This is a genomic window from Micromonospora sp. NPDC020750 (genome assembly GCF_044334565.1).
Taxonomy (GTDB): domain Bacteria; phylum Actinomycetota; class Actinomycetes; order Mycobacteriales; family Micromonosporaceae; genus Micromonospora.
This window is the reverse complement of the sequence record NZ_JBIRTH010000001.1, coordinates 1-54,205: the sequence shown is the minus strand read 5'-3', so window position 1 is coordinate 54,205 and position 54,205 is coordinate 1. Positions and strand designations below refer to the sequence as shown.

Below are 54,205 nucleotides of genomic sequence, written 5' to 3'. Positions count from 1 at the left end.
GCACCAGCAGCATCGTCTGCCGCAGCACGGCGCTGATCAGGTCGGCCGCGCCGGCCAGAGCGAGCAGCCCGACCACCAGCCAGAGCTGGCGGGCCAGCCCGGCGGCGGCGATGGCCACCCCCCAGCCGACCACGGCGAGGACCAGCGCCAGCCCCTGCCGGCGGAGCCGGCCGATCCAGCCGGAGGTGAGCCCGCCGAGCATCGACCCGATGGCGATCGCGCTGTAGAGCCAGCCGACCGCAACACCGCCGCCGAACCGTTCCTGGGCCACCTGGGGGAAGAGCGCCCGGGGCATCGCCAGCACCATCGCGATCAGGTCGATGACGAAGGAGAGCAGCAGCACGGGGGTCGCGGCCAGGTAGCGGAAGCCGTCCACGATGCTCCTCAGCCCCGCCCGGCGGGGCGCGGCGGTGCCGTCCGGGTCGGGCTCGGGGCGCAGCGCCGGCAGCCGGAAGGTGGCCCACAGCGAGACGGTGAAGAGCAGGGCGTCCACCGCGTACGCCACCGGCAGGCCGAGGCCCGTGCCCCAGCCGGCGAAGATCAGGCCGGCGGCCAACGGCCCGAACACCGAGGTGACGGTGTGGGTGGTGTAGTTGAGCGTGCTCGCCGCGGCCACCAGCTCCGTCGACACCAGGCGGGGCAGAATCGCGCTGCGGGTCGGCGAGGTGACCGCGAACGCGGTGGACTGCACCGCCACCAGGGTCAGCAGCAGCGCCGGGCTGCCCACCCGCAGCAGGGCCTGGACCAGCAGCGCGAGCGTCGACGCCCAGAGCAGCGCCCCGCCGGCGAGCAGCACCCGGCGGCGGTCCAGGACGTCGGCGACCGCCCCGCCCCACAGCCCGAAGACCAGCAGCGGCAGGAACCCGGCGACGCCGAGCAGGCCGACCCAGAACGAGCCGCCGGTCAACGCGTACATCTCCACCGGCACCGCGACCGCGGTGAACTGGAAGCCGAACATGGCCACGGCGCTGCCGAGCCACACCCGCCGGTACGCGGGCACGCCGAGCGGGCGCAGGTCGATCGCCCAGCGGCGCTCCCCGCGCGGCCGGGCCTCCTTGACGGCGGTCACGGGGCCAGCCGCTCCACCACCCAGCCTCCGTCGTCGGCCGTCCCCGGGGCGGGCCCGGTGCGGCGGAACCGCAGCCGGTCGTGCAGCCGGCTGGCCCGGCCCTGCCAGAACTCCACCGTCTCCGGGCGCACCCGCAGCCCGCCCCAGTTCGGCGGGGCGGGGATCGGCTCCACCTCGGCGAAGCGCTCGGCCGCCGCCCGGTAGCCGGCGTCCAGCGCGGCCCGGTCCGGGATCACCCGGGACTGTGCGCTGGCCCAGGCGCCGAGTTGGGAGCCGCGCGGCCGGCCGGCGTAGTACGCCTCGGTGTCGGCCCGGTCCACCGGCTCGATCCGCCCGGCCACCACCACCTGCCGCTGCATCGCGAACCACGGGAAGACCAGGCTGGCGTACGGGTTGGCCAGCGCCTCGACGCCCTTGCGGGAGCCGTGGTTGGTGAACAGGACGAAGCCCGCCGCGTCGTACCGCTTGAGCAGGACGGTGCGTCCGCTGGGGCGGCCCTGGGCGTCGGCGGTGCCGAACACCATGGCGTTCGGCTCGGGCAGCCGGGCGGCCACCACGTCGGCGAACCAGCGGGCGAACTGGGTGTGCCAGTCGGCCGCCAGGTCCGCCTCGGAAAGGCCCAGGTCGGCGGCGTACTCGTTACGCATCCCCGCCGGTCCGGGTGTGTCACCCGTCACAGTAAGTCTCCCTCTCGTCGGACCGCCCGCATCCGCACCGCTGGCCAGCCCGCACCCCCCAGTCTCACCGAGGCCCGTCGGACATCCGCCGGCGGGGATGAGGCGTGCAGCACAGTCGCACTGGGTCGCGCAGTCGGTTACCCAGCAGGCAAGATGTCACGAACACGTCCCTGAGGATCGCCTGAGGCGCTCGACCGGCCGGGCCGGATGAGCCCGGGGCGGGCGCATCGAGCAGATCCAGGAGAGAGCGACATGGCCGACTTCAAACCCGGGCTGGAGGGCGTCGTAGCCTTCGAGACCCAGATCGCCGAGCCGGACAGGGCGGGGGGCGCGCTGCGCTACCGCGGCGTCGACATCGAGGACCTGATCGGTCAGCTCTCCTTCGGCAGCGTCTGGGCGCTGCTGGTCGACGGGCGCTTCGGGCCGGGGCTGCCGCCGGCCGAGCCGTTCCCGGTGCCGGTGCACTCCGGCGACATCCGGGTCGACGTGCAGTCCGCCGTCGCCATGCTCGCCCCGTACTGGGGGCTCGACCAGCTGCTGGACATCTCCGACGAGCAGGCCCGCGAGGACCTGGCCCGGGTCTCGGTGACCGCGCTCTCCTTCGTCGCCCAGTCCGCCCGCGGCCTGGGCCTGCCGGCCGTGCCGCAGAAGGAGATCGACAAGGCCGAGACGATCGTCGAGCGCTTCATGAAGCGCTGGCGCGGCGAGCCCGACCCGCGGCACGTCAAGGCCGTGGACGCGTACTTCATCTCGGCCGCCGAGCACGGCCTGAACGCCTCCACGTTCACCGCCCGGATCGTCGCCTCCACCGGCGCGGACGCCGCGGCCTGCATCTCCTCCGGCATCGGCGCCCTCTCCGGCCCGCTGCACGGCGGCGCCCCCTCCCGGGTGCTCACCATGCTGGAGGCCGTCGAGCGCAGCGGGGACGCCGAGGGGTACGTCAAGGGCGTCCTGGACCGGGGCGAGCGGCTGATGGGCTTCGGCCACCGGGTCTACCGGGCCGAGGACCCGCGCGCCCGGGTGCTCCGCCGCACCGCCAAGCAGTTGGGCGCGCCGCGCTTCGAGATCGCCGAGGCGCTGGAGAAGGCCGCCCTGGCCGAGCTTCAGGCCCGCCGGCCGGACCGGGTGCTCGCCACCAACGTCGAGTTCTGGTCGGCCGTGGTGCTGGACTTCGCCGAGGTGCCGGCGCACATGTTCACCTCGATGTTCACCTGCGCCCGGATGGGCGGCTGGAGCGCGCACATCCTGGAGCAGAAGAAGCTCCAGCGGCTGGTCCGCCCGTCGGCCACCTATGTCGGCCCGGGCCCCCGCAAGCCGCAGGAGGTCGAGGGCTGGGACGCCATTCCGCACGGCGTCTGAGCCGGGCGTCCTCCCGACGAAGTCACCACCTGGGTACGCGACGCCCGTCCATCCCGTCAGCGCCAACGCGAAGGGGTCCCGCCGATCGGCGGGGCCCCTTCGCGTTACCGGGAGGGCTGCCCAGCCGCGCGGCCGGCGGGTGTGTCACACGCCTCACCGCCGGGTGTCCGGGTCGGCCCGGGTGCGAGGATGGGTGCTCGGCAGAGCCGCCGGACCAGGTTCGGATCCCGGCCGACCGTGCGCCCACGCACGCGACCGCCGTCGGTCCGCACCCGCCCACCCAGACCGGGCCCCGCCCACGCGGAAGGATCTCGACAACCGTGGCTGACGCACCGACCATCCGGATTCCCGACGACATCAAGCCCACCGACGGGCGGTTCGGCTGCGGGCCGTCCAAGGTCCGTCCGGCGGCCGTCTCCGCCCTCGCCGACGCGGCGACCGGCTTCCTGGGCACCTCGCACCGGCAGAAGGCCGTCCGCGACCAGGTGGCCCGGCTGCGGCGCGGCATCGCCGAGTTCTACTCCCTCCCCGAGGGCTACGAGGTGATCCTCGGCAACGGCGGCACCACCGCGTTCTGGGAGGTCGCCACGTTCGGCCTGATCCGGGACCGGGCCCAGTTCGCCAGCTTCGGCGAGTTCGGCGCGAAGTTCGCCAAGTCGGTCCAGGCCGCGCCGTTCCTCGGCGAGCCGACCGTGCGCAAGTCGGCGCCGGGCAGCGCGCCGACGCTGGTCGCCGAGGCCGGGGTCGACGCGTACGGCCTGCCGCAGAACGAGACGTCGACCGGCGTGGCCGTGCCGATCAGCCGGGTGGCCGGGGCCGACGAGGGCTCACTGCTGCTGGTCGACGCCACCTCCGCCGCGGGCGGCCTGGCGGTCGACGTGCGCGAGACCGACGTCTACTACTTCGCCCCGCAGAAGTGCTTCGCCTCCGACGGCGGCCTCTGGCTGGCCCTGATGTCGCCGGCCGCGCTGGAGCGGGCCACCGAGATCAAGGCCTCGGGCCGGTACATCCCGGCGTTCCTCGACCTGGTCACCGCGATCGACAACTCGCGGCTGGAGCAGACGTACAACACCCCGGCCCTGGCCACCATCTTCCTGGCGGCCGAGCAGACCGACTGGATGAACTCCCAGGGCGGGCTGGACTGGGCCGCCAAGCGCACCGCCGAGAGCGCCGGCATCGTGTACGGCTGGGCCGAGCGCTCGGCCGTGGCGACCCCGTTCGTCACCGACCCGGCGCTGCGCTCCAACGTGGTCGCCACCGTCGACTTCGCCGACGGGGTGGACGCGACGGCGATCGCCAAGGCGCTGCGGGCCAACGGCATCGTCGACACCGAGCCGTACCGGAAGCTGGGCCGCAACCAGCTCCGCATCGCGCTCTACCCGGCGGTCGAGCCGGCCGACGTGGAGGCGCTGACCGCCTCGATCGACTACGTCGTCGAGCGGCTCTAGGCATCGTCACATCGGGTGGTCGCCGGATCACCGACGGCCACCCGATGTGATCATCCTCGCAACCCGCCCGCGACATGCGGGTGTTGGTTCCCCCACCTGGTGACGGATGGGCGTACCGTGGTGCGAGACGCCCGGGTGGCCGACTCGTGGCGTGCGGCCAGCGAAGCGGGACGGAGGCAACGCTCATGCGCCCAGTACGCTTCGTCGCCCTCTCCGAGGACGGCCAGGCGCTGGTGCTCGCCGACGAGGTCGGGCGCCTGCTCGCCCTGCCCATCGACGAGCGGATCGCCGGCGCCATGCAGGCCGAGCCGGGTGCGCCCCCGCTCGCCGTGGTGTCGAACACCGCCGACCTGGTGCCGTCGCTGTCCCCGCGCGACATCCAAGCCAAGATCCGCTCCGGCGAGTCAGCCGAGGACGTTGCCCGCATCGCGGGCGTCCCGGTCGACCGGGTGCTGCGCTACGCCGGCCCCGTGCTCCAGGAGCGGGCGATGCTCGCCCAGCACGCCCGACGCACCCGGCTCAAGGGCGCCGAGAAGCCGACCCCGCTGGCCGACGTGGTCAACGGCCGGCTGGCCCAGCACGGGATCGACACCGAGAAGATCTCCTGGGACGCGTACCGTCGCGACGACGGCACCTGGCGGATCATCGCCACCTGGCCGTCGGGCAAGGCCACCGCGCAGGCGGTGTGGGACCTGGACAAGACCCGGCAGAACGTCACCCCGCACGACGACATGGCGCAGTACCTGTGCGCCGAGCGCCCCACCCCGATCCTCGGGCAGGAGCCCGTGCCGGAGCGGGGCGGCCACGCGCTGCCCGGCCCGTCGCGCGCCGAGCCGGGCCGGGGCGGGCACGGGTTGCCCGCCGCTACCGGCGATCACGGCCGCCCGGGGCGGGACCCCATCCGCGCGGGGCGGGACGCACTGCTCGCCTCGCTGGACCGTCCACTCGGCTCGACGTCCGGACGCGGCCTGGAGCCGCGCACGCCGGCGGCGCTGGCCGGGCCCGAGGCGCCCCGGCAGCGGCCGGTCGGCGGGGGGGCTGCGGCCCTGCTCGGCGGCGGCCAGGGCTCCGCGTTCGACGACGACTCGGACGCCCCGAAGGAGATCCCGGCCGTGCCGTCGCTGGCGGTGCTCCGGCCCCGCCGCACGGGGTCCGCTGCGGCGGCGGCCGGCGGGAACGAGTCGACCGACGCCTCCGGCAAGCCCCGCAAGCGGCTGCCGAGCTGGGACGACGTCCTCTTCGGCAGCGGTCCGGCGGCCCGCGAGTCCTCCTGACCCACCCGTTTGCCGGGAGCGTGCCCGCCACGCCCCGGCAAACGGCGAGGCACTCGAAGTGCGCCCGTGGCAGGGTGGGTCGCATGGAGTACACGAATCTGGGACGCACCGGGCTCTCGGTGAGCCGGCTCTGCCTCGGCACCATGAACTTCGGGCCACAGACCAACGAGCCGGACAGCTTCGCCGTCATGGACCGGGCGCTGGAACACGGCATCAACTTCTTCGACACCGCCAACGTGTACGGCTGGCAGACCGGCGAGGGAATCACCGAGCAGATCATCGGCCGTTGGTTCGCCCAGGATGGCGGCCGGCGGGACAAGGTCGTCCTGGCCACCAAGGTCTACGGCAAGATGGGCGAGTGGCCCAACGAGCAGGGCCTGAGCGCCCGGCACATCGTCCGGGCCTGCGAGGACTCGCTGCGCCGGCTCCAGACCGACGTCATCGACCTGTACCAGATGCACCACGTCTCCCGGGTCACCCCATGGGAGGAGATCTGGCAGGCCATGGAGACCCTGGTTGCCCAGGGCAAGGTGATCTACGTCGGTTCGTCCAACTTCGCCGGTTGGCACATCGGCCAGGCTCAGGCGGCGGCCGAGCGGCGCAACTTCCTCGGCCTCGTCTCCGAGCAGTCCATCTACAATTTGCTGACCCGGCACGTCGAGTTGGAGGTGGTCCCGGCCGCCCAGCACTACGGCCTCGGCATCATCCCCTGGTCGCCGCTGCACGGCGGGCTGCTGTCCGGGGTGCTGCGCAAGATGGCCGAGGGCGGGGCCGCCCGGGGCACCAGCGGCCGGGCCGCCGAGGGCCTGGCGGAACACCGGCCGGCGATCGAGGCGTACGAGAAGTTCTGCGCGGAGCTCGGCCACGACCCGGCGGACGTGGCGCTCGGCTGGCTGCTCTCCCGGCCGGGGGTGACCGCCCCGATCATCGGGCCGCGCACCCTCGACCAGCTCGACCGGTCGCTGGGCGCGCTGGACGTGCGGCTCGACGAGGCGGCGCTGGCCCGGCTCGACGAGTTGTTCCCGCCGGTCGGCAAGGGCGGCCCGGGCCCGGAGGCGTGGGCCTGGTGACGGGTCCGTGACCAGCTGTTGAGCGGCGGTGTGCCGGCCCCGACGTGGGGGCCGGCACACCGCCGGCCTGCGGAACGGGCCTCAGAGGGGCCAGGCCGCCAGCCGGTCGTACGTCGGCCGGGGGCCCTGGTGGCTGCGGGCCAGCACCAGCTCGGCGGCCGGCCACCGCGGTCCCAGGTAGTCGTGCAGGGCCTCCCGGTCGGCGGCCACGTCGGCGCGGTCGATCCGGTCGCCGGGCCGGGCGATGGTCAGGTGCGGGCGGAACGGCTTCTCGTCGTGCGGCAGCCCGCCCCGGCTGAGCCCGATCCGGACCAGCCGGGCCAGGACGTGAAGCGCCTCGACGTCGCCGCGCACGTCCACCCAGAGCACCGTGAGTCTGCCCTCGCCGAAGCTGCCACCGCCGCCGAGCCGCAGCACCGGTGAGCCGACCCGGCCGGCCCGGAACGTCTCGGCGGCGATCCCGAGGGCGCTCTCCGCATCGACCAGCCGGCCCGCGTCCACCTCGCCGAGGAAGGCGAGGGTGAGGTGCGCGTTCGCGGGGTCGGCGAGCCGGACGTCGGTGCCGACCGCAGCCGCCCGGCCGACCCGCAGCCGGGTCACCTCGGCGGCCAGGTCGGCGACGGCCGCAGCCGGCGGGTAGACCGCGACGAACAGCCGCATCCGGTACGCCGTTCAGTGGCGCCGCTGGCGGTGCGGGGCGCGGGCGGCGGGCAGGGTCAGCCCGGCGGCGTGCAGCGCCCCCTCGACCCGGACCCGCTCGATCTCCCGGTCGACGCCGGTCAGCTCGCCCAGGTGCTCGGTGAGCCCCAGGCACCGGCAGGCCGCCCGGAGGTGCTCGTCGTACGCGTCGAGGACGGCGGCGTGCCAGATCACCGCCCGGCCGACCTGGTTGACCCGGTGACCGCCGAAGCGGCGCAGATCGGCGGCGATCTCCTGGAGGGACCGGCGGTCGGCCCGGTCGAACTCGGTCAGGTCGATGCCCCGGGTGAGCGAGTCGGCCTCGACGGCCCGGTCCAGCCGGGCGACGGTCCGGCGTTCCCGGCGGCGTTCACGCCACTCGGCGTACCCGCAGGCGACCCGGTCGATGATCTCGTCGGCGCAGAAGAGCAGCGCGAAGGCAACCGGCAGACTCGCGACAGCGGCGAACGCCAGGACGAGAAGAATCGCGCGGCCTACCTCCACGCATCGACGCTAAGCCCCCGCACGCCTGTCCGCTACCGCCTTCTTGACATCCAGGTTCATCAATTCCCCTCCCACTCGCGGGCGGAGGTCCTGCTCGCCGGGGAGGGGTGTCCGACAGGGGACCTTCCGATCACTCCGGGGAGACGACGTAGAAACGGGGCATCGGGAGAATCCGCAGGCGCAGGCGGGCACCCGAGCGGCGCAGCTGCCAGGCGAGCGCGATCAGCGCGGTGGCCAGTGAGATCAACCCACCGATCCAGATGCTCGCCCCGGCGCCGAAGGTCTCGGCGACCCAGCCGATCAGCGGTGCGCCGACCGGATTGGTGCCGAGGAAGACCAGCACCCACAGCGCCATGACCCGACCCCGGAACGCGGCGTCGGTGCCGAGCTGCACCCGCTGGTTGGCGGCCTGGGCGAAGAACACCATGAAGAACCCGGCGGGCAGCAGCAGCGTCACCACCATCCAGTACGCCGGCACGACCCCGACCAGGGTGCCGAAGACGGCACAGCCGATCGCCGCGCCCAGCACCACCCAGACCGACGGGCGGCTGCGCCGCCCGGTGCCGGCCAGCGCCCCGCCCAGCGCGCCGACGGCCAGGGCCGTGCTGAACAGGCCGAACGAGGCGGCGCCGGTGTTGAACACGGTCTTGGCCAGGGCGGCCAGGGTGAGCTGGAAGTTGAACAGGCTCATCCCGATCACCGACATCACCGCCATCGGCAGCAGCAGGTCGGGACGACGGGCGACGTACCGCAGCCCGTCGACCACCCGGGCGGAGTTCCGCTCGCCGACCGGCGGCAGGGCCTCGCGGTACAGCTCGGCGGGACGCATCCGGACCACGTTGGCCAGCGGGGCCAGCGAGCTGACCGCGGTGAACAGGAACACCGGGCCGACGTCGACGACGGCGATGGCCAGGCCGGCCACGGCCGGGCCGACGATCCGGGCCGAGTTGAACACGGCGGCGTTGAGCGACAGCGCGTTGGGCAGCAGGGATGTGCCGACCAGCTCGGAGACGAACGCCTGCCGCACCGGGGTCTCCACCGCGTTCGCGACGCCGAGCAGGGCCGCGAAGACGAAGACGTGCCAGAGTTCTACCAGGCCGGTGAACACCAGCAGGCTCATCCCGAACGCCAGCACCGTCCAGAACACGTTCGCGACGAACAGCAGCAGGCGCTTGTCGTACCGGTCGGCGAGCCGCCCGGAGATCAGGGTGAGCAGCAGCACCGGGGCGAACTGGAGCGCGGTGACGAAGCCGAGCGCGGTGGCGGAGTCGCCCGAGAGCTCGAGGACGAGCCAGTCCTGGGCTATGAACATCATCCAGACGCCGATCATCTTGATCAGCTGCCCGGACGCGAAGAGCCGGTAGTTGCGGACCTGCAATGACTGGAACATCGTGCTCAGCTTCGCCTGCACCCTGTATGCGCCTCCTCGGTCGTACGCGTCATCGACGGCGGACGGCGCGGGCGCGGTGGCGCGGTCAGGCGCGGGCGAGCTGCTGGAGGATCTCGGACGCCCTCTGCAATGTCTCCCGGTCGGACTCGGTGAGCTCGGCCAGCCGGTGGGCCAGCCACTCGTCGCGGACCCGCTCGAACTGGTCGAGCACGGCCTGCCCCCCCTCGCTCGCCGAGAGGATGACCTGCCGGCGGTCGGTCGGATGGGGGGTACGCAGCACGAGGCCGCGCTCCTCCAACTTCGCGACGATCTTGGTCATCGTCGGCGGTTGCACCCGCTCGACGTCGGCCAGTTCCCTGGGCGTCAGCGCGCCCGCCAGCCTGAGGCTGGTGAGCGCGGAGAGCTGGGTGACCGTCAGGTCGCCCACCGGGCGGGCCTGTCGGACCCGCCGGTTGAGCCGGGTAATCGCATCACGCAACTGGGGGGCCAGTTGCGCCGGTGGCACGCGCTTTGCCGTCACCGTCCGCTCCGTCACGATAGTTAGCCTAGCTAATGAAACTGGCTGACGACATGCGATATGACCATCCTCACCAGGGAGTTCATGACCGAAAGGCCGGGGTACCCGAATAGGGCACCCCGGCCCGGCCGGCCACGGTGGGTGGTCAGAGCACGACGGACTCGATCGGCCCGCGCAGGAAGTACAGCACGAAGAGCACGGCCACCCCGTACAACAGGGGGTGAACCTCCCGGAACTTCCCCTTCGCCAGCTTGACCACCACGAAGGAGATGACGCCGGCGCCGATGCCGTTGGAGATCGAGTACGTGAACGGCATCAGGGCGATGGTGAGGAACGCCGGGATGGCGATCTCGTAGTCGGTCCAGTCGATGGTCCGCACCGCGGTCATCATCAGGAAGCCGACCACCACCAGCGCCGTGGACGCCGCCTCGAACGGCACCACCAGGGACAGCGGCGCGAGGAACATCGCGAGCAGGAACAGCACGCCGGTGACCAGGTTTGCCACGCCGGTCCGCGCGCCCTCCGCGACACCGGCGGCGCTCTCGACGTACGACGTGTTGCTGGAGACGCTCGCCGCGCCACCCGCCGCCGCCGCGATCGAGTCGACCAGCAGGATCTCCTTGGCCCGCGGCGGGGTGCCCCGCTCGTCGAGCATGCTGCCCTCCTGGCCGATCGCGACCATGGTGCCCATCGTGTCGAAGAAGTCCGTGATCAGCAGCGTGAAGACGAACATCAGCGGGATCAGCCAGCCGACCCGGCTCCAGGAGTCCAGCACGTTGAAGTTGCCCAGCAGCGACAGGTCAGGGACGTCCACAATCTTCTTCGGCAGCTCCGGCACGTTCAGCGCCCAGCCGTGCGGGTTGGGCTTGCCGTTGACGAAGGACGGGCCGACGTTGGCCACGGCCTCCACGATGATCGCCATCACGGTCGAGGCGAGGATGCCGATCAGGATCGCGCCCCGGACCCGGCGGACCACCAGCACGATCGTGATCAGCAGGCCCACCACGAAGACCAACAGCGGCCAGCTGACGATCTTGCCGTTGATGCCGAGCCCGACCGGGACGGTCGTGTTCGACGCGTCCGGGACGCGGCGGACGAAGCCGGCGTCGACCAGACCGATGATGGTCAGGAAGAGGCCGATACCGACGCCGATCGCGGTCTTGAGCTGGGTGGGAACCGAGCGGAACACCGCGGTACGCAGGCCGGTGAGCACCAGGATCGCGATGAGCACACCCTCGATCACCACCAGGCCCATCGCGTCGGCCCAGGTCATCTGTGGGGCGATCTCGTACGCGACCAGCGCGTTCACGCCCAGGCCGGCGGCCAGCGCCATCGGGAACCGGCCGACGACCCCCATCAGGATGGTCATCAGGCCGGCGACCAGCGCCGTCGCGGCGGCCAGCGCGGGGATGGACAGCTTCTTGCCGTCGCCGTCGACGGCGCCGCCGAGGATCAGCGGGTTGAGCACCACGATGTAGGCCATCGTGAAGAAGGTCGCCAGACCACCTCGGACCTCGCGGCTCAGCGTCGAGCCGCGGGCGGTGATCTCAAAAAATCGGTCGAAACCGTTACGGGGGTGGGCTGGATCGGGTGCATTGCTCTTGTACGGCGGCGCAATGGCCATCTGGTCCTCGCAGGTGATCTTCCGTCTGTCGCGCGCATCGTCGCAGATCACCGGCCACCTGCAAAAGTTGGTCGCGTACGCTTGCCCCCGTGCGACAGGAGCAACCGCCGCGGCCCGAGCCGCTCGACCCGCCGATGGTGCCGTTCGCGGTCGCCGGGCTGGCGGTCTGGGCGGTGGTCGGTCTGGTGCTGCTGATCTTCTTCCGGACCTGGCTCACCGAGCATGGCCGTCAGGACTGGCTCTGGACGTGCCTGGCCGGATTCCTCTGGGGCTTTCCCGGTCTGGCGGTGATGATGCGCCACGACGCCAACCGGCGTCGCCGCCGCGCCGCAGCTCAGACCGTCCGGCCGGACGACGCCGGCCGCTGACGCCGCCCGGTCAGGGGCCGTACGGCTCGGCCGGCTCCGCCACCGAGCCCGGGGCCCAGCTCACCGACACCGGCTCGCTCACCGACATCGCCTCGACCGCGCTGTCGTCGTACACGGTGGGCAGTTCGTCGACCGGGGTGTCGGGGGTCTCGATAAGGGTCTCCGAGTGCGCGCCGCAGCCGTGGTCGGCGCTGACCACCCGGCCGTCGTCGGGAGCGTAGAAGTTGCCGCACGCACCGAAGGACTGCCGCAGCGAGCCGGCCAGCGGCAGGTAGAAGCCGCAGGTGCCGCAACGGGCCGCCGCCGGGGCGGCCGTGGAGATCGACGCGGCGGGCCCATGGTCGCCCTCGTACCAGCGCTGGGCGGTCTCGGCGCGGCCCTCCCGGGAGAGCACCCGGGGCCGGCCGAAGCCGAGCTCCCAGGCGGTCTCCTCGACGGCGGGGTCGTCGGAGAGCACGTAACCGGGGGCGAGCCGCTCGTCGTCCGGCGAGGTGGGCAGCAGGTCGCCGGGGCCGAGGTCGCCCGGCTTGAGCCGCTCCTGCCAGGGCAGCCAGCCGGGGGCGAGCAACGCGTCCGGGCCGGGCAGCAGAACCGTTTCGCAGATGGTGACGTTCCGGCTGCGCGGCACCCGGGTCACCGTTACCGCCCACCGCCAACCCCGATAACCGGACAGCAGGCACTCGAAGTAGTGGGTGACGAGCCGGTCGGCCTCGGCAACGGACTGGAGGTGGTCACCGACGACGTCGGAGGGCTCCACCTCGGTGATTGCGTCGCGGGCCACCTCGACGGCGGCGGCGCAGACCTGGTCGAGGCGGGCGGCACGGGCGGAGGCGGGCCTGGTCACTCAACCATTGTCCCCCATGCGCGGCGACGACCGACAGGCACTCCCCGGAGCGTGTTCTCCGATGGTGGTCGCGCGGGGGTGGGTCGGATGGGCGAGGATGGTGCACATGCCGTTGTTCTCCCGCTCCGAGCGGTCCCTACTCGGGCGGACCGTCGGCACCGGCATCCGCGCCGTCCGCCTGCTGCTGCGCGGATCCGCGCGCGGCGGGCGCTGGATGACCCGCCGGGCCGGCTCGGCCCGGGCCAGGGGCGCCGGCGGCGAGGTCGGCATGGTGCGCCTGTTCGACCTGCACGCGGTCTCCTGTGCGGGGGACACCCTGATCGCGATCGGGCTCGCCGGCACGATCTTCTTCGAGGTGCCGCTCGGCGAGGCGCGCAGCAAGGTGGCGCTGTACCTGCTGGTCACGATGGTGCCGTTCGCCATGCTCGCGCCGGTGGTCGGCCCGCTGCTGGACCACTTCCGGCACGGCCGGCGGTACGCGCTCGCCGCCACCATGCTCGGCCGGGCCTTCCTCGCCTGGATGATCTCCGATCACATGGGCGGCTTCGGCCTCTACCCGGCGGCCTTCGGGGTGCTCGCGCTCTCCCGGGCGTACGGGGTGGCCCGCTCTGCGGCGGTACCCCGGCTGCTGCCGGAGGGGCTCGGGCTGTCCCAGGTGGGCGCGCGGGCCAGCGTCTACGGCACCATCGCCGGCGGGCTGGTCGCCCCGATCGGGCTGGCCGCGTTCTGGTTCGGCCCGCAGTGGTCGCTCCGGGTCGCCTCGGTGATCTTCCTGGTCGGCATGGTGATCGCGCTGCGGCTGCCGCCCCGGGCGGACTCGGAGCCACCCGAGCGGGTCCCCCGCCCGCTGCGGTCGCTCGGCCGGCGGGCCGCCGGGGACCGTCCGCTGGGGCGCGGTCGACCGGCCGGCCGGCTCGTCATCGCCACCCTGGTCGGTGCGGCCCTGCCCCGCGCGGTGTACGGCTTCCTGCTGCTCTTCCTCGCGTTCGCGCTGAAGAAGGGCGACCTGACGACCGACTTCTTCGGCCGGGGCCTGAGCCCGGAGATGGCGCTCGGCCTGGTCGGCGGGGCGCTGGCCGTGGGCACCTTCCTGGCCACGGCGATCGGCACCCGGCTGCGCATTCACCGGCCCACCGCGATCCAGTCCAGCAGCATGATCATCGTGGCCGGCACGGCCGTCCTGGCCACCATCCAGTTCTCGCTGCCGATGGTGGCACTGCTCTGCCTGGTCGCCGCGCTGGCCAGCGGGGTGGCGAAACTGTCGGTCGACGCCTCCATCCAGGAACGCATCCCGGAGCGGCTGCGGGCCAGCTCGTTCGCCCACTCCGAGACGGCGCTGATGCTGGCCTTCGTGGCCGGCGGCGCCCTCGGCCTGGTCCCGCTCGACGGACGGCTCGGCATCGCCGTCGCCGCCGGGGTCGGTGTGCTCGCCGCCGCCCGGGGCGTGTACATCGCCGGGAAGCTCCGCGACGAACGGCTGATCGGCCGCCCGCTCGGCGACGACGAGCTGACCGAGGAGGCGACCACAGCCCCGCCGGACGCCGCCGACACGGCGGCGGACGTCGCCCCGATCTCACCCGCCCCGGCCCCACCCGGCCCGCCCTCACCCGACCGGTCCGCGCCCGACCGGTCCGCGCCCGACCGGGTCCGGGGCCCCGACGCCGGTCCGGCCGACGACCCGGCCCTCGCCCCGCCCGGGTACCACATCTACCGGCCCTCCTCCGCCGCCTCCGGCTCCGGCGGCCCGGGCGGGGCCGACGACGAGAGCCGCCGCGAGCCCCGGGACCCGGTGTCGTGACCGGCCTCATCGCCGCGCGGACCACCTCCGGAGGGCTGCTCGTGGTGACCGCGGTGCCGGCCGAGGCCGAGGCGGTCCGCGCCGGCCTCCCGGCCCACACTCCGAGCCGCCCAGGCTCGTCGAGGGCGGGCTCGGGGGCAGGGGCAGGGCCGCCGCCGCCAGGCCCCGCAGTCACCGTCGTGCCGGTCGGGGTGGGACCGGCCGTCGCCGGGGCCGCCACCGCCCGGCTGCTCGCGCTCGCCGAGGCCGCCGGCCGCCCGTACCGGGCCGTGATCAGCGCGGGGATCGCCGGCGGCTTCGTCGGCCGGGTGGCGGTCGGCGGCACGGTACTCGCCACCCGCAGCATCGCGGCGGACCTCGGCGCCGAGTCACCGGAGGGCTTCATCCCGGTGGACGAGCTGGGCATGCCGTCCGAGCTGCTCGGCGGCGGCAGCGTCGTGCCCGCCGACCCGGAACTGCTCGCCGCGCTGCGCGCCGCCCTGCCGTGGGCGACCGTGGGCGCGGTGCTCACCGTCAGCACGGTGACCGGCACCTCCGCCGGCACAGAGGCCCTGGCCGACCGACATCCGGACGCGGTGGCCGAGGCCATGGAGGGGTACGGGGTGGCGGTCGCCGCCGCCCAGGCCGGCCTGCCGTTCGCCGAACTGCGTACCGTTTCCAACCCGATCGGCCCGCGCGACCGGGCCTCCTGGCGGCTGCGCGAGGCGTTCGCCGCCCTCACCGCGGCCACCGCCGCACTGGTCTGAACCAGGGCCGGGCGGCCACCACCGCACTGGCCTGAACCAGGGCCGGGCCGTCAGCACGCCCACCGGGGCGGTGAGCGGTCGAGGCGAAGCGCGTAGGGCCGGCTTGCCTCCAACCGGTACCCGCAGGCCAGCAGCAGATCGACGCCACCGAAGTCGGCGACGGCGTGCGCCACGCGGAGCCCCGTTCGGTCCATCTCCACGGTGAGCGCCTCCACCAGCCGCCGCCCGATGCCGAGCCGGCGACACGCCCCGGTCACCAGGACGCCGTCCAGCACGATCTCCCGCTCCCCGGCATCGATCAGGTCGCCGTACAGCAGGCGAGGGCTGCGCTCGTGGGCCCGCAGCTCGCCGAGCACCCGGCCGTCGGGCAGCTCCGCCACGAACCGCCAGCACGTCGAGGGCAGGCCCTCGTCGGTGACCCGGCGCACCGCCACTTCGCGGCGGACCCGGTCGGCCCACCGGCGCTGGTCCCGGTAGCGGCGACTCAGCTCGTACGTCGCAGCCGGCACCGGTCGCGGGAACCGCTCCGGGGGCAGCTTGTACCACTCCGCCCACCAGGCGCCGGGCCAGTCCTTTGGGTCGTGCACCTCCCAGACGTCCAGGTGCGCCGGGTACCGCCGCCCCGCCTCGTCCCGCATCCCGTCGTGCGGCACCCCCGGCACCGCCAGCACCTCGGGCGGCCGGTCCCCGGGCCCGTCGCCGGGCCGTCCGACCAGCAGCCGGCCTCCCGCCGCCCGCACCAGACGCTCCACGGTACGTAGCCTCGGATCGGCCGCGTCCCCCGACTCGATCCGGGCAACCGTGCTCTTCGGCACGCCGGCCCTGGCCGACAGCTCCCGCTGGCTCAGGTCGGCCTGTCGGCGCAGGGCCCGAAGCACGGCCGCGACGTCGACCGCCTGATCGTCGATCTCGGTCGGCTTGCAGTCCCGCCCGCCGGTACCTGTTGAATTCTCCACGCATCGATGGTCGGCGGCGGCTGGCGAACCATCAACATCCAACCGAAACCTGTGGACAGACCTGTGGACAACAGCCCTCGGCGGTGGAAGATGGGTCTCCATCCGGCCCCTTTGGAGCTGCCCCGTTCATGCGCCCACTGGTCGACACCGGCCGACCGCCATGTCCCCCATACCGTTACGCCCCGTCCTGCACAAAGCGGCGGACCGGCGCAGAACGGCGGACCGACAAGAACGGCCGACCGGCACAGAACGGCGGACCGACAAGAGCGGCGAACCGGCGCAGAACGGCGGACTGACGCAGAACGGCAGAACGGGGAACGGCAGAACGGCAGAACGGCGGAGCGACGGCAGACTGGGCGGAAGTCGGACGGCCGACGGCCGAGGAAGGGCGGCCGAGGAAGGGCGGCCGAGGAAGGGCGGAGGAGAGCCCCCCGGTTGTTTCTCGGCCGAGAGATCAGCGAACTCCGGATTGCCCCGTTCATGCGGGCAGCTCCAAAGGCGGCGGAAGGCAACCCCGAAGCCCGTGCGCCGCGCCCGGACGCAGCTGACGCGTCGCGCCCACCACCGGCCGACGCGCCACCCACCGCTCGACGCCCACATCCACCCCCGCACCGCCGGCGCCCACACCCACCCCAGCACCGCTCGGCACCCACACCCTCACCGCCCACACCCTCACCGCCCACGCCCACGCCCGGGCGGGGCTGTGCGCAGCGGGCAGAGCTGGTTACAGCGGGCAGGGGCGGGTCACAGCGGGTGGGGCTGGCCGGGGCGCGGCGGGAGGGGCGGGGATACGGTGGGGGCGTGGCGCTCTCCCTGGCGATCTCGCCCTGCCCCAACGACACGTTCGTCTTCGACGCCCTGGTGCACGGCCGGGTGCCGGGCGCTCCGCCGGTCGAGGTGACGTACGCCGACGTGGACGTGACCAACACCGCCGCCGAGCGGAGGGCGTTCGACCTGGTGAAGGTGAGTTACGCGGCGCTGCCTTGGCTGCTGGACGACTACCACCTGCTGCCCTGCGGCGGCGCGCTCGGCCGGGGCTGCGGCCCGCTGGTGCTGACCCGGGGGGACCAGGACGACCAGGAAGACACCGGGGACCAGGACGACCCGGTCGGGCAGGTCGGGCGGGCGGGCCGTAGCGACCTGACCGGCGCGACGGTCGCGGTGCCCGGGGACCGGACCACGGCGTACCTGCTGTTCCGGCTCTGGTCGGCCGACCGGCCGCCCGCGCGCATCGAGGTCGTCCCGTTCCACGAGATCATGCCGGGGGTGGCGGCCGGGCGGTACGACGCCGGGCTGGTGATCCACGAGGCGCGGTTCACGTACCCCCGGCACGGGCTGACCGCCCTGGTCGACCTCGGCGAGTGGTGGGAGGGCGACACCGGGCTGCCGATCCCGCTCGGCGCGATCCTGGCGCGCAAGGGCGCGGTCGACCCGGTCGAGGCGGCCGGGTGGATCCGCGAGTCGGTCCGCCAGGCGTGGGCCGACCCGGAGGTCAGCCGGGAGTACGTGCTCGCGCACGCCCAGGAGATGGAGCCCGACGTGGTGGACCGGCACATCGCCCTCTACGTCAACGAGTTCACCGCGGACCTGGGGGACGCGGGGTTCGCCGCCGTGGAGGCGCTGCTGGGCCGGGCCACCGACGCCGGGCTCGTACCTCCGACCTCTGGCCCTCAGACCTCGAGCTCGCGCGCCACCGCGTGGACGAGCTGAGCGATCTTCTGCGCGGACTTCCGGTCCGGGAAGCGGCCCCGCCGCAGGTCCGGCTGGACCTTCGCCTCCAGCACCTTGATCATGTCCTCGACGAGGCCGTGCAGCTCCTCCGCCGGCCGGCGGCGCAGCTCCGCCATCGACGGTGGGGCGTCGAGCAGCTTGACCCCCATCGCCTGGGCGCCCCGGCGGCTGTCCACCACGCTGAAGTCGACCCGTTGACCACCCGTGAGGTCGGTGACGCCCGCCGGTAGCGCGCCCTTGGGCAGGAACACGTCGCCGCCCTCGTCGCTGGTGACGAACCCGTAACCCTTGGCCGCGTCATACCACTTCACTCGACCCGTCGGCACCTGAGAACCCCTGCTTCGCTTGAGACGTCTACTGCTTCAAGGCTAGCCGGATCATGTGGTCGAGCGCCGCTGGGAATCCGGTGAGATCGTCCAGCACGAGGTGGGCCCCGGCGGAACGCAGCTCCTCGGCCGAACAGGGGCCGGTGGCCACCCCGATCCCCGGGACCCCGGCTGCCCCTGCGGCCACCATGTCGGCCACGTGGTCGCCGACGTACAGGGTCGCGCCGTGCTCGCGCAACGCCGTCGCCTTCTCCTCGGCGAACAGGTCACCGGCCAACTCGTCCACGGCCAACCCCAGGTGGTCCAGGTGCAGCCGGGCCAGCCGGCCGATCTTGGCGGTGACCACCAGCGCCCGGCCGCCGTGGGCGTGCACGGCCTCGATGGCCGCCATCGCGCCGGGCATCGGCAGGGTCGGGGTGATCGCGTACGCCGGGTAGAGCTCCCGGTACGCCTCGACGGCCGACTCGACCCGCTCGGGCGGGAACCAGTGGGCGATCTCCACACGCAGCGGTGGGCCGAGCCGGGACACCGCCGCGTCGGCGTCCACGGCTACGCCGGTGCGCGCGGTGAGCGCCCGGAACGCCGCGGCGATGCCGGGACGCGAGTCGACCAGGGTCATGTCGAGGTCGAAACCGACCGTCAGCGAGGGCATTCCGAGAACGTACCCGCCCATCACCGGCCGAGCCGGACGTCCGGGGGGCGCGCGGGCCCCGAAGCGGGCTAGCGTGGAACGACGATGACCACCTCACTCGCCGACCACCTGCGGACGCTGCCCGACGAGTCCCTGGCCGCCCTGCTCCAGTTGCGGCCGGACCTCGTCGTGCCCGTGCCGGCCGACGTGTCCGCGCTCGCGATCCGGGCCCAGTCACGGGTCTCGGTGGCCCGGGCCCTGGACGGGCTGGACCAGTTCACCCTCCAGATCCTCGACGCTGCCCGGCTCACCCGGGACCCGGACGACGGCACCACCGCCATGGAGGCGGTCCTGGCCATGGCCACCGCCGGCCCCCGCGCGCCGGCCCCCGCCACCATCCGCGGCGCGGTGAACAAGCTGCGCGCGCTCTTCCTGCTGTACGGCCCGGAGCACGCGCTACGCGTGGTGGGCGGCGTGGACGAGGTCTCGCCGTACCCGGCGGGGCTGGGCCGGCCTGCGGCGGAGCTGGACCCGCACGCGGCCGCCCTCTGCGCGGACCCGGCGAAGCTGCGCCGCACGCTGCTGGCCGCGCCGCCGTCGGCCCGGGCGATCCTGGACCGGCTCGCCGCCGGGCCGCCGGTGGGCAGCGTGCCCCCGGGCGCGCTCCAGGCCCCGCCGCTCGGTGCCGAGGACAGCGTCCCACCGGACCCGACGAACGGCGGCGCGCCGACCGGCTCGCCGGTGCGCTGGCTGGTGGACAACCGGCTGCTGGTGCTGGTCTCCGCCGGCACCGTGGAGCTGCCCCGCGAGGTCGGCCTGCTGCTGCGCCGGGACAGCGGCCCGCTCGGCCCGCTGCGCACCAGCCCGCCGCCGGTGGCCGCCGCGCCGCGCGAGGCGAAGGCCGTCGACTCGGCCGGGGCCGGGCAGACCATGGAGGTGGTACGGAACACCGAGGCGCTGCTGGAACTGCTGTCCGCCGAGCCGGCGCCGGTGCTGCGCTCGGGCGGGGTCGGGGTGCGTGACCTGCGCCGGCTGGCCAAGACCCTCGGCGTGGACGACCCGACCGCCGCCCTGCTGCTGGAGGTGGCGTACGCGGCCGGGCTGGCCGGCGAGCTGGAGCTGACCGGTGCCGCCACCGCCCGGTACGGCGCGGACCAGCAGGTCATGCCCACCGGCGGGTACGAGGTGTGGCGGGCCATGTCGCTGGCCCGGCGCTGGGTGCAGTTGGCCCGGGCGTGGCTGGTGATGACCCGACAGGCCGGCCTGGCCGGGCAGCGGGACGACCGGGACCGGCCGATCTCCGTGTTGTCGGCCGAGGCGGAACGGGCCGGTGCGCCCGCCGCCCGCCGGGCCGTGCTGTCGGTGCTGGCCGACCTGGAGCCGGCCACCGCCCCGACGCCGGAGGAGGTGCTGGGGCTGCTCGACTGGCGGGCGCCCCGACGCAGCCGGGGCCGGGAGGCCGCGTACCGGGAGGTGCTGGCGGAGGCCGCACGGCTCGGGGTGACCGGGCTGGGGGCGCTCACCTCGTACGGGCGGCTGCTGCTGGCCGACCTGACCGACGCCGACGAGCGGGGGTCGGACGACCCGCTCGGGCTGCACACGGACGCCGAGAGCGGGGCCGCGTCCACCGCCGTGCGGGCGTTGGACGCCCTGCTCCCCTCCCCGGTCGACCACTTCCTGGTGCAGGCCGACCTGACCGTGGTGGTGCCCGGCCCGCCCGACCCGGCGCTGGCCGGGGAGCTGGAGGTGGTGGCCGAGCACGAGTCGGCGGGCGGGGCGAGCGTGCACCGGGTGACCCCGGCGAGCGTGCGCCGGGCCCTGGACGCCGGGTACTCGGCCGACGACCTGCACGCCCTGTTCCGTCGCCGCTCCCGCACCCCGATCCCGCAGGGGCTGACCTACCTCGTGGACGACGTGGCCCGCAAGCACGGCGGGCTGCGGGTCGGCTCCGCCGGCGGGTACGTGCGCAGCGACGACGAGGCACTGCTCGCCGAGGTGCTGGCCGACCGGCGGCTGGAGTCGCTGGCGTTCCGCCGGCTGGCCCCGACGGTGCTGTCCACCCCGTACCAGGTCAACCGGATGCTGATGGCGTTGCGCGACGCCGGGTACGCCCCGGTGCCGGAGGACGCCTCCGGCGCGGCGGTGCTGGCCCGGCCGAAGACCCGGCGGGCCCCCGGACGGGCGCCGGTCGGTCGGACGCTCGACCCGCTGGCGTCCCCGAAGCTGGCCATGCCGCGGCTGCTCGGGGTGGTGGAGCAGATCCGCCGGGGCGAGGCGGCGGCGCGGGCGGCCCGGCGGGCCCCGGCGGTGGTGCGTGGCAGTACGGCCGGCTCGGGCCCGGCACCGGCGCACGGCCACAGCGACGCGCTCGCCGTGCTCCAGCAGGCGGTCCGGGACAAGGCGCTGGTCTGGGTGGGGTACGTCGACACGCACGGGGCGACCGCGTCCCGGCTGCTCCGGCCGGTGTCGATCGGGGCGGGCTACCTGCGTGCCGAGGACGAGCGGACGGAGATGCTGCACACCTTCGCGCTGCACCGGATCACCGCGGCGGTCCTGGAGAGCTGACCGGCGTGCCGGCGCCCGGCCGGGGCCCCGTCCCCGGTCAGCGGCGGCTGCGCCGCACGGTGCCCACCACGGAGACTGCCAGCAGCAGGGCGAACCCCGCCCCGGCGGACTCGCCGACCGAGGCGACGAAGCCCTGCTGCTGGACCAGCCAGCCGTACAGGAACCAGGCGACGAGGACGGCGGCGGCGAGCCCGTAGCCGACCACGGTGGCCGTGGTGACCGCCGCGATGCCGGGCACGGGCTCGTCCTCGGCTGCTGCCGCCTCGTGGTCGACGCTCATCGCCGCCTCCTCGGAGCCGGGGCTGGTCGGGTGCCGGGGCGATCGCGGGCCGGGCGGATCGCCGGCCGGCCGGTCAGGTGCCGGGTCGACGGCCGAAGAGGACCACCCGGCTGCCGACCTTGCCCAGCTCCCACGCCCGACGGGCGTCAACGGGGAGCAGGTTCACGCAGCCGTGCGAGCCGATCGACTTCTCGTGCAGGTAGGTGGTGGTCTGGTGGTAGCCCATCCCCTGGGTGAAATGCTGCCAGTACGGCAGCCACACCTCGTACGGGTCGGACCACTCCTTGATGTTCCGGTAATTGATCTTGTACGTGCCGGCGGGGGTGGCGTACCCCGGCATACCGGTCCGGGTCACCGTCGGGCCCCAGACGACCTTCCCGCCGCGCACCGCCCAGGTGGTCTGCCGGGTGAGGTCGATGCAGAAGGTGGTGCCGGACGACCCGGCCTTGCACCGGCGGGTGTCGGTGGTGGCCAGCCGCTTCGACACGTCGTACGTGGTGGGGCCGGCGCGGCCGGCGGCCGGGCGGATGTCGTACCGCTGCTGGAACTTCTTGATCGCGGCGCAGTCGGCGGCGGACTGGCGGCCGTCAACAGTCACCCGCCCGAACCCGCCCAGCTTCGCCAGGTACGTCTCCACCTCGCGCTGGTGCTCGCCCTGCGGACAGCCGGCGGCCCGAGCCGGCGCGGTCGGCGCGGCCCGCTCGGGGGCCGCCGTCCGGGTCGGCGTCGGCTTGGGCCTGGGTTTCGGCTTCGCCTTCGTCGGGGTGGGGTTCGGCCGGGTCCGCTGGTCGGGGCCGGACGAACCGCCCGCCCCCGTTCCCTGCTCGGCTGCGCCGGCCTGGGCGAGCCCTCCTCCACGGCCACCCGGGTCGGCCTGCCGATCGGGCGTGCACGAACCGACGCCGACCAGCGTGACCACGGCCAAGGCGACGACCCTGGCGGTGAGTGGAACCTTTCTCATGAGGCCTCCCAGGGTGGTCGTCCCTCTGCTAGACGCCGGACGTACGGGAATGGTTGCACCCCGTGTCCGATTTTCTGCCCTCATCCGCTTCCGTGCAAGACTGGTTGGTCGGCCCGGGGTCACCCGGACACCCGCGAGGCGGCCGGCGACCAGGCAAGGAAAGGACGCTGGCGTGAGCGGTGGACCACTGATCGTTCAGTCGGACAAGACCCTGCTGCTGGAGATCGACCACCCCGACGCCCAGGCCTGTCGGATGACGATCGCGCCGTTCGCCGAGCTGGAGCGCTCCCCCGAGCACGTGCACACGTACCGGCTGACCCCGCTGGGGCTGTGGAACGCGCGGGCCGCCGGCCACGACGCCGAGGGCGTGGTGGACTCACTGATCAAGTACTCCCGCTACCCGGTGCCGCACGGGCTGCTGGTCGACGTGGCCGAGACGATGGACCGGTACGGCCGGCTGCAACTCGCCAACGACCCGGCGCACGGGCTGGTGCTGCGGGCGCTGGACCGGATGGTGCTGATCGAGGTCGCCAAGAGCAAGAAGCTCGCCGGAATGCTCGGCGCGAAGCTCGACGACGACACGATCGCGGTGCACCCGTCCGAGCGGGGCCGGCTCAAGCAGGCGCTGCTGAAGCTCGGCTGGCCGGCGGAGGACCTGGCCGGGTACGTCGACGGCGAGGCCCACCAGATCGATCTGGCCGAGGCCGGCAAGGACGGCGGGAAGCCGTGGACGCTGCGGTCGTACCAGCGGGAGGCCGTGGAGGCGTTCTGGGCCGGCGGGTCGGGCGTCGTGGTGCTGCCCTGCGGCGCGGGCAAGACGCTCGTGGGCGCCGCCGCGATGGCCGAGGCGAAGGCGACCACCCTGATCCTGGTGACCAACACCGTCGCCGGCCGACAGTGGAAGCGGGAGCTGATCGCCCGCACCTCGCTGACCGAGGAGGAGATCGGCGAGTACTCGGGCGAGCGCAAGGAGATCCGCCCGGTCACCATCGCCACGTACCAGGTGCTCACCTCGCGGCGCGGCGGCGCGTTCACCCACCTGGACCTGTTCTCCGCCCGCGACTGGGGCCTGGTCGTCTACGACGAGGTGCACCTGCTGCCCGCGCCGATCTTCCGGTTCACCGCCGACCTCCAGGCCCGCCGCAGGCTCGGCCTGACCGCCACCCTGGTACGCGAGGACGGCCGGGAGGGTGACGTGTTCAGCCTGATCGGCCCCAAGCGGTACGACGCGCCGTGGAAGGACATCGAGTCGCAGGGCTGGATCGCCCCGGCCGAGTGCACCGAGGTACGGGTGACGCTGACCGACGCGGAGCGGATGTCGTACGCGACGGCGGAGGCCGAGGAGCGCTACCGGATGGCGGCGACCGCCCGCACCAAGCTGCCCGTGGTGAAGGCGCTGGTCGACCGGCACGCGGGCGACCAGGTGCTGGTGATCGGCGGGTACATCGACCAACTGCACCAGCTCGGCGAGTACCTGGACGCCCCGATCATCCAGGGGTCGACGACCAACAAGGAGCGGGAGCGGCTGTTCGACGCGTTCCGGTCCGGAGAGGTCCGCACCCTGGTCATCTCGAAGGTCGGCAACTTCTCCATCGACCTGCCCGAGGCGGCGGTGGCCATCCAGGTCTCCGGGACGTTCGGGTCGCGGCAGGAGGAGGCGCAGCGGCTGGGCCGGGTGCTCCGGCCGAAGGCCGACCGCCGGCAGGCGCACTTCTACACGGTCGTCTCCCGGGACACCATCGACACCGAGTACGCGGCCCACCGGCAGCGCTTCCTGGCGGAGCAGGGATACGCGTACACGATCATCGACGCCGACGACGTCCTCGGCCCAAAACTCCCGACGGTCGACTGACCGGACACCCGTCAGGCGGCGCGGAGCCTCCGCAGGACGTACTGGTTGAGGCTCATGCCGTCCTCAGCGGCCTGCGTGGCGAGCTCACGGTGCAGGCTCTCGCCGACGCGCAGGTTGAACTTGCCCGAGTAACTGCGCTCGGCGAACGGCTGCGGCACCTGCTCGCCCTGCTCCTGCATGTCCTCGATCACCTCACGCAGCAGATCCTCAAGCCCTTGCAGAGCCTCGATCTGGGAGGGAGCCAGCCAGGAGAGAGAGGGAAACTCGGCACAGGTGGCGACGAATTCGCAATCCTCGGCGGACCAGGTGACGCGGTAGGTGTAGTGGGTGATTTCGGGACGAGGATCGGGCTGCATCACATGACCTCCTTCTTGTCGATCGCCTTGAGCACTTGCCGGACCTGCTACGCCTTCGCCTTGCCTTTGTCGTTCTGGATATTCACGCGTGGGTCGCCAGCCCAGGGCGTCTTGAACACCGCATGAGAGCTGCCGGCTTGTCGTGGCTTCCCGAAGTAGTGTTCGCATGCCCGGTAAAGATCGTTGTAGGCAATGTTCTGTTGGTTCGTCCGCATCGCTGCAACGAGCTTGCCCATGGACGGCACGCGGTCGATGGTACTACCAGCGGTACCACGGTCGCAAACACTTCGCGGTGCGTCTGCTGCCCGCGCCGATCTTCCGGTCCACCGCCGACCTACAGGTCCGCCGCCGGCTCGGCCTGACCGCCACCCTGGTACGCGAGGACGGCCGGGAGGGCGACGTGTTCAGCCTCATCGGCCCCAAGCGGTACGACGCGCCGTGGAAGGACATCGCGCTGTCGTCGGTTCCCGAGCCGTCGCCGACTCAGCGGCTCAGCACAATTTCCCGCGCCATGTGCGACAGCTTCTCAGGATTGCGTACGGCGTAGAGCCCGGTGATGCGGCCGTCGTCGACGCGCACCGCCAGGACGGTGTCGAGCTCCCCGGCGAGTCGGACAATCAGCGCCGGGTTGCCGTTGACCTGCGCCGGCCGCAGCGACGAGAGGTGCGCGCCCCTGCTCCACCCGCCGGCCAGCAGGCGGGCGACCTTGTCGGCCCCCACGATGGGCCGCAGGACGGCCTGCCTGACTCCACCACCGTCGCCGAGAAGGACGACATCCGGGGCGAGGATGTCGAGCAGGCGCTGCAGGTCACCGGTTTCGACCGCCCGCTGGAACGCATCGAGCGCGTTCCGGGTCTCGACCGCCGAGACGACCCGGCGTGGCCGGCGCGCCGCGACGTGTGCCCGTGCCCGGTGTGCGATCTGCCGGACCGCGGCCGGGCTCTTGTCGACGGCTTCGGCGATCTCGTCGTACCCGAGGTCGAACACCTCACGCAGCACGAACACCGCGCGTTCGGTCGGCGCGAGCGTCTCCAGCACCAGCAGCATCGCCATCGAGACGCTGTCGGCCAACGCGACGTCCTCGGCCACGTCGGGCGCGGTGAGCAGGGGCTCGGGCAGCCACGGGCCGACGTAGGACTCCTTGCGGCGGCCGAGCGTACGCAGCCGGGCGAGTGCCTGACGGGTGGTGATCCGGACAAGGTAGGCACGCCGATCCCGCACCGTGCCGAGTTCGACGCCCGCCCACCGCAACCACGTCTCCTGCAGGACGTCCTCCGCGTCGGCGGCCGAGCCGAGCACCTCGTACGCGACGGTGAACAGCAGGTTCCGGTGGGCGAGGAACGCCTCGGTGGCCGGGGCCGGCAGCTCGGTGCCCCGGCCTCCGCCGGCTGCGGTCTGCGGTGTGCCCACCATGGGTGACTCCCGTTCGCTCTCGACTGCGTCACCCATCAGACGCCGAACCCCTCCGGCGTGTGACACCTCCGGCTGTGGCAGTCGTCACCCGCCCCCGCCGTCACAGGAACCCGAACGCCGGCATCTCGTGTTCGTCCGACCGACCCCACGAGTGAAGGACGGCACCATGGACGCCCGATTCAACCTGTTCGACAACGAGCTCGCCACGAGGTTCGCCAAGCGGTTCGCCAACGCCGGCATGGTGATCCATCAGTCGCCGCTACCGAAATCCACGCAGGAGCTGGTGTCGCTGCGCGCCAGCCAGATCAACGGCTGCGGCTGGTGCATCGACATGCACACCAAGGAGGCCGCAGCCGCCGGTGAGACCTCGGTCCGGCTCAACCTGGTCGCCGCCTGGCGCGAGTCCACCGTCTTCACCGAGGCCGAGCAGGCCGCGTTGGCGCTCGCCGAAGAGGGCACCCGGCTCGCCGACGCCCACCAGGGCGTGTCCGACGAGACCTGGGCCCAGGCACGCAAGCACTACGACGACGACCAGATCGCCGCGCTGGTCTCCCTGGTCGCCCTGATCAACGCCGCCAACCGGCTGGCCGTGATCGTGCACCAGAGGGGCGGTTCCTACCAGCCCGGCATGTTCGCCGCCGCGTTCGACTGACGTGCTTCCGCCATGTCGGCGAGATGGCGGTTCGGGGTCACCCCGACACCGCACATCGCCGACATGGCGGTCGGCACGGCTTGCCCGCCGCCGCCCGGCTGTGTCAGGGACGGCGGCGCAGGTAGCGGGCGCGGCGGCCGGCGTCGCGGAACCCGAGCCCCCGGTACAGCACGGCGGCCGGGTTGTCGTCGTTGACGCAGAGCCACGCCTCCCCGGCACCGTCACCGGCCAACGACCGCAGCGCGACGGCCACCAGGCGCGCCCCGACCCGCCGCTGCCGCCAGCCGGGGACCACGCCCACCTGGTCGACCCAGTTGTCGATGACGTTGAGGAAGCCGACGGCGGTGCCGTCGGGACCACGGGCGATCAGCGACAGGTCCGGCCGGTACCCGTCGTCGTCCCACAGCTCGTCCAGCCACTCCTCGGCCTCGGGCGCCCGGAATCCGGGCCGGCCGGCGAAGGACGCCCGGTACGTCTCGAACAGCTCGGGGCCGGCCTCCCGAACCACTGGCCCGGTGCGCACCCCGTCGGGCGGCGGCACGTCCGGCAGGGCGGCGAGGTCGTGCCGCAGCACCCACTCGACAAAGGTCCGCTTAAAGCCGCGCGCCATGAACAGGGCGTCCGCGTCGGGGCTCCAGGACTCGGTGGTGAGCAGCAGCTCGGCGTCCCCGGCCTGCTCGCCCGCCCAGTCCAGCAGCCGACCGCCCAGACCCCGCCCGCGCCAGCCCGGATGCACCAGGCCGGTGCTGGTGGCCGGCTCCCGGCCCATGCCCACGCCGACGGCCGCGACCAGGCGGCCATCGTGCCAGGCACCGAGGGTACGGGTCTGCAACAGCCGGGCCCGCAGCAACGGGGGACGGGCGAACAGCGGCAGCCCGCCGTCGACGGCCAGGCATTCCCCGGCCAGCTCCGTGAGCGCCGCGAGGTGCTGCTCACCGACATCCGCCCAGGTGAGGGCGTCCACGCCCAGATCCGTCCGGTCCACCGGGATCCCTTCCTCGTCCTGCTCGCCGAGAGAAGTAGGCGTCGCGGAGCCCGGTGGAGTCAAAGGGTTTCCGGCCGGTCCGACGGCGCTCAGAGCGCCCGGGTGATCCCCTCGGCGGCGATCAGGGCGTCCCGCCGGGCCGGGTCGAGGTTGGCGCAGACCACCACGGACGCGCCCGCGACCAGCGGCGCGAGCAGCCACTTCACCGGCTCCTCGTAGTCGGGCGCGTCGACCAGCACCCGATCGCCGGGGCACAGGCCCAGCGAGTCGGCGATGTGCCGGGCGATCTCGCCCCACGCGTGATAGCTCGTGCCGTCTGGGGTGGCCGCGAACGACGGGTGCACCGCCGCGTACGCCGGTGGGGCCGTGTCCTGCCGGCTCACCTCGGCGAGCCAGTCCCGCCACCCCTCGGGCACCTCGGCGCGCGGATGACCGAGGCCGAGCACGAACCGGTGCCGTCCCTCGGGTACGTCCTCCAGCCAGTCGTCCAGCCGCGCCCACGACACGAAGACCGCGTCCAGCGGCTCGTCGGCACCCTGGTCGAGGACCGGCAGCCCGGCGGTCGCCCGGGACCGGGCCGACACGGCCACACCGATCGACCAGGCGCCCAGCAACAGGGCGGCGGTCTGCCAGTGCGCCGGCAGCAGCACGGCCGCCCGGTCGCCGACGCCCAGCCCGCAGTCGTCGCGCAGTAGGGCAGCGGCGCGGGCAGCCCAGTCGCCCAACTCGGATGCGGTCAGGTCTACCCGCTCGCCGGTGGCGTCGTCGCGGAAGGTGAACAGTGGACGGCCGACGTCGCCGGCCGTCACGGCCGGGGACGGAACGGTCGCCGTGACCGCCGGGACAGTGGTCCGCTCCACGTGGCACTCCTCGGTTCGGGTGATTTCATGGCGAGCAAGAACGCCTTGGCCCTGACCGAGTCCGCTGGCGCGGTCGCGGCACCCCGGGCAGCGCGGCGGGCGACGTCCCACCAGCTTGGTCAGGGCCGGGTGGACTCCGCGACGAAGACACCGCGACCCGGGCGGCCGACCAGCACACCCTGCTCCCGCAGCGTCGCCACCGCGCGGTGAATCGTCGAGAGCGACAGGTCGTAGTGATCAGCCAGTTCTTGGGTGGACGGTATCTGTGACCCGGGCTGGAACTCGCGCACCTCGATCCGCCTCAGCAGATCCTTGATCAACTCATTCATGGTCGGCGGAATCGGCACGTGGAGGCCCCTTGCAGTCGGTTGGCGCTCCCAGTATCGAGCACGAGGTGAAAGAGCGGCAACAACTGGAAGGGAAGCAGCAGGCAGCGTGCCAGCGAGATTTGATAGGTAGGCAAGCGTTGACAGAGGTGAGAGGTATCGGTAGCGTCACTGTCGGTGATGCGGTGCTGCTGCGGTCGGTTGGCACCTCTCGTACCGGTCTCGCATCGCCGCCGGAAGACCCCCCGCGCCACTCCCCCGGCGCGGCCCTGCCGCCGTACCGCCGTTCGTGGCTGCGGCGGCCGGGCGGGGCGGCCTCCGCCGACTCGGACCGGCGGGGGCCGCCCCTCCACTTCGACGTGCACCCGACGAAGGGCGGTCCCCCGTGCGCCACCTGATCCGTTGGCTGACCGGCCGACAGGAGAGAACGAGACAACCCCTGCGCCCCGCGCAGATCCGCGAGCGGCGGTTCAGCATCCGCCGGCACGGGCTCGATCCGTTCGAGATCCGCGCCTTCCTGCACGAGGTCGCCGACGAACTGGCCGTCGCACAGGCCGCCGTGGTCGCGGTGCGGCAGGAGAACGTACGCGTCAGGCGGGCGCTGCACGCGTGGCAGAGCGGCCAGTCCGGAAAGCACCGGTACCGATGAGCGATCGCTGGGTGATCCACCTGCCGATCACCGCGCCCGACCTGCTCCGGGCGCGGATCTTCGCCCGGACGGCCACCCGCCTGCTGGCCCGGCTCAGCCGGCGCGTCGACCTGGGCGAGGTGACCGTCTCGGCCGAGGACGCCCAGGGCATACGCCATCGGGTCTTCTGCGACCGGTTACTGCCCGGAGGCGCACGGTGCGTGTTGCCGACCGACCACGCCGTGCCCTGCTCCCACCGGCCCTGGTCACCGGCGCGCAACGTCCGGCCGGCCCGGTACCGGCTGCCGGACGGCTGAGCGGTGTGCGCCGCCGCGACCTTGTCCAGCAGGTCCCAGCACCAGCACCAGCACCAGCACCAGCACCAGGTGAGGGTACGACGGTCCTCCGCCGACGACGCGGACTCGGCCGGCGCGTCAGCCGGTGGGCAGTTTGGGGCCGCCGTCGAGCAGCGGGGCAAGCAGGTCCCCCTGCTTCTCCACCCGCTTCAGCACCTCCACAGCGGTATAGGGGCGAGCGGCCGGCCGCTTCCCGGCGGCACCGGCGGAAACCTCGTCCCAGGTCAGCGGGGTGGAGACGGCCGGCACCGACTGGGCCCGCAGCGAGTACGGCGACACCGTCGTCTTGGCCGCGTTGTTCTGACTCCAGTCGATGAAGACCTTCCCAGGGCGCAGGTTCTTCGCCATCCGCGACACGACCAGCTTCGGGTGTTCCTTCTCCAGTTCCTGGGCGACCCGCTTCGCATAGTCCGAGACGAGATCAGAGGACTGGGTGCCGGCGATCGGGCAGCAGAGCTGCATGCCCTTCTTCCCGGACGTCTTCGGGTACGAGTCGATGCCGTCGGAGGCGAGCCGGTCGCGCAGCAGCAGCGCCACCTCGCAGCACTCGCGCAGCCCCGCCGGCGCCCCCGGGTCCAGGTCGACGACCATCGTGTCGGGATGGCTGCCGATCCTCCACTGCGGCGTGTGCAGTTCCAGGGCGGCGAGGTTGGCCAGCCAGACGAGGGTCGGCAGGTCGTCGGCCACCACGTAGTCGATGGTCTCCCGGCCCTTGCTCGACCCGGGGACGGGCAGCGTCTCGGTGTGCACCCAGTCGGGGGTGGCGGCCGGTGCGTTCTTCTCGAAGAAGCTCTTGTCGTCGACCCCGTTCGGGTACCGGATCCGGGTGAGCGCCCGGTCGGCCAGGTGGGGCAGGAGCACCGGGGCGATCCGGGTGTAGTAGTCGATCACCTCGCCCTTGGTGAACCCGGCGTCGGGATAGAGCACCTTGTCCAGGTTGGACAGGTCCAGCGAGCGCCCCTGCACGTCGACGCGGAACCGGTCACCCGGCATCGTCCACCTCCTGCGGCGGCTTGTCCGGGCGGAGCCGCAGCACGCGGGGGAAGCGCAGCCGGCCGTCCGGGGTGCGCTGACCGTACTTCACCTCGACCACCACCGCGGGCCGTACCCAGATGGCGGCCCTGGCGTCCTCGCGCGGCACGTCCCCGGAGAACGGCGACTCCCCGGAACGCAGCGGCTCCAGCTCGCGCAGCAGTTCCCGTTCGATGGCGGCACCGATGCCGCCGCCGACCCGGCCCCGGTAGACGAGCCGGCCGTCGGGGCCGGGCACCCCGATCAGCAGCCCACCGATCTTGCGCGCGCCGGGTCGCCAGCCGCCGACAACGAAGTCGCCCGTCACCTCCAGCTTGACCTTCACCCAGTCCGGGGAGCGGACCCCGGGCCGGTAGGCCGAGCCGGCCCGCTTGGCCATCACCCCTTCGAGGCCGTGCTCGCCGGCCGCCTCGTAGGTGGCCGGGCCGTCGGTGAAGGTCGGCGGCACCGCCCACCGGGCGGCCCCGAGGCCGAGCCCGTCCAGCAGCTCCCGCCGCTGCCGCCACGGCCGGCCGGTCAGGTCCGCGCCGCGCAGCCGGAGCAGGTCAAAGATCATGTACGTCACCGGCACGGTCGCCGCGAGTCGGGCCGCCTTCGCCGCGTCCCGCACGTGCATCCGCTCGGCCAGGGCGGTGAACGAGGGCTGGCCGGCCTGGTTGAGCAGCACCACCTCGCCGTCGAGCAGCGCGTCGTCGACCTGCTCGCCGAGGGTGATCAGCTCCGGGTACGCGGTGGTGATCTCCGCGCCGGAGCGGGCGTACAGGTGTTGCCGGCCGGTGGTGATGTCGGCCAGCGCGCGTACGCCGTCCCACTTGAACTCGTACGCCCAGTCGGCGCCGGCGGGCAGTGGGCCGGTCATCGCGAGCATCGGCTTCAACGGCGCGCCGGGCATTTCTCGACTGTAGTAGGGCAATCGAAGTGCTCGCGCCCGCTTCGATCCTTTGGGATCCTGAGCTGAACCGGGGAGAGGAGCGGGGTATGCGGGCGATCTGGAAGGGGGCGGTCTCGTTCGGGCTGGTCTCGATCGCGGTGAAGCTCTATTCGGCCACCGAGGAGAAAGATATCCGCTTCCACCAGGTGCACCGGGAGGACGGCGGGCGCATCCGCTACAAGCGCACCTGTTCCGTCTGCGGTGAGGAGGTCACCTACGACGACATCGCCAAGGGGTACGACATCGGCGGCGGCGAGATGGTGATCCTGACCGACTCCGACTTCGCCGACCTGCCGCTGACCACCTCGCGGGCCATCGACGTGCTGGAGTTCGTCCCGGCGGAGCAGGTCGACCCGATCCTCTACAACAAGGCGTACTTCCTGGAGCCGGAGGGCGCGGCCACGAAGCCGTACGTGCTGTTGCGCGACGCGCTCGCCGACTCGGAGCGGGTGGCGATCGTGAAGGTGGCGCTGCGCCAGCGGGAGCAGCTCGCCACCCTGCGGGTCCGGGAGGGGGTGCTGCTGCTCAACACGATGCTCTGGCCGGACGAGGTGCGTACCCCGGACTTCGGCTTCCTGGGCGAGGACCTGAAGGTCCGGCCCCCGGAGCTGGCGATGGCCAGCTCGCTGATCGACTCGATGGCCGGGGAGTTCGAGCCGGACGTCTTCACCGACGACTACCGGGCGGCGTTGCAGGAGGTCATCGACGCGAAGGTGCAGGGCCGGGAGGTCGTCCAGCCGGAGGAGGTCGAGGAGGCCCCGGCGGCGGCGGTGGACCTGATGGCCGCGCTGAAGGCGTCGGTGGAGCGCGCCCGGGCGGCGCGCGGCGAGCAGCCGGCGGCCGGTGGCGGGGAGCCGACCCCGATCACCTCGGCCCGGTCGGCGCAGAAGGCGGCCAAGGCCCCGGCGAAGAAGACCGCCGAGAAGAAGACGGCCGAGAAGAAGGCCGGGGGTACGAAGAAGGCGGCCACGAAGAAGGCTGCGGAGTCCGACGCCGCGAAGAAGGCCCCGGCCAGGAAGGCCGCGCCGAAGAAGGCTCCCCGCAAGACCGCCTAGTGGTGCGGCGGGGGCCCGGTCGACCGTGGGGCCGCCGCCGCACGCGTCAGCCGCGACCCAGCTTCTGGGTGGGGGTGACCCGGACGATCACCCGCTCCTCGCCGGGCTGCCGGAACGGGTAGGTGTCCTGCCCGAGGTACTTCTGCGCCATCCGGTCGATGTGCTCGTCGGCGCCCTCCTCGACCAGTTCGGTGGTGCCCTTCACCCACAGGGTGCGGAAGTCGTCGGCCTTGTCGACGACGGAGACCGCGACCGTCGGGTTGCGCTGGATATTGTTGTACTTCTGCCGCCCCTTGGCCGTGTTGAACACGATGTGCTGGCCGTCGGTGTCCACCCACACCGGCGTCACGTGCGGGGTGCCGTCCGGCTCGATGGTGGCCACGTGGGCGAGCTGCGGTTCGGCCAGCAGGGCCAGGTCTTCTTCGGTGAGGATCGCCATGGTCGTGAAACTACCCCCGTCCGGAGCCCCACACCCGGGCAATTGTTGCCGAAGCGGTAGGGATCGGACAGGAGGAACGGGCGGGGCGGGCTGGAACGGGACGGCCGGACCGGGACCGGCACCGGCCGAGGCAGCACCGAGGGGAGCAGGGCGGGTACCGTGTGCGCTGGCCTCGGCAGCGGCCGCCGGGCCCCCACCTCTTGATCAGGGAGTCGACGTGAGCGAGCGTGTGCAGAACCGGTCGGCGGGCCAGGGCCCGGGCGGCAAGGCGGAGCGGCGGCTGGGCCTCCAGTTGGCGGCGAAGAAGGCCGCCGAGGCGAAGCGCCGCCGGCAGTCCATCCTCGGCGCGCTCTCCGGCCTCGCCGTCGTGGCGATCCTGGTCGGGGTCTTCGTCGTCGTGAACCAGGGCGACGACGACGCTCCGGGTGAGTTCGCGTCCGCCCCGTCGGCCGGGGCCAGCGCCCCATCGGCCGGGCCCACCGCGCCGCCCGCCCCGCAGCTTCCCGAGGGGATGGACCCGGCGCTGGCCACCAAGCCGAAGGTCGAGGCGGGCAAGGGCGAGCTGAAGAAGCTCGTCGTGACCACGCTGATCAAGGGCAAGGGCCCGGTGGTCAAGGCCGGCCAGCAGATCACCACGAACTACGTGGGCGTCTTCTACAAGGACGGCAAGGAGTTCGAGGCGTCCTGGAACAGCGGCCAGCCGGCCACCTTCCCGATCGGCAACGGCAGCGTCATCAAGGGCTGGGACCAGGGCCTGGTCGGGGCGACCGTGGGCAGCCGGGTGCAGCTCGACCTGCCCGCCGAGCTGGCGTACGGCAACGACGCCTCCGGCGGCCGGCCGGCCGGCCCGCTGCGGTTCGTCGTCGACGTGCTCGCCGCCCAGTAGCAAACCCCGCAGCCATGCGGTAGTTCAACAGCGGTCTTCCTTCCGGTCGCCCACGACCAGTAGGTTCGGGGTCACCGTGGGCGGTTCCGACCGCGCCGCGGTGATTCCCGATCCGACGCGGAGGTGCACGTGGCGGCGCTGGACGACCCGGGGCTCGCCCGGCTGATGTGGACGCACTTCGAGCCGGTGCACGCGGTCACCTATTTCCATCCGCGCGCCCGTGCCGCCTACGAGGCGGTCGGGCTGCGCGGCTACTGGCGGGGGTACTTCGCCGGCCGGTCCGCCCCGCTGGGCGCCACCGAGGCGGCCCCGGTGATCGCGGCGTTCTTCAGCTTCGCCCCGCACATGGTGACCCGGGCGCTGCCTGCGGTGTGGCGGCTGGCGACCCCGGAGGAGGCGCTGCGGGCCCGGCTCACCGGTGCGGTGCAGGCGCTGGCCGAGCTGACGTACGAGCTGCCGGAGGGGCACCTCGCCGAGGCCGCCGGGCTGCTGGAGACGGCCGCCCGCGCGGCGCAGCCCGCCGGCCGGGTGCTGGGGGCCGCGAACGCCGCCCTGCCGGCCGCCGAGTACCCGCTGGCCCGGCTCTGGCAGGCGGCCACCACCCTGCGCGAACACCGGGGCGACGGGCACGTCGCCGCGCTGGTAGCGGCGGGCCTGGACCCGGTGGAGACGCTGGCCTGGAAGGTGGCGGACGGCATGGCGCCGGTGAACCTGCTGGGCCGGGGCTGGTCGGAGGAGCAGTGGCGGGCGGCGGCCGGCCGGCTCGTCGAACGGAACTGGCTGACGCCCGACGGCGACCCGACCGGGCACGGCCGGGCCACGTTCCAAGCCGTAGAGGACGCCACCGACCTGGCGGCCACCCACCCGTGGCGGGCGCTCGGCACGGACGGCACGGACCGGCTGCGGGAGCTGCTCGACCCGATCGCCCGCGCAGGTCACACGGTGATCCCGCAGGGCAGCCCGATCGGCCTGCCCCCGCTGCCGGCCTGAGCCCGGTGCGCCGCCCCGGCCACCGCCGGGTCCGCCAAGTCTCCGGCCGCCTGCCGTGGCCGGGCCGCGCCGCCCGTCTCCGGCCGCCTGTCCGTCGGTCCGCCCCGGATCGGGCAGGATGGGGGCGTGGCTGATGCGGTGGTCTTCGACCTGGACGGCGTGATCGTGGACTCCGAGCCGGTCTGGGAGGAGGTCCGCCGGGCGTACGTGGCGACGCACGGCGGCGGTTGGCAGCCGGACACCCAGCGCCGGCTGATGGGGATGAGCACCGGCGAGTGGGCCCGGTACCTCAGCGGCGAGCTGGGCGTCGACCGGACGGCCGAGCAGGTTGCCGCCGAGGTGGTCGACGAGATGACCCGGCGGTACGCGGAGCGCGTACCGGTGATCGATGGGGCGGACCAGGTGGTGCGTCGGCTGGCGGCGCGGTGGCCGCTCGGGCTGGCCAGTTCCTCGCCGACCCGGCTGATCGCGGCGGCGCTGGCCGCGACGGGCCTGACCGACGCGTTCGGGGCGACGCTGTCGACCGAGGAGACCGCGCACGGCAAGCCCGCCCCCGACGTGTATCTGGCCGTCGCCGGGCGGCTCGGCGTCGACCCGGCCCGCTGCGTCGCGGTGGAGGACTCCTCCAACGGCGTACGGTCGGCCGCCGCCGCCGGGATGCGGGTGGTGGCGGTGCCGCACGGGGCGTACCCGTTGGACCCGGACGCCGAGCGGCTCGCGGCCGTGGTGCTGCCGACGGTGGGCGACCTGACCCCGGATGTCGTCGCCGCCCTCGACTGAACGATCCGGGTCGGCCAGGGTGCTTCCGGCTACTGGGTGTTGACGATCAGGCCGATGTGGGTGAAGTAGTTCAGCGCACCGAAGAGCAGGAACACCAGCCCGGCCAGCCCCCAGGTGATGCCGACGACGAGCAGCAGCGGACGGGCCAGCCGTCGAATCGCGAACGGGAAGACCACGGCGCCGATTCCGACCAGCACGTAGAGCCCGGAGATGAAGGTCGCCTCCAACCACGGGTAGTCGGCGAACTCACCCGAGATCGGTTCCTCGGGCGGTGCCGCGAACAGGGTGTAGGTCCAGCCGGCGGCGGCGATGGCGAAGCAGGAGAGCCCGAGTGCGAACACGAACACGGAGCTCGGGCCGAGCAGTTGGCGGACCAGTTGGAGGCGGTGGCCGGGGTTCGCGGGTGGGTCGGCCGCGAGCATCGGGCCGCGTTTCCAGAACACCAGCGCCGCACCGAGCATGAGCACTCCGAAGGCCAGTGCCGGCTCGCCGAAGATGATGTTGTCGAAGGCGAAGCCGCCGCTGGCCAGGGGCCAGGTGAGCGTCATGTGCAGGCCGGTCAGGGCGAGGATGATGCCCGGGACGGCGAAGGCCATCGCCCAGCCGTCGGTGGCGATGTCCCGGCCCTGCACCAACTGTCGGGCGAACATGACCACCAGGAGCAGGCCGGCTCCGGCCGAGATCGCCATGATCGTGTTGTAGGTGGGCATCTCCACCCAGTTGATCTTCAATCCGTCCTGCGCGAGCACGTTCATCACGCCCCCCAGAAACCTGTTCCGGTGACGGCCGCTCGATACGGCCGTTCCTCTTCCGCCCTTCCTGCCGGGCCGGGCGGCAGCACCGCTCTCAGAAAGTAACCGAAACTTGTTCCGATTTTCCCGTTTCGCGGCATTTTGGCCGTCGGGCGGTCCGGTGAAGCGGAGCCCGGCGCTGATCGACTACATCCCCGGACGAGCGCGGTCGACTGAGCCGTCGGGGGTGCGGGGTGGCATGAAGGGTGGGTGGTCGGGTACGGAGTTGGCTTCCAAGGATTAGGGGGCGACGGTGAGGGCGGTCGTTTACGAGACCGGCGGTGACGCCTCGGTGCTGCGCCTGGTCGACCGGCCGGTGCCCGAGCCGGGGCCCGGCGAGGTCCTGGTCCGGGTGGCCGTCTCCGGGGTCAACCCGACCGACTGGAAGTCCCGCCGGCAGGGGCCGCCGGCCGGCTGGCAGACCCCCGGCCAGGACGGTGCCGGGGTCGTCGAGGCGGTCGGCGCGGGCGTGGACCGGAACCTGATCGGCGAGCGGGTGTGGGTGTGGGAGGCCGCGTGGCAGCGGCCCTGGGGCACCGCCGCGGAGTACACGGTGGTGCCGGTCCGGCAGGCGGTTCCCCTCGGCGGCGCCCCCTTCGACCTCGGGGCGAGCCTGGGCATCCCGTTCCTCACCGCGCACCGCTGCCTGACAGCCGGGGAGTTCATGCCCGACGGGTTGCACGCCGGCGCGCTGACCGACCACACGCTGCTGGTACAGGGCGGGGCGGGCGTGGTCGGCAACGCGGCGATCCAGCTCGCCCGGTGGGCCGACGCCACTGTGATCACCACCGTGAGCAGCGCGGAGAAGGCGAACCTGGCGGCGGCGGCCGGGGCCTCATTCGTGATCAACTATCGCGAGCAGGACGTGGTCGAGGAGGTCCGCAAGATCGCCCCCGACGGGGTGCACACGATCGTCGAGGTCTCGGCGGCGAGGAACGCGGCGGCCGACGTCCAGTTGTTGCGCCAGGGCGGGGCGGTCTGCGTCTACGCCGACGACGGCGGGGACGAGGTGACCCTGCCGATCCGGCCGCTGATGGTGCCGAACGCCCGCTGGCAGTTCGTGCTGGTCTACACGGCCCCGACGGCGGCAAAGGCACAGGCGGTCAACGACGTGGCGGCGGCGGTGGCGCAGGGCGGCGTACGGGTGGGCGCGGAGGCCGGCCTGCCGCTGCACCAGCACCCGCTGGCCGACACGGCGGCGGCGCATCGGGCGGTGGAGCGCTCGGTGGTCGGCAAGGTGCTGGTCAGCACAGCCGACTGAGCGGCGTTCACCGGCTGTTTTCCCCGACGCCGGGACAGAGCCGAACAAGTTTCGCGACAATGACAGTGCGTGGCCGCACCGTGGAGAAACGGGACGGCCCACATGAGACGGGCGGCCCCGGCGCGGTGCGAACGCCGGGGCCGCCCCCTGGGGAGGGATGTTTAGGAGTACGTCCCTGCCCCTTCAGGCGAAGATGCGCCTGAAAGCGTTACGGCGTTGTCAGCTCCCGGACACTCAGCCCGCCGTCGGCGTACCGGGAGCGCACCACCTTCTTGTCGAACTTTCCGACGCTGGTCTTCGGGACCTCGTCGATGAATGACCACCGCTCCGGGAGCTGCCAGCGCGCCACCGACCTCGCGAGGAAGTCGCGCAGCTCCTCGGCGCTCACCTCGGTGCCCTCGCGGACCACCACGGTGGCCAACGGGCGCTCGTCCCAGCGCTCGTCGGGCACGCCCACCACACAGGCCTCCAGCACGGCCGGGTGGGCCATCAGGGCGTTCTCCAGCTCCACCGAGGAGATCCACTCACCGCCGGACTTGATCACGTCCTTGGCCCGGTCGGTGAGCGTGATGTAGCCATCGGGCGAGAGCGTGCCGACGTCGCCGGTGCGCAGCCAGCCGTCGCGGAACTTCTCCTCGTCCGGGGCGTCGTCCCCGACGTACCGGGAGGTCACCCACGGCCCGCGGACCTCCAGCTCGCCGACGGAGGTCCCGTCGGCGGGCAGCGGCTCGCCCAACGGGCCGACGATCCGCGCGGCGACCCCGGCCGGGACCCGGCCCTGGGTGTACCGGTAGCGCCAGGCGTCCTCGCCGGTCGCGCCGGCCGGCGGCCGGGCCACCGAGCCGAGCGGCGACATCTCGGTCATCCCCCAGGCGTGGATCACGTCGATGTGGTGCCGGTCGTCGAACGCGTGCATCAGCGCGGGCGGGCACGCCGACCCGCCGACGATCACCTCCCTCAACGAGGAGATGTCCACGTCGTGGCTGTCGAGGTAGGCCAGCAGGTCGTTCCAGATGGTCGGCACCGCGCCGGCCAGGGTGGGCCGCTCGGCGGCGATCATCTCGGCGATCGGGGCAGCCTGGAGGAACCGGTCCGGCATGATCAGCGACGCTCCGGAGAGGAACGCCGCGTACGGCAGGCCCCAGGACATCGCGTGGAACATCGGCACGATGGTCAGCTCGCGGTGCGTCGGCCCGAGACCGAACCCCTCCGGCAGGCAGACCTGGAGCGAGTGCAGGTAGATCGAGCGGTGCGAGTAGGCGACCCCCTTGGGGTTGCCGGTGGTGCCGGAGGTGTAGCAGAGGGCCGCGGCGTCGCGCTCGTCCACCTCCGGCCAGTCGTAGACCTCCGGCCTCCCGGCCAGCAGGGCGTCCCAGTGGTGTACGGCGATCCGGTCGCCCGCCGCCGCCACCAGCGGGGCGGGGTCGCCGCCGCCGACCACCACCACGTGCCGCACGGTGGCCAGCTCGCCGATGACCCGGGCCAGCAGCGGGATCAGCGTCGAGTCGACCAGCACCACCCGGTCCTGCGCGTGGTTGGCGATGTAGGTGACCTGGTCGGGGAAGAGCCGGATGTTGAGCGTGTGCAGCACCGCGCCCATGCTCGGCACGGCGAAGTACGCCACCAGGTGCTCGGCGTTGTTCCACATGAACGTGGCGACCCGCTCGTCGCCGGTCACCCCGCACTCGTCGCGCAGCGCGTGGGCCAGCCGGGCGGCCGTCCGCCCCACCTCGGCGTACGACATGCGGCGGGGCTCGGCGCCGGTCCAGGTGACCACCTCGGCCGTGCCGTGCACCGTCGCGCCGTGGTCGAGGATCCGGGCGACCTGAAGGGGAGCGTCCATCATCGTGCTACGCATGAGTAAGAAGCTAGTGTCGGCGGTCACACGTTGGGAACCCCCGTAGGGTTGTTCAGATGAGCATCTCCTGGGCCGACTCGTACGTGGGGCAGCTTCGCGCCCTGGCCGGTGACCGCACCCTGATGTTCGTCGGCGCCCGCGCGGTGGTCCGCGACAGCGCCGGGCGGGTGCTGCTGATCAGGCGTTCCGACAACGGCCAGTGGGCGATGCCGGCCGGCGCGATGGAGCTGGGCGAGTCCATCGCCGACTGCGCGGTCCGCGAGGTGCGCGAGGAGACCGGGCTGCGCGCCCTACGGGTCAGCGCGTTCACCCTCTACACCGGCCCGGACCACATCAACACCAACATGTACGGCCACACCTACCAGATCTTCACGGTCGCGTTCCGGGTCGAGGACTGGGACGGCGACCTGACCCGGGTCACCGACGAGACGACCGACGCGGGATTCTTCCCGCGCGAGCGGCTCCCCACCCCGCTCTCCGTGTCGGTCACCGAGACCCTCGCCGACCTGGACGTCTTCGAGCAGACCAACCGGCTGATCCTCAAGTGAGCCCGGGAGTCACCCGGCTGATCCTCGCGTGAGCCCGGAGCCGGCCTACGCCTGACCCCGGGCGGCCCCGCCCGGGGTCAGAGCATGGTCTGGCTCTTGGCCTCCATATCGGTGGCGGCCTCGTCCTTCGACTCCTTCGCCAACGGCCGGCCGCCGGGAGCGGGCGCACTGCCGCCGAGCGGGTCGGCGCCGCCGGTGGCGCCCTGCGGGCCGGTGCCGCGAAGCTGCTCGTTCGGCATCAGCAGGGTCAACAGCACCGCCAGCACGGCGATCAGCCCGGTGGTGAGAAAGACCAGGTGCAGCGACTCGACGAACGCGCCCTGGACGGCGTCGCGGACCGGGCCGGGCAGGGCCAGGATCGTCGCCGGGTCGTTGATCGAGATACTCGTCCCGCCCTGGGCCGCCAACGCGGCCCGCTGGTCCGGCGGAAGCTGGGCGATCGCGCCCGGCAGCCGGTCGGCGAGCTGGCCGGTGAGCCGGGAGGACAGCACCGTCCCGAGGATCGCCACCCCGAACGAGCCGCCCAGCGACCGGAAGAAGGTCACCGACGACGTGCCCGCCCCCAGGTCCCGGATGTCCACCGCGTTCTGCACGGCGAGAATCAGCGACTGCATGCACAGGCCCAGCCCGACGCCGATCACCACCATGTAGCCGAAGGCCAGCCAGAGCGACGTGGCGACCTGGAGCCGGGTGAACAGCAGCATGCCGGCGAGCAGCGCCGCCGAGCCGGCCACCGGGAACCACTTGTACCGGCCGATCCGACTCATCGCCCGGCCGGTCACGATCGAGGTGACGATGATGCCGGCCATCATCGGCAGCATCAGCAGACCGCTGCGGGTCGGCGACGCGCCCCTGACGATCTGGAGGTACAGCGGGATGAAGATGATCGACCCGAACATCACCAGGCCGATGACGAAGCCGGCACCGTTGGCCAGCGCGAACGTCCGGCTGTGGAACAGCCGCAGCGGCAGGATCGGCTCACCCACCCTGGCCTCCTGGGCCAGGAACAGCACGGCCAGCACCGCCCCGGCCACGAACAGCCCGATGATCAGACCGGAGCCCCAGGCGTACGAGGTGCCGCCCCAGCTCAGCGCGAGCAGCACGCAGCTCACCCCGACGACCAGCAGCCCCGCGCCGAGCCAGTCGATCGTGTGTTCCCGCCGCTCGAACGGGATCAGCCGCAGGACGTGGTAGCAGACCACGATGGCCAGGATCGCCAGCGGCACATTGATGTAGAAGATCCACCGCCAGTTCGTCTCGGCGAAGTAGCCGCCGACCAGCGGCCCGGCCACCGAGGAGATGCCGAACACCGCCCCGAACAGGCCCTGGTAGCGGCCCCGCTCCCGGGGCGACACCACGTCCGAGATGATGGTGAACGCCAGCGTCATCAGGCCGCCCGCGCCGAGGCCCTGCACCCCACGGGTCACGATGAGCTGGGTCATGTCCCGCGACAGCCCGGCGAGCAGCGAGCCGAGCAGGAACGTGCCGATCGAGAAGAGGAAGACCGGGCGGCGCCCGTACAGGTCGGCCATCTTGCCGTACAGCGGGGTGGAGGCCGTGGACGCGAGCAGGTACGCGGTGACCACCCAGGAGTAGTGCTCGATCCCGCCCAGCTCGCCGACGATGGTGGGCAGCGCCGTGCCGACGATCGTCTGGTCCAGCGCGGCGAGCAGCATGCCGGTCATCAGGCCGAACATGAGAAGGCGGAGCTGGCGGGCGGTCAGCGTCGGGCGGGTGTTGGCTTCGCTGGTCACCCCGCCTTCTATCCCGTACGGCGAGGATCATGCCCGATGCCGGAGATCCTTCGACGCCCGCGCCACGACGGGCGGGCTCCCGGCCTCGACGGCGGCCGACCGGCGTCAGCGCCGACCGACCGACTTCGACGGCCGACCGGCGTCGACGGCTGTCCCGACGTCAGTGGCGGCCCTCGGCGAACTCCTCCACGATCTTGGCGCAGAACGCCGGGAGGTCATCCGGCTTGCGGCTACTGACCAGGCCGTTGTCCGTGACCACCTGCTCGTCGACCCAGTTCGCGCCGGCGTTGGTCAGGTCGGTGCGCAGGCTCGGCCAGGAGGTGATCCGGCGGCCCCGGACCACGTCCGCCTCGATTAGCGTCCACGGGCCGTGGCAGATCACCCCGACCGGCTTGCCGGCCTCGAAGAACGCCTTCACGAACCGCACCGCGGCCGGGTCGGTGCGCAGGAAGTCCGGGTTCGCCACCCCACCCGGCAGCACCAGGGCGTCGTAGCCGCCGGCGTCCGCGTCCGCCGCGGCCACGTCCACGTCGTACGTCCTGCCGTGGTCGAGGTGGTTGAAGGACTGGATCCGGCCGGGCTTCAGCGAGACCAGCTCGGCCGTGGCCCCCGCCTTCTCGACCGCCTCGCGCGGCTGCGTGTACTCGACCTCCTCGACGCCGTCGGCGGCCAGGAAGGCGATCCGCTTGCCCTGCAGTGTCGTCGCTGCCATCTCGTGCATCTCCTCTCCGGGGTACCTCTGGACGTTCCCGGGCCCGGATGCCCGAAACCCGAACCCGAGGTGACCCGCTCCACGCCCCGGCCGGCCGGGCGGGGTCGGCCCAGGTTTGACCCGGCACCCCATGGGGACCCCGACGGGCATGGCAGGAGCAGCAGCGGAAGAGCGCCGGCTCGCCACCGTCGTGGAGAGCTGGCTGGGCCGCCCCGTGCTGGTGATCGGCGACGCCATGCTCGACGAATGGCGGTTCGCGGACTCCGACCGGCTCTGCCGGGAGGCGCCCGCCCCGGTCCTCAGCCTGCGCCGGCGCATCTCGGCGGCCGGCGGCGCGGCGAACACCGCCGTCAACGTGGCCGCCCTCGGCGGGCGGGCGGTGCTGGTCGCCCCGGTCGGCGCGGACGCCGCCGGGGACGAGCTGCACGACTGTCTGGACCGGGCCGGCGTCTGGGACCGGACCGTCAACCAGCCCGGCCGGTCGACCCCGGTGAAACGGCGGATGCTCGCCGGCAACCAGATCCTGCTGCGCGAGGACTCCGGAGACCCGGACGACGTGCTCGAACGGGACGGCGTGGCCCGGCTGCTCACGGCGCTGGAATGCGCCACCGAGGAGCTGCGGGCCGCCGCCGGCGGCGAGGTGCCCACCCTGGTGGTCTGCGACTACGGGCTGGGCTCGCTGCCCGCGCCCGTGCGCGCCTGGCTGGTCGCCGCCCGGGACCGGTACGCCACGGTCGCGCTCGACGCGCACGACCTCGCCGACTGGCGGGGCCTCGCGCCCACCGTGGTCACCCCGAGCTTCGCCGAGGCCACCCGGCTGCTCGCCCGGGCGGCTGCCCGGTCCGACACCCACCTGCACCTGGACCACCACTCCGGGTCCGACCCGGCGGACGGGCCGTCGGAGCTGAGCGTGGGCTCGGCGCCGGGCCGCCCCGTCCCGGCCGGAAACACCGCCACCGGCGACTCCGGCGGCGGCCCCGGCGGCGACTCCGGCGGCGGCCCTGGCGGCGGCCCCGGCGACGACTCCGGCGGCGGCCCCGGCGGCGGCCCTGGCGGCAGCTCCGCCAGCGACCCCGGCGGCGGCTCCGGCGGCGGGGTGAGGCCGGCGTCCCGGCTGCCGCTCGGCCGGCCGACGGGTCCGACCGGCGAGCCGACGCCCGGCGAGGACCGGGTGGCGATGACCGGCGACGGGCTCAGCGTCACCGGCACGGGCGTGACCGTGAACGCCGAGGCCGGCGACGGGGTGGACCGGGCGGTCCTGGCCGAGTCCCGCCTCGCGGAGTTGCGCGCGCACACCGGCGCGGACGTGGTCGCGGTCACCCTGGACACCGAGGGCGCCGTGGTCGGCGGCGCGGACGGCGCGCCCCGGCGCAGCCACAGCACCCCGGTCCCGGCCAGCCATGCGGTCGGCGCGGGGGACGTGTACCTGGCCGCGATGACGCTGGCCCTGGCCGCCGACGCGCCGCTGCCGACCGCCGCGCAGCTCGCCCAGCTCGCCGCCACCATCACCGTGTCGGACACCGGCACCTGCGTGTGCCGGCGCGAGGACCTGCTCGACGCGCTCGACGTCCCGGCCGGCGACCCCGGGCACCCGGTGCTGGTCGCCCCGGACGAGTTGGCGGACATCGTGGCCGCGCACCGGGACGCGGGTCGGTCGGTGGTGTTCACCAACGGCTGCTTCGACGTGCTGCACCCCGGGCACGTGCGTTATCTGCAGCAGGCCCGGGCCCTCGGCGACCTGCTGCTGGTCGCGGTCAACTCCGACGGCAGCGTGCGCCGGCTGAAGGGGCCGGACCGGCCGGTCAACCCGGTGGAGGACCGGGTGACGCTGCTCGCCGCGCTGTCCTGCGTGGACCACGTGGTGGTCTTCGAGGAGGACTCCCCGGCGGCCCTGATCGAGACCGTCCGCCCCGACGTCTACGTCAAGGGCGGCGACTACCCGCCGGAGATGGTGCCGGAGGCGCCGCTGGTGCGCCGGCTCGGCGGCCAGGTCCGCACCCTCGGGTACGTGCCGGACCGCTCCACCTCGGCGATCATCGAGCGCATCCGGGCCCAGGCGACGGGCGCGCCGGCCACCGGGCACCGGTCCGACGGCCCGGGGCAGACGTTGACCGGCAGGCCGGCGTGAACCGTCCGCTCGAACCCGGCGACGCCGGGGAGTTCCGCCGCGAGCGGCAGCTCGACGTGCTGATCCCGACCCGCAACCGCCCGGCCGAGCTGGCGGTCACCCTCTCCGGGCTGGCCACCCAGGAGGGCGTGCCCGGGTTCGGGGTGGTGGTCAGTGACCAGTCCGACGGCGACCCCGCGTACGCCCACCCGGCGGCGGCCACCATGGTGCGGGCGCTGCGCCACCGGGGCCACCCGGTGCTGCTGACCCGGCGGCTGCCCCGGCGCGGGCTGGCCGAACACCGGGCGTACCTGCTGGACCGGTCGGCGGCCCGGTACGTGCTCTGCCTCGACGACGACGTCTGGCTGGAGCCGGGAACCCTGCACCGCCTGGTCACCGCGATCGGCGAGCTGGGCTGCGGCTTCGTCGGCAACGCCGTGCACGGGCTGTCGTACGTCGACGACGTGCGCCCGGAGACCCACGGGCACTACGAGGAGTGGGTGGGCCGGCCGGTGCCGGAGCGGGTCCGCCCCGGCACGCCGCAGTGGCAGCGGGCCTCGATCCATCCGGCGGCGAACCTGCTGCACGTGACGCAGCGGCTGAACCTGCCGCCGGGGGCCTGGCGGGCGTACAAGGTCTCCTGGATCGGCGGGTGCGTGCTCTACGACCGGGCGGCGCTGGTCGACTCGGGCGGCTTCGAGTTCTGGCGGCGGATGCCGGAGAAGCACCAGGGCGAGGACGTGGCCGCCCAGCTGGCCGTGCTGGAGCGGCACGGCGGCGCGGGCGTCCTGCCCAGCGGGGCGTACCACCTGGAGTCGCCGACCACCGTCACCGAGCGGGACGTGGAGGCGTGGGAGGTCGTCCTCGCCGACTCGGACACCCCACAGCCCGCCTGACGGGCGTCGCATCGGGCGTCGCCCGCGCTCACGCCAGCAGTTCGCGGGCGGCCTCGACGACCTCCACGACCGGGACGTCCGTGACGAACGAGTCGCGGTGCGGGCAGTCGCCGTGCCCGGGGCGGTGCGGGTAGATCCCCGGGGTGCAGTCGACACCGCAGACCGGGCAGCGCACCGTCCAGGAGGCGATCGGGCGGTGCCGGGCGCGCAGCGGGTGCCCGCTGTTGATCAGGTTGCCGACCCAGTAGATCCCGACGGTGGCGGTGCCGACCGCGGCAGCCAGGTGCAGCGGGCCGGTGTCGTTGGACACCAGCAGGGCGCAGCCGGCGTAGCAGGCGGCCAGCCCGCCGAGGCCGAGCGTGCCGACGAGCGGGCGCAGCGGCACCCCGGCCGCCGCGACCACCCGGTCCACCAGCTCCCGCTCGGCGGGGGTGCCGGTGACCAGCACCTCGTACCCGTCGCCGGCCAGGACGCGGGCCACCTCGGCGAACCGCTCGGCCGGCCAGCGCCGCCGGGTGTCGGTGGCCCCGGGGTGCAGTGCCACCCGGGGCCTGGTCGCCGCGCCGAGCACCCCGGCGGCCTCGGCCCGGTCGGCGTCGGTGACCGTCAGCGTCGGGACGATCGTGGTGGCGGGCGCCCCGACCAGGGCGGCCACCTCCAGGTAGCGCAGCACCTCGTGCTGGTAGTAGACGTACCGGGTCCAGCGGTCCAGCGGCGGGGCGTCCTCGGCCCGCAGCCCGGCGGTGACCCGGGCGCCCAGGCCGGCGACGATCGGGTTGGAGTTGCCGCCGCCGCCGTGCAGTTGCAGCGCCAGGTCGAAGCGCTCGGCGCGGGCCGAGGCCAGGAAGTCGTCCATCGACGACTCCGGCTCGCCGGGTTCGGGGGCGCGGATGCCGGGCGCGGGCGGGACCACCAGCACGCGGTCCACCGGGCCGGGCCGGCCGCGCCAGAGCTTCGTGTGCCACGGCGCGCCGACCAACACGATCTCCGCCCCCGGGTACGCGGCGCGCAGCGCCTCCAGCGCGGGCAGGACGAAGATGAGGTCGCCGAGCGCGTTGGCACGCAGCGCGGCGATCCGCGCGACGTCGGGCACGCGCTCGCCCACCGGGCCGAGCGGGGACGGGGTGACCACGACGCGCTACGGCCGGTCGATCTCGTCGGCGGCCCGGTCCGGGTGGTGCAGTTCCCGGCCGGGGGCCAGGTCCGGGTGGTGCAGTTCCCGGTCGGCGGCCGGGTCGACCGGATGGCCGGTAACCGTGCCGGCGCCCCGGTAGCCGGTGCGGCCGACGGTGATGGTGCGCGGCGCGGGCCGGATCGCCCTGGGCAGCCGGACCCGGAGCAGCCCGTGGTCCATCACCGCGTCGATCCGGTCGGGGTCCACCCGGGACGGCAGGTCGACCCGGTACTCGAAGCCCCGGGCCTGAAGGCCGCCGGGGATGCCCTGGTCGGCGTTGACCTCGGCTTCGGAGCGGGCCCGGACGCAGAGCTCCCGGTCGTCCAGCTCGACGGCCACCTCCTCGGGGGCGACGCCGGGCAGCCGGACCACGGCCTCCCAGCCCTCGGCGGTCTCGGTCAGCTCCACCTCGGGCGGGCCGGGTCGGGTGCCGCCGACCAGCCGGCTCAGCTCGGCGCGCAGGGACTGGAGTTCCCCCATCGGGTCCCAGTTCGGCTGCCGGCCGCGCCAGCCCCGGCCGCCTGCGGACTGTTCGCTCATCGCACGTCTCCGATCGAGTGGGTGGCCGCCGGTGCTCGCAGCGAGCTGGGGGCGTTCAGGTTGGCGTCCCGGTCGACGCCGACGCCGAGCCGGTCGACCAGCTCGCCGCCGAGCCACGCGCTGCCGCCGAGGATGGCCAACGCGACCACCTCGATGGCGATGAGCGCGCCGCCGGCCGCCCGGGAGTCGGCGTTGAGCCGGACGACCCAGACGGCGGCGAAGAGCAGGATGACCGCGAGGTTCGCGGCGGCGTGGCTGAGGCCCACCCGCTTCGCGCGGGTGCCGGTGGGGATGGCGAGCAGGTCGAACGCGCCGGCCACCGCCGCCAGCAGCCCGCCGATCAGGCCGACCGTGATGTTCCAGTAGGCCACCTCGCCGAGGAATCGCGGGCCGCCGGCGGTGTCGATCACGTCGAAGATCACCGCGGTGACCAGCAGTCCGACCGGGAACGTGATCAGCATCGGGTGCACGGGGTGCCCGAGCACCTTGAGTCGGCTTTCCACTGGCGGCCTCCGTTGATGTGTTGCGGGACGCTGGCCGGCGCGGCACCCGGGACACCGCTGGACAAACCTCCGGCCAGACGCGCCCGGCTAGGCTGGGGCGACAGGTGGCCGGGCACCGGCGCCGCACGCCGCCACCACCGAGGTCAACGGTCGGGGGAGGAAGACGTGACGGTGGAGATCACCTCGCACGGGGAACTGCGCGAGCTGCTGGGGACGCCGAACGCGCGGGCGGCGGCCAAGGAGCGGACCGTCCTGCACGAGCGGGACCGGCAGTGGCTGGCCGCCTCGCCGTTCTGCCTGGTCGCCACGGCGGGCGCGGACGGCAGCTGCGACGTCTCGCCGAAGGGCGACCCGCCCGGCTTCGCGCTGGTGCTGGACGACACGACCATCGCGGTCCCCGAGCGGCCGGGCAACCGGCGGGCGGACGGCTACCGCAACATCCTCGACAACCCGCACGTCGGCTTGCTCTTCCTGATCCCCGGCCGGACGGACACGCTGCGGATCAACGGCCGGGCCCGGCTGGTGCGCGACGCCCCGTTCTTCGACGACATGATGGTCAAGGGCCACCGACCGATCCTGGCGATCGTGGTGGAGATCGAACAGATCTTCTACCACTGCGCCAAGGCGTTCCTCCGCTCGGAGCTGTGGCGGCCGGAGATCTGGCAGCCGGACGCGCTGCCGTCCCGGGCCCGGCTGATCAAGGAGGTCGAGGCCCCGGACGAGAGCCTGGCCGACCTGGAGCGCCACTACGGCCCGGAGTACGCGAAGAAGATCTACGTCTGATTCCGCCGCGCCCGATGCCGCGGCGGCTCGACCGGCGCGCTCCTCGGCGTGCCCTTCTCCCCGGTACGCGGCCTGCGGGACTCCCCGACCGGCCGGAGCAGCCGACCCGGTGCCGGAATCAGGTCGTGCGCGGTCCGGCGGCGATGCTAGCGTCGGCGGCCGTGCTGATCCGCGAGTTCACCGAGGCCGACTGGCCGCAGGTGTGGGAGATCGTCGGCGCGGTCGTCCGGGCCGAGGAGACCTTCCCGTACGACCCGACGATGACCGCCGGGCAGGCGTACGACATGTGGGTGGAGCGCCCGCCCGGCCTGACCGTCGTGGCGGTCGAGGGCGACCGGGTCCTCGGCACGGCCAAGATGGGCACCAACCGACCCGGTCCCGGGTCGCACGTCTCCACCGCGAGCTTCATGGTCGCGGCGGACGCCCGGGGGCGCGGGGTGGGTACCGCGCTGTGCCGGCACGCGCTGGGCTGGGCCCACGGGCGCGGGTACGCCGGTATGCAGTTCAACGCGGTGGTCGAGACCAACCGCACGGCGGTGGAGCTGTACCGGCGGCACGGCTTCGAGGTGGTCGGCACGGTGCCGGGCGCATTCGCCCACCCGGGCCTGGGCCGGGTGGGCCTGCACGTGATGTACCGCGCGTTCTGAGCTAGCCGCGCCAGCCCTCCGGGTTGCTGAACGACTCCCGGGAGATGCCCGACCCGGTGCGCGGCCACCCGCCGAACAGCTTGTCGTGCAGGTGGGCGAACAGGTAGCAGATGCTCTCGCAACTGCCGTCCAGGACGGCCAGGGCGGGGTTGACGCGCACCGCCTCGTAGAACTCCTGCCCGAGGGCGACGATGTGGCCCCGGCAGTAGAGGAAGCCGTCGTCGGAGCCGTCGGTAACCGCGTGGATGTCGGCGCGGTCGACGTCGTACAGCTTGCGCTCCATCACCCGGTCGAGGGCGGTCAGTTCCTCGCTGGACAACTCGGCGCCGAGGGAACGGAGGTTGTCCAGGAACGGGGCGAACGAGGCGTCCAGGGCGTACACGTTGACGTCGTCGGCGTCCGGGTCGCGCTCGACGAGGGCGCGGCGCAGCGCCCGGGCCTCGGGGCCCAACGGCTCCCACGCGGACTCCACCAGGGCCCAGAACCGGGCCTCGTCGTCGGCGCTCGGCAGCAGCTTCACGGGATTGTCTGAAGGCATGGTCACGGGCGGGATGCTAGCCAGCCCGACCGACACGTTCCGCCGCCGGCCGACGGTGGATATGACGACCATCTCGGACGGACGTGGTTGAGACGACCGGCCCCGGGTACGGATTCGGTGGACGTGAGCACGTTTCCGGCGCGCGAGAGCGCGGAAGACCACAACCCGAAGGAGTGTCGATGACCACCAGGGTCGAGAAGTCCGTCGAGGTGAACGTCCCGATCCGCACCGCGTACAACCAGTGGACGCAGTTCGAGGAGTTCCCCATGTTCATGGGCGGTGTCAGGGAGGTGCGCCAGCTCGACGACAGGCGCATGCACTGGGTCGCCGAGATCGCCGGCGTCCAGCGCGAGTGGGACGCGAAGGTGCTGGAGCAGGTGCCGGACCGCAAGGTCGCCTGGGCCGCCACCGAGGGGTTCACCAACGCCGGTGCCGTCCACTTCCAGCCGGTCGACACGAATCGCACGATGGTCCGGCTGTTCCTCGAGTACGAGCCGGAGGGCTTCGTCGAGAAGGCCGGCGAACGGCTGCACCTCGTCGAGCGACAGGCCGAGTCCGACCTGGAGAGGTTCAAGACGTACATCGAGAGCCGAGGCGTCGAGACCGGTGGCTGGCGAGGAACGATCGACGAGGGTCGCCGACTCGGCACGCCCGGCGTCGAGTACGCCGCCGGCACCCGGGGCGACAGCGGCAGGGTCGACGGGTCCGGCCGGGACACCGACGCCGGTGCGACTGCGCCGACCACCACCCCGTACCCGACCGGCGCCGACCCCGACGGCGTCCACCGGCCGCTCTGACCGGCTCCCGCACGACGCAGGCCCGGGTCCGCGCGACCCGGGCCGGTCACGTCGAGGGGCCGCCATGCCGAGGGGCCGTCACGTCGAGGGGCCGCCATGCCGAGGGGCCGTCACGTCGAGGGGCCGTCACGCCGAGGGGCCGTCACGCCGAGGGGCCCGGAGCATGTCAGGCCGAGGGAGCCCGGCGGGCGCGGCGGCGCACAGACCGCCGGCCCGCCGCCCGGGAGAGCTGGCCGGGACGGTCGGGGCAGCGCGCTACCGGCGGTTCTCCAACAGCCGGGCCACGGTGGCCGGCGAGTAGACCCGGCCCCGGGCGATCGCCGCCACCACCAGCGGGGCGAGTACGGCGACCAGACCGAGTACGGCGGTCTGCTGATTCGCGGACAGCGGCAGGCCGAAGGCGACCAGCAGGCTGATCACGGCCGTACCGGCGGCGGTGATCCCGCCGACGGTGAACAACGGCTCGGTGGCGGTCGAGGTGGGGATGGGGGTGGACATGCGGGCCTCCTCTGTTGATCGGTCGCTCGGTCACGTAGGCAGTAATGCGCCGCGTGTCGTCGGTGGTGACGACCTGCGCGGTCGTACCGTCGGGTGGCTGTAGCTCGGAGGGCCCACTCCCCGCCCACTCCCCGCGGTCCCTGCCCGCCCGGCGTGCCCCGCCGGGCGGGACGAGAGTCGACAGGTCCACCCGCCGTCAGGTCGACAGCCTGGCGGTCAGCTCGTCGACGACCTGCTGGGCGATTTCCGCCGGCACCGCCGCCGCGATGGCCTCCGGGGTCAACCCCGCTGTCTTCAATGCTTCGGAGAGCCGCTGCGGTGACAGCCCGGCGAGCACCCCGGCGATGATGGCCGGCTCGTCGACCAGGTCGACGCCGACCTTGGCCGCTGTGCTGCGTGTGTTGCTCAGCACCTCGTTGAGGACGCCGAGGGTGCTCATGTCCTTGGGGATGCCCCCGCCGACGTACTGCCATGGGATCGCCCGTAGCTGCGTCGCGATGCCCTCGTCGGTCAGCGCGGCCTTGATGTGGCCGAGGAACTCTGCGCGGTCCATGTGATCCTCCAGGATGCCGATGCCGGTCAGGTAGCGGCGGAACAGCGGGGTCTGGTCCCGGCCCGCCTTGGTGGAGTCGCGGAAGAAGCTGAAGTGGGTGTGCCACAGGTGGGAGTTGTCGCCGGTGGTGCGCTTGCCGAGCCGGTCCCACCGCCGGACGACCTTGCCGTCCGCGGAGTAGATGATCTCCCTGATGTCCCGCGTGTCGGCCGCGCCGGCCGCGCACTGCTGCACGCACCAGACCGAGAACGAGCGCAGGTCGTGGGTGAGGCCGCCCGACCGTACGGTGAAGGAGCCGACGTCCAGGCCGGAGGCGTCCAGGGTCAGCCCCGACTGGTCCCGGGGGGACTCCACGACCGAGTAGTCGTTGGTCACGACCCGGTCGGAGCCGCAGTGGTAACCCCCGCGGTGGGCCGAGTCGCCGACGATGCCGACGGCGGCCGGTTCCAGGTCCTTGAGGCACGACAGCAACAGGGTCCGAACGTTCAGGAGATTCGTCGGGGCCCGGGTCATGGGGCCCTCCTTCCGTGGGGGAAGGCCGAGCACAACGATCACTCCGAGTAAGAATCCGGAGGTGCAGGACGCGCCCGGCCAAAGGTGCACATCGTCGGGCTGATGAGCCAAGAGTAATCAGGCAACAACGCCCCTACCAGCGGAAACGTCCACTCTTCGGATAGTGATAGTTATCGAAGGGAGCTTTCGCGCGGACGGGTCCCGGGGCACGGGAGCCTCACAATGAACACGAGGAGTAACTGCCTGACGGCGGGGGCGGGGTCACGTCCACCGGTCGGGGACAGCGGTCGACCCACGGGTCCGGACCGACCGGCGCGTGCTGTCACGATGAGCGAGCCTCAAGGTGTCCAATAAGGACGGAGGGGCTCGGGCCCCTCGTCCACTTCCCCCTGCCGTGAGGATCCCCACTGGTGGCTGTACTGGATGTGCACTTCCTCGCTGTACACGAGCCGTATGAGGCACCGGAGCATCCGGTACCGATCAACGCGACCATCGTCCACGCACGGACGCTGCTGCACCCCGCCGTCACGCAACCCGACGGCGCGCTGATGTACCGATGCCTGACCGAGTTTCCCGACCGCGCGCCAGGCTGCGTGGTGCCGCTGTCGACCCTGACGTACGAGCTGGACGGGGGCGCGGGCTGGAGCCTGGTCGGCGACTGGGCGTCGGTCGTTGACGACATCGTGTGGCTCGGCCAGCAGCGAAAGTGTGACGCGATGCCGCTCGGCCTGCCGCCCCTGGCCGCCACCCTCCTCAGTCACGGACCCGCCACCAAGCACACGGTCCACTACATCGACGCACCCCCGAAAATCGTCGGCCCGGCCGAGCGGCGGCGCGAACTTGCCCAGTTGACCGCTGCCGTCCGCCAATACGTTGCGCGGGGCCCGTTCTGGCCGGGGGACGACCTGGTGAATCCGCCCCGCGAGCCCGCCACCCTGCCGTACAAACCACACTCGCCCAACTGACCGTGACACCCCGTCTCCCTCGGTTCGAGGGAGACGGGGCCGCAGTCGTGGCAAGGGCCGGACACCCGCAGGTCGAAGACGCTGTCGTCTTCCGGGCACCCCGGTGCTGATCCTGGCGGCCCTCGCGCTCGGGGTCATGGCCCGATCCTGACCGGCGACTCACCCGTCCCCGGCAGCAGACCCACCCGGCGCAGGCCAGCGTGTCCTCAGCTTTGCCATCGGATCGAAGATGCCCGGCGCCAGCGAGCCACCCTTTTCTGCCGGCGGACAGGTGAAAGGCCCTGGTCAGAGTTAGTGACCAGGGCCTTTCACCTACCGAGCCGCCTGACGGAATCGAACCGTCGACCTACGCATTACGAGTTGATCGACATGGATGGTACGGGCTGGCACTGACTGGCATCAGTGATCGC

General features: G+C 73.1%; 57 protein-coding genes and 1 pseudogene (1 of these 58 cut by a window edge). 26 read left to right on the top strand and 32 right to left on the bottom strand.

What is annotated here, in order from left to right; all coding sequences use genetic code 11:
• Window positions 1–1,069, bottom strand: the 5' portion of a protein-coding gene (locus ACH4T9_RS00290; protein WP_396669046.1) for an MFS transporter. It extends 236 nt beyond the left edge of the window; 1,069 of the gene's 1,305 nt are visible here — the first part of the coding sequence; it begins with the start codon at window positions 1,067–1,069; the stop codon falls past the left edge of the window.
• Window positions 1,066–1,716, bottom strand: coding sequence for a pyridoxamine 5'-phosphate oxidase (gene pdxH, locus ACH4T9_RS00285; RefSeq protein WP_396669859.1), 651 nt, complete (start codon window positions 1,714–1,716; stop codon window positions 1,066–1,068). The genes ACH4T9_RS00290 and pdxH overlap by 4 nt, the downstream gene beginning before the upstream one ends.
• Before the next feature lie 282 nt (window positions 1,717–1,998).
• Here pdxH and ACH4T9_RS00280 point away from each other — a divergent pair, with 282 nt between their 5' ends.
• From ACH4T9_RS00280 to ACH4T9_RS00265, 4 genes are all read left to right on the top strand, one after another.
• Window positions 1,999–3,105: a citrate synthase 2 gene (locus ACH4T9_RS00280; RefSeq protein ID WP_396669045.1), complete on the top strand. Its 1,107-nt coding sequence runs from the start codon at window positions 1,999–2,001 to the stop codon at window positions 3,103–3,105.
• Between the two features lie 320 nt (window positions 3,106–3,425).
• Entirely contained in the window at window positions 3,426–4,553 is a 1,128-nt protein-coding gene (gene serC / locus ACH4T9_RS00275) for a phosphoserine transaminase (protein ID WP_396669044.1), read from the top strand.
• A 185-nt stretch (window positions 4,554–4,738) separates the two neighbouring features.
• The gene (gene sepH / locus ACH4T9_RS00270; protein WP_396669043.1) at window positions 4,739–5,827 is read left to right on the top strand and encodes a septation protein SepH; all 1,089 of its coding nucleotides are present in this window, start codon (window positions 4,739–4,741) and stop codon (window positions 5,825–5,827) included.
• An 83-nt stretch (window positions 5,828–5,910) separates the two neighbouring features.
• The gene (locus ACH4T9_RS00265; RefSeq protein ID WP_396669042.1) at window positions 5,911–6,897 is read left to right on the top strand and encodes an aldo/keto reductase; all 987 of its coding nucleotides are present in this window, start codon (window positions 5,911–5,913) and stop codon (window positions 6,895–6,897) included.
• A gap of 81 nt (window positions 6,898–6,978) precedes the next feature.
• Here the strand turns inward: ACH4T9_RS00265 and thpR are convergent, their stop codons facing one another.
• The 5 genes from thpR to ACH4T9_RS00240 form a co-directional block, all read right to left on the bottom strand.
• Window positions 6,979–7,557 (bottom strand): RNA 2',3'-cyclic phosphodiesterase, encoded by a 579-nt coding sequence (gene thpR / locus ACH4T9_RS00260; RefSeq protein WP_396669041.1) that lies wholly within the window; start codon window positions 7,555–7,557, stop codon window positions 6,979–6,981.
• Window positions 7,558–7,569: 12 nt separating this feature from the next.
• Complete coding sequence (locus ACH4T9_RS00255; protein WP_396669040.1) at window positions 7,570–8,079, bottom strand: hypothetical protein; 510 nt, start codon at window positions 8,077–8,079, stop codon at window positions 7,570–7,572.
• A 130-nt stretch (window positions 8,080–8,209) separates the two neighbouring features.
• On the bottom strand, window positions 8,210–9,490 hold the full coding sequence (locus tag ACH4T9_RS00250) for an MFS transporter (protein WP_396669039.1): 1,281 nt from the start codon (window positions 9,488–9,490) through the stop codon (window positions 8,210–8,212).
• 64 nt (window positions 9,491–9,554) lie between these two features.
• Window positions 9,555–10,004 (bottom strand): MarR family transcriptional regulator, encoded by a 450-nt coding sequence (locus ACH4T9_RS00245; protein ID WP_350884162.1) that lies wholly within the window; start codon window positions 10,002–10,004, stop codon window positions 9,555–9,557.
• A gap of 127 nt (window positions 10,005–10,131) precedes the next feature.
• Window positions 10,132–11,610 (bottom strand): NCS2 family permease, encoded by a 1,479-nt coding sequence (locus ACH4T9_RS00240; RefSeq protein WP_396669038.1) that lies wholly within the window; start codon window positions 11,608–11,610, stop codon window positions 10,132–10,134.
• An 89-nt stretch (window positions 11,611–11,699) separates the two neighbouring features.
• Between ACH4T9_RS00240 and ACH4T9_RS00235 the strand changes: the two genes are divergently transcribed.
• Window positions 11,700–11,978: a DUF2530 domain-containing protein gene (locus ACH4T9_RS00235; RefSeq protein WP_396669037.1), complete on the top strand. Its 279-nt coding sequence runs from the start codon at window positions 11,700–11,702 to the stop codon at window positions 11,976–11,978.
• Window positions 11,979–11,988: 10 nt separating this feature from the next.
• Here the strand turns inward: ACH4T9_RS00235 and ACH4T9_RS00230 are convergent, their stop codons facing one another.
• Complete coding sequence (locus ACH4T9_RS00230; RefSeq protein ID WP_396669036.1) at window positions 11,989–12,822, bottom strand: DUF3027 domain-containing protein; 834 nt, start codon at window positions 12,820–12,822, stop codon at window positions 11,989–11,991.
• 106 nt (window positions 12,823–12,928) lie between these two features.
• Here ACH4T9_RS00230 and ACH4T9_RS00225 point away from each other — a divergent pair, with 106 nt between their 5' ends.
• Window positions 12,929–14,620 carry an MFS transporter gene (locus ACH4T9_RS00225; protein WP_396669035.1) on the top strand — a complete coding sequence of 564 codons (1,692 nt, stop codon included), beginning with the start codon at window positions 12,929–12,931 and terminating at the stop codon, window positions 14,618–14,620.
• Entirely contained in the window at window positions 14,617–15,366 is a 750-nt protein-coding gene (locus ACH4T9_RS00220) for a futalosine hydrolase (RefSeq protein WP_396669034.1), read from the top strand. The genes ACH4T9_RS00225 and ACH4T9_RS00220 overlap by 4 nt, the downstream gene beginning before the upstream one ends.
• A gap of 50 nt (window positions 15,367–15,416) precedes the next feature.
• Here the strand turns inward: ACH4T9_RS00220 and ACH4T9_RS00215 are convergent, their stop codons facing one another.
• A complete protein-coding gene (locus ACH4T9_RS00215) occupies window positions 15,417–16,322 on the bottom strand; it encodes a GNAT family N-acetyltransferase (protein WP_396669033.1) in 906 nt (301 codons plus the stop codon).
• 801 nt (window positions 16,323–17,123) lie between these two features.
• Between ACH4T9_RS00215 and ACH4T9_RS00210 the strand changes: the two genes are divergently transcribed.
• Window positions 17,124–18,032 carry a 1,4-dihydroxy-6-naphthoate synthase gene (locus tag ACH4T9_RS00210; RefSeq protein WP_396669032.1) on the top strand — a complete coding sequence of 303 codons (909 nt, stop codon included), beginning with the start codon at window positions 17,124–17,126 and terminating at the stop codon, window positions 18,030–18,032.
• Here the strand turns inward: ACH4T9_RS00210 and ACH4T9_RS00205 are convergent.
• Together ACH4T9_RS00205 and ACH4T9_RS00200 are read right to left on the bottom strand one after the other, a co-directional pair.
• Window positions 17,993–18,379, bottom strand: a complete 387-nt coding sequence (locus ACH4T9_RS00205; protein ID WP_350884174.1) for a cold shock domain-containing protein — start codon at window positions 18,377–18,379, stop codon at window positions 17,993–17,995. The two genes, ACH4T9_RS00210 and ACH4T9_RS00205, sit on opposite strands and share 40 nt — an antisense overlap.
• A 28-nt stretch (window positions 18,380–18,407) precedes the next feature.
• Complete coding sequence (locus ACH4T9_RS00200) at window positions 18,408–19,031, bottom strand: HAD family hydrolase (RefSeq protein ID WP_396669031.1); 624 nt, start codon at window positions 19,029–19,031, stop codon at window positions 18,408–18,410.
• An 84-nt stretch (window positions 19,032–19,115) separates the two neighbouring features.
• Between ACH4T9_RS00200 and ACH4T9_RS00195 the strand changes: the two genes are divergently transcribed.
• A complete protein-coding gene (locus ACH4T9_RS00195) occupies window positions 19,116–21,575 on the top strand; it encodes a helicase-associated domain-containing protein (RefSeq protein WP_396669030.1) in 2,460 nt (819 codons plus the stop codon).
• A 37-nt stretch (window positions 21,576–21,612) separates the two neighbouring features.
• Here ACH4T9_RS00195 and ACH4T9_RS00190 read toward each other — a convergent pair whose 3' ends face one another.
• On the bottom strand, window positions 21,613–21,855 hold the full coding sequence (locus ACH4T9_RS00190; protein ID WP_396669029.1) for a hypothetical protein: 243 nt from the start codon (window positions 21,853–21,855) through the stop codon (window positions 21,613–21,615).
• A 73-nt stretch (window positions 21,856–21,928) separates the two neighbouring features.
• Window positions 21,929–22,816, bottom strand: coding sequence for a L,D-transpeptidase family protein (locus tag ACH4T9_RS00185; protein ID WP_396669028.1), 888 nt, complete (start codon window positions 22,814–22,816; stop codon window positions 21,929–21,931).
• Between the two features lie 172 nt (window positions 22,817–22,988).
• Between ACH4T9_RS00185 and ACH4T9_RS00180 the strand changes: the two genes are divergently transcribed.
• Window positions 22,989–24,668, top strand: a complete 1,680-nt coding sequence (locus ACH4T9_RS00180) for a DNA repair helicase XPB (protein WP_396669027.1) — start codon at window positions 22,989–22,991, stop codon at window positions 24,666–24,668.
• An 11-nt stretch (window positions 24,669–24,679) separates the two neighbouring features.
• Here the strand turns inward: ACH4T9_RS00180 and ACH4T9_RS00175 are convergent, their stop codons facing one another.
• Entirely contained in the window at window positions 24,680–25,024 is a 345-nt protein-coding gene (locus ACH4T9_RS00175) for a type II toxin-antitoxin system HicB family antitoxin (protein ID WP_396669858.1), read from the bottom strand.
• A gap of 47 nt (window positions 25,025–25,071) precedes the next feature.
• Complete coding sequence (locus ACH4T9_RS00170; RefSeq protein WP_396669026.1) at window positions 25,072–25,269, bottom strand: toxin HicA; 198 nt, start codon at window positions 25,267–25,269, stop codon at window positions 25,072–25,074.
• A gap of 47 nt (window positions 25,270–25,316) precedes the next feature.
• Between ACH4T9_RS00170 and ACH4T9_RS00165 the strand changes: the two genes are divergently transcribed.
• On the top strand, window positions 25,317–25,571 hold the full coding sequence (locus tag ACH4T9_RS00165) for a hypothetical protein (protein WP_396669911.1): 255 nt from the start codon (window positions 25,317–25,319) through the stop codon (window positions 25,569–25,571).
• Here the strand turns inward: ACH4T9_RS00165 and ACH4T9_RS00160 are convergent.
• Entirely contained in the window at window positions 25,508–26,437 is a 930-nt protein-coding gene (locus tag ACH4T9_RS00160; RefSeq protein WP_396669025.1) for an RNA polymerase sigma-70 factor, read from the bottom strand. The genes ACH4T9_RS00165 and ACH4T9_RS00160 overlap by 64 nt on opposite strands.
• A gap of 166 nt (window positions 26,438–26,603) precedes the next feature.
• Here ACH4T9_RS00160 and ACH4T9_RS00155 point away from each other — a divergent pair, with 166 nt between their 5' ends.
• Entirely contained in the window at window positions 26,604–27,089 is a 486-nt protein-coding gene (locus tag ACH4T9_RS00155; RefSeq protein WP_396669024.1) for a carboxymuconolactone decarboxylase family protein, read from the top strand.
• Window positions 27,090–27,192: 103 nt separating this feature from the next.
• Here ACH4T9_RS00155 and ACH4T9_RS00150 read toward each other — a convergent pair whose 3' ends face one another.
• The 3 genes from ACH4T9_RS00150 to ACH4T9_RS00140 all read right to left on the bottom strand — a co-directional run bounded on the left by ACH4T9_RS00150 (window position 27,193) and on the right by ACH4T9_RS00140 (window position 29,281).
• Window positions 27,193–28,074, bottom strand: a complete 882-nt coding sequence (locus ACH4T9_RS00150; protein ID WP_396669023.1) for a GNAT family N-acetyltransferase — start codon at window positions 28,072–28,074, stop codon at window positions 27,193–27,195.
• An 89-nt stretch (window positions 28,075–28,163) separates the two neighbouring features.
• Window positions 28,164–28,934, bottom strand: coding sequence for a TIGR03089 family protein (locus ACH4T9_RS00145; protein WP_396669022.1), 771 nt, complete (start codon window positions 28,932–28,934; stop codon window positions 28,164–28,166).
• 119 nt (window positions 28,935–29,053) lie between these two features.
• On the bottom strand, window positions 29,054–29,281 hold the full coding sequence (locus ACH4T9_RS00140) for a winged helix-turn-helix domain-containing protein (RefSeq protein WP_387021172.1): 228 nt from the start codon (window positions 29,279–29,281) through the stop codon (window positions 29,054–29,056).
• Window positions 29,282–29,645: 364 nt separating this feature from the next.
• Here ACH4T9_RS00140 and ACH4T9_RS00135 point away from each other — a divergent pair, with 364 nt between their 5' ends.
• Window positions 29,646–29,909: a DivIVA domain-containing protein gene (locus ACH4T9_RS00135; RefSeq protein WP_396669021.1), complete on the top strand. Its 264-nt coding sequence runs from the start codon at window positions 29,646–29,648 to the stop codon at window positions 29,907–29,909.
• Window positions 29,906–30,205, top strand: coding sequence for a hypothetical protein (locus ACH4T9_RS00130; RefSeq protein WP_396669020.1), 300 nt, complete (start codon window positions 29,906–29,908; stop codon window positions 30,203–30,205). The genes ACH4T9_RS00135 and ACH4T9_RS00130 overlap by 4 nt, the downstream gene beginning before the upstream one ends.
• Window positions 30,206–30,322: 117 nt before the next feature.
• Here the strand turns inward: ACH4T9_RS00130 and ligD (ACH4T9_RS00125) are convergent, their stop codons facing one another.
• Together ligD (ACH4T9_RS00125) and ligD (ACH4T9_RS00120) are read right to left on the bottom strand one after the other, a co-directional pair.
• Entirely contained in the window at window positions 30,323–31,237 is a 915-nt protein-coding gene (gene ligD / locus ACH4T9_RS00125) for a non-homologous end-joining DNA ligase (RefSeq protein ID WP_396669019.1), read from the bottom strand.
• Complete coding sequence (ligD, locus tag ACH4T9_RS00120; RefSeq protein ID WP_396669018.1) at window positions 31,227–32,168, bottom strand: non-homologous end-joining DNA ligase; 942 nt, start codon at window positions 32,166–32,168, stop codon at window positions 31,227–31,229. The genes ligD (ACH4T9_RS00125) and ligD (ACH4T9_RS00120) overlap by 11 nt, the downstream gene beginning before the upstream one ends.
• Before the next feature lie 86 nt (window positions 32,169–32,254).
• Between ligD (ACH4T9_RS00120) and ACH4T9_RS00115 the strand changes: the two genes are divergently transcribed.
• Window positions 32,255–33,262, top strand: coding sequence for a Ku protein (locus ACH4T9_RS00115; RefSeq protein ID WP_396669017.1), 1,008 nt, complete (start codon window positions 32,255–32,257; stop codon window positions 33,260–33,262).
• 46 nt (window positions 33,263–33,308) lie between these two features.
• Here the strand turns inward: ACH4T9_RS00115 and ACH4T9_RS00110 are convergent, their stop codons facing one another.
• Window positions 33,309–33,701, bottom strand: coding sequence for a PPOX class F420-dependent oxidoreductase (locus tag ACH4T9_RS00110; protein WP_396669016.1), 393 nt, complete (start codon window positions 33,699–33,701; stop codon window positions 33,309–33,311).
• Between the two features lie 217 nt (window positions 33,702–33,918).
• On the opposite strand from ACH4T9_RS00110, the gene ACH4T9_RS00105 reads away from it, so the two are divergent.
• From ACH4T9_RS00105 to ACH4T9_RS00095, 3 genes are all read left to right on the top strand, one after another.
• The gene (locus ACH4T9_RS00105) at window positions 33,919–34,587 is read left to right on the top strand and encodes an FKBP-type peptidyl-prolyl cis-trans isomerase (protein ID WP_396669015.1); all 669 of its coding nucleotides are present in this window, start codon (window positions 33,919–33,921) and stop codon (window positions 34,585–34,587) included.
• A gap of 165 nt (window positions 34,588–34,752) precedes the next feature.
• Complete coding sequence (locus tag ACH4T9_RS00100; protein ID WP_396669857.1) at window positions 34,753–35,577, top strand: hypothetical protein; 825 nt, start codon at window positions 34,753–34,755, stop codon at window positions 35,575–35,577.
• Window positions 35,578–35,703: 126 nt separating this feature from the next.
• Window positions 35,704–36,357, top strand: a complete 654-nt coding sequence (locus tag ACH4T9_RS00095; RefSeq protein WP_396669014.1) for an HAD family hydrolase — start codon at window positions 35,704–35,706, stop codon at window positions 36,355–36,357.
• A gap of 29 nt (window positions 36,358–36,386) precedes the next feature.
• Here ACH4T9_RS00095 and ACH4T9_RS00090 read toward each other — a convergent pair whose 3' ends face one another.
• Window positions 36,387–37,112 (bottom strand): DUF981 domain-containing protein, encoded by a 726-nt coding sequence (locus ACH4T9_RS00090; protein ID WP_396669856.1) that lies wholly within the window; start codon window positions 37,110–37,112, stop codon window positions 36,387–36,389.
• 289 nt (window positions 37,113–37,401) lie between these two features.
• On the opposite strand from ACH4T9_RS00090, the gene ACH4T9_RS00085 reads away from it, so the two are divergent.
• The gene (locus ACH4T9_RS00085) at window positions 37,402–38,409 is read left to right on the top strand and encodes an NADPH:quinone reductase (RefSeq protein WP_396669013.1); all 1,008 of its coding nucleotides are present in this window, start codon (window positions 37,402–37,404) and stop codon (window positions 38,407–38,409) included.
• Window positions 38,410–38,617: 208 nt separating this feature from the next.
• Here ACH4T9_RS00085 and ACH4T9_RS00080 read toward each other — a convergent pair whose 3' ends face one another.
• Window positions 38,618–40,267: a fatty acid--CoA ligase gene (locus tag ACH4T9_RS00080; RefSeq protein WP_396669012.1), complete on the bottom strand. Its 1,650-nt coding sequence runs from the start codon at window positions 40,265–40,267 to the stop codon at window positions 38,618–38,620.
• 56 nt (window positions 40,268–40,323) lie between these two features.
• On the opposite strand from ACH4T9_RS00080, the gene ACH4T9_RS00075 reads away from it, so the two are divergent.
• Entirely contained in the window at window positions 40,324–40,815 is a 492-nt protein-coding gene (locus ACH4T9_RS00075) for an NUDIX domain-containing protein (RefSeq protein ID WP_396669011.1), read from the top strand.
• A 77-nt stretch (window positions 40,816–40,892) separates the two neighbouring features.
• Here the strand turns inward: ACH4T9_RS00075 and ACH4T9_RS00070 are convergent, their stop codons facing one another.
• Both ACH4T9_RS00070 and ACH4T9_RS00065 read right to left on the bottom strand, forming a co-directional pair.
• Window positions 40,893–42,569: an MDR family MFS transporter gene (locus ACH4T9_RS00070; protein ID WP_396669010.1), complete on the bottom strand. Its 1,677-nt coding sequence runs from the start codon at window positions 42,567–42,569 to the stop codon at window positions 40,893–40,895.
• A 160-nt stretch (window positions 42,570–42,729) separates the two neighbouring features.
• Window positions 42,730–43,281 (bottom strand): type 1 glutamine amidotransferase domain-containing protein, encoded by a 552-nt coding sequence (locus tag ACH4T9_RS00065; protein WP_396669009.1) that lies wholly within the window; start codon window positions 43,279–43,281, stop codon window positions 42,730–42,732.
• 148 nt (window positions 43,282–43,429) lie between these two features.
• Here ACH4T9_RS00065 and rfaE2 point away from each other — a divergent pair, with 148 nt between their 5' ends.
• Both rfaE2 and ACH4T9_RS00055 read left to right on the top strand, forming a co-directional pair.
• On the top strand, window positions 43,430–45,409 hold the full coding sequence (rfaE2, locus tag ACH4T9_RS00060) for a D-glycero-beta-D-manno-heptose 1-phosphate adenylyltransferase (RefSeq protein WP_396669008.1): 1,980 nt from the start codon (window positions 43,430–43,432) through the stop codon (window positions 45,407–45,409).
• Window positions 45,406–46,284, top strand: a complete 879-nt coding sequence (locus ACH4T9_RS00055) for a glycosyltransferase family 2 protein (RefSeq protein WP_396669007.1) — start codon at window positions 45,406–45,408, stop codon at window positions 46,282–46,284. The genes rfaE2 and ACH4T9_RS00055 overlap by 4 nt, the downstream gene beginning before the upstream one ends.
• Window positions 46,285–46,312: 28 nt before the next feature.
• Here ACH4T9_RS00055 and ACH4T9_RS00050 read toward each other — a convergent pair whose 3' ends face one another.
• Genes ACH4T9_RS00050 through ACH4T9_RS00040 form a run of 3 tightly spaced genes read right to left on the bottom strand, consistent with a single transcriptional unit; the run spans window position 46,313 to window position 48,501 of the window.
• On the bottom strand, window positions 46,313–47,416 hold the full coding sequence (locus tag ACH4T9_RS00050) for a glycosyltransferase family 9 protein (protein WP_396669006.1): 1,104 nt from the start codon (window positions 47,414–47,416) through the stop codon (window positions 46,313–46,315).
• 6 nt (window positions 47,417–47,422) lie between these two features.
• On the bottom strand, window positions 47,423–47,998 hold the full coding sequence (locus tag ACH4T9_RS00045; RefSeq protein WP_396669005.1) for an Hsp20/alpha crystallin family protein: 576 nt from the start codon (window positions 47,996–47,998) through the stop codon (window positions 47,423–47,425).
• Window positions 47,995–48,501 (bottom strand): DUF2231 domain-containing protein, encoded by a 507-nt coding sequence (locus tag ACH4T9_RS00040; RefSeq protein WP_396669004.1) that lies wholly within the window; start codon window positions 48,499–48,501, stop codon window positions 47,995–47,997. The genes ACH4T9_RS00045 and ACH4T9_RS00040 overlap by 4 nt, the downstream gene beginning before the upstream one ends.
• A 165-nt stretch (window positions 48,502–48,666) precedes the next feature.
• Between ACH4T9_RS00040 and ACH4T9_RS00035 the strand changes: the two genes are divergently transcribed.
• Both ACH4T9_RS00035 and ACH4T9_RS00030 read left to right on the top strand, forming a co-directional pair.
• Window positions 48,667–49,284 (top strand): pyridoxamine 5'-phosphate oxidase family protein, encoded by a 618-nt coding sequence (locus ACH4T9_RS00035; RefSeq protein ID WP_396669003.1) that lies wholly within the window; start codon window positions 48,667–48,669, stop codon window positions 49,282–49,284.
• A gap of 161 nt (window positions 49,285–49,445) precedes the next feature.
• The gene (locus ACH4T9_RS00030) at window positions 49,446–49,931 is read left to right on the top strand and encodes a GNAT family N-acetyltransferase (protein WP_396669002.1); all 486 of its coding nucleotides are present in this window, start codon (window positions 49,446–49,448) and stop codon (window positions 49,929–49,931) included.
• 1 nt (window position 49,932) lies between these two features.
• On the opposite strand, the gene ACH4T9_RS00025 is transcribed toward ACH4T9_RS00030, so the two are convergent.
• Window positions 49,933–50,469 (bottom strand): DUF4240 domain-containing protein, encoded by a 537-nt coding sequence (locus ACH4T9_RS00025; protein WP_396669855.1) that lies wholly within the window; start codon window positions 50,467–50,469, stop codon window positions 49,933–49,935.
• Window positions 50,470–50,648: 179 nt separating this feature from the next.
• Between ACH4T9_RS00025 and ACH4T9_RS00020 the strand changes: the two are divergent.
• Window positions 50,649–51,098: pseudogene (locus tag ACH4T9_RS00020) on the top strand (SRPBCC family protein); the annotation flags it as partial.
• A gap of 423 nt (window positions 51,099–51,521) precedes the next feature.
• Here ACH4T9_RS00020 and ACH4T9_RS00015 read toward each other — a convergent pair.
• Together ACH4T9_RS00015 and ACH4T9_RS00010 are read right to left on the bottom strand one after the other, a co-directional pair.
• A complete protein-coding gene (locus ACH4T9_RS00015; RefSeq protein WP_396669001.1) occupies window positions 51,522–51,764 on the bottom strand; it encodes a hypothetical protein in 243 nt (80 codons plus the stop codon).
• A gap of 196 nt (window positions 51,765–51,960) precedes the next feature.
• Window positions 51,961–52,830: a hypothetical protein gene (locus ACH4T9_RS00010; protein WP_396669000.1), complete on the bottom strand. Its 870-nt coding sequence runs from the start codon at window positions 52,828–52,830 to the stop codon at window positions 51,961–51,963.
• 410 nt (window positions 52,831–53,240) lie between these two features.
• On the opposite strand from ACH4T9_RS00010, the gene ACH4T9_RS00005 reads away from it, so the two are divergent.
• Window positions 53,241–53,795, top strand: coding sequence for a hypothetical protein (locus ACH4T9_RS00005; protein ID WP_396668999.1), 555 nt, complete (start codon window positions 53,241–53,243; stop codon window positions 53,793–53,795).
• Window positions 53,796–54,205 lie beyond the last annotated feature (410 nt).

What these genes read in the sequence shown, in the direction of transcription:
- pdxH (WP_396669859.1), bottom strand. Translation starts at nt 1,716, where the DNA reads ATGCGTAACGAGTACGCCGCCGACCTGGGCCTTTCCGAGGCGGACCTG.
- ACH4T9_RS00280 (WP_396669045.1), top strand. Translation starts at nt 1,999, where the DNA reads ATGGCCGACTTCAAACCCGGGCTGGAGGGCGTCGTAGCCTTCGAGACC.
- sepH (WP_396669043.1), top strand. Translation starts at nt 4,739, where the DNA reads ATGCGCCCAGTACGCTTCGTCGCCCTCTCCGAGGACGGCCAGGCGCTG.
- ACH4T9_RS00265 (WP_396669042.1), top strand. Translation starts at nt 5,911, where the DNA reads ATGGAGTACACGAATCTGGGACGCACCGGGCTCTCGGTGAGCCGGCTC.
- thpR (WP_396669041.1), bottom strand. Translation starts at nt 7,557, where the DNA reads ATGCGGCTGTTCGTCGCGGTCTACCCGCCGGCTGCGGCCGTCGCCGAC.
- ACH4T9_RS00240 (WP_396669038.1), bottom strand. Translation starts at nt 11,610, where the DNA reads ATGGCCATTGCGCCGCCGTACAAGAGCAATGCACCCGATCCAGCCCAC.
- ACH4T9_RS00225 (WP_396669035.1), top strand. Translation starts at nt 12,929, where the DNA reads ATGCCGTTGTTCTCCCGCTCCGAGCGGTCCCTACTCGGGCGGACCGTC.
- ACH4T9_RS00200 (WP_396669031.1), bottom strand. Translation starts at nt 19,031, where the DNA reads ATGCCCTCGCTGACGGTCGGTTTCGACCTCGACATGACCCTGGTCGAC.
- ACH4T9_RS00195 (WP_396669030.1), top strand. Translation starts at nt 19,116, where the DNA reads ATGACCACCTCACTCGCCGACCACCTGCGGACGCTGCCCGACGAGTCC.
- ACH4T9_RS00190 (WP_396669029.1), bottom strand. Translation starts at nt 21,855, where the DNA reads ATGAGCGTCGACCACGAGGCGGCAGCAGCCGAGGACGAGCCCGTGCCC.
- ACH4T9_RS00185 (WP_396669028.1), bottom strand. Translation starts at nt 22,816, where the DNA reads ATGAGAAAGGTTCCACTCACCGCCAGGGTCGTCGCCTTGGCCGTGGTC.
- ACH4T9_RS00175 (WP_396669858.1), bottom strand. Translation starts at nt 25,024, where the DNA reads ATGCAGCCCGATCCTCGTCCCGAAATCACCCACTACACCTACCGCGTC.
- ACH4T9_RS00160 (WP_396669025.1), bottom strand. Translation starts at nt 26,437, where the DNA reads ATGGTGGGCACACCGCAGACCGCAGCCGGCGGAGGCCGGGGCACCGAG.
- ACH4T9_RS00155 (WP_396669024.1), top strand. Translation starts at nt 26,604, where the DNA reads ATGGACGCCCGATTCAACCTGTTCGACAACGAGCTCGCCACGAGGTTC.
- ACH4T9_RS00130 (WP_396669020.1), top strand. Translation starts at nt 29,906, where the DNA reads ATGAGCGATCGCTGGGTGATCCACCTGCCGATCACCGCGCCCGACCTG.
- ligD (WP_396669019.1), bottom strand. Translation starts at nt 31,237, where the DNA reads ATGCCGGGTGACCGGTTCCGCGTCGACGTGCAGGGGCGCTCGCTGGAC.
- ligD (WP_396669018.1), bottom strand. Translation starts at nt 32,168, where the DNA reads ATGCCCGGCGCGCCGTTGAAGCCGATGCTCGCGATGACCGGCCCACTG.
- ACH4T9_RS00115 (WP_396669017.1), top strand. Translation starts at nt 32,255, where the DNA reads ATGCGGGCGATCTGGAAGGGGGCGGTCTCGTTCGGGCTGGTCTCGATC.
- ACH4T9_RS00110 (WP_396669016.1), bottom strand. Translation starts at nt 33,701, where the DNA reads ATGGCGATCCTCACCGAAGAAGACCTGGCCCTGCTGGCCGAACCGCAG.
- ACH4T9_RS00100 (WP_396669857.1), top strand. Translation starts at nt 34,753, where the DNA reads ATGTGGACGCACTTCGAGCCGGTGCACGCGGTCACCTATTTCCATCCG.
- ACH4T9_RS00090 (WP_396669856.1), bottom strand. Translation starts at nt 37,112, where the DNA reads ATGAACGTGCTCGCGCAGGACGGATTGAAGATCAACTGGGTGGAGATG.
- ACH4T9_RS00080 (WP_396669012.1), bottom strand. Translation starts at nt 40,267, where the DNA reads ATGCGTAGCACGATGATGGACGCTCCCCTTCAGGTCGCCCGGATCCTC.
- ACH4T9_RS00075 (WP_396669011.1), top strand. Translation starts at nt 40,324, where the DNA reads ATGAGCATCTCCTGGGCCGACTCGTACGTGGGGCAGCTTCGCGCCCTG.
- ACH4T9_RS00065 (WP_396669009.1), bottom strand. Translation starts at nt 43,281, where the DNA reads ATGGCAGCGACGACACTGCAGGGCAAGCGGATCGCCTTCCTGGCCGCC.
- rfaE2 (WP_396669008.1), top strand. Translation starts at nt 43,430, where the DNA reads ATGGCAGGAGCAGCAGCGGAAGAGCGCCGGCTCGCCACCGTCGTGGAG.
- ACH4T9_RS00045 (WP_396669005.1), bottom strand. Translation starts at nt 47,998, where the DNA reads ATGAGCGAACAGTCCGCAGGCGGCCGGGGCTGGCGCGGCCGGCAGCCG.
- ACH4T9_RS00025 (WP_396669855.1), bottom strand. Translation starts at nt 50,469, where the DNA reads ATGCCTTCAGACAATCCCGTGAAGCTGCTGCCGAGCGCCGACGACGAG.
- ACH4T9_RS00015 (WP_396669001.1), bottom strand. Translation starts at nt 51,764, where the DNA reads ATGTCCACCCCCATCCCCACCTCGACCGCCACCGAGCCGTTGTTCACC.
- ACH4T9_RS00010 (WP_396669000.1), bottom strand. Translation starts at nt 52,830, where the DNA reads ATGACCCGGGCCCCGACGAATCTCCTGAACGTTCGGACCCTGTTGCTG.